The 57,671-nt window shown below is 46.6% G+C and carries 53 protein-coding genes and 6 pseudogenes (2 of these 59 cut by a window edge); 34 read left to right on the top strand and 25 right to left on the bottom strand.

What is annotated here, in order from left to right:
- From lolB to A6A26_RS14155, 4 genes are all read left to right on the top strand, one after another.
- On the top strand, nucleotides 1-75 hold the 3' end of the coding sequence (gene lolB / locus A6A26_RS14170) for a lipoprotein insertase outer membrane protein LolB (protein ID WP_063879320.1). 549 nt of this gene lie to the left of the window's left edge; 75 of the gene's 624 nt are visible here — the last part of the coding sequence; the start codon falls outside the window, past its left edge; its stop codon occupies nucleotides 73-75.
- The gene (ispE, locus tag A6A26_RS14165; RefSeq protein ID WP_063879319.1) at nucleotides 72-929 is read left to right on the top strand and encodes a 4-(cytidine 5'-diphospho)-2-C-methyl-D-erythritol kinase; all 858 of its coding nucleotides are present in this window, start codon (nucleotides 72-74) and stop codon (nucleotides 927-929) included. Before lolB ends, ispE begins: the two co-directional genes overlap by 4 nt.
- A 136-nt stretch (nucleotides 930-1,065) precedes the next feature.
- On the top strand, nucleotides 1,066-2,013 hold the full coding sequence (gene prs / locus A6A26_RS14160; RefSeq protein WP_006118899.1) for a ribose-phosphate diphosphokinase: 948 nt from the start codon (nucleotides 1,066-1,068) through the stop codon (nucleotides 2,011-2,013).
- Nucleotides 2,014-2,232: 219 nt separating this feature from the next.
- Entirely contained in the window at nucleotides 2,233-3,387 is a 1,155-nt protein-coding gene (locus tag A6A26_RS14155) for a GGDEF domain-containing protein (protein ID WP_063879318.1), read from the top strand.
- Here A6A26_RS14155 and ychH read toward each other — a convergent pair.
- On the bottom strand, nucleotides 3,379-3,657 hold the full coding sequence (gene ychH, locus A6A26_RS14150; RefSeq protein ID WP_063879317.1) for a stress-induced protein YchH: 279 nt from the start codon (nucleotides 3,655-3,657) through the stop codon (nucleotides 3,379-3,381). The two genes, A6A26_RS14155 and ychH, sit on opposite strands and share 9 nt — an antisense overlap.
- 260 nt (nucleotides 3,658-3,917) lie before the next feature.
- Here ychH and pth point away from each other — a divergent pair, with 260 nt between their 5' ends.
- The 3 genes from pth (at nucleotide 3,918) to A6A26_RS14135 (ending at nucleotide 7,094) form a co-directional block, all read left to right on the top strand.
- Nucleotides 3,918-4,505, top strand: coding sequence for an aminoacyl-tRNA hydrolase (pth, locus tag A6A26_RS14145; RefSeq protein WP_014606001.1), 588 nt, complete (start codon nucleotides 3,918-3,920; stop codon nucleotides 4,503-4,505).
- A 107-nt stretch (nucleotides 4,506-4,612) separates the two neighbouring features.
- Nucleotides 4,613-5,704: a redox-regulated ATPase YchF gene (gene ychF, locus A6A26_RS14140; RefSeq protein WP_063879316.1), complete on the top strand. Its 1,092-nt coding sequence runs from the start codon at nucleotides 4,613-4,615 to the stop codon at nucleotides 5,702-5,704.
- Nucleotides 5,705-5,918: 214 nt separating this feature from the next.
- Nucleotides 5,919-7,094: a tyrosine-type recombinase/integrase gene (locus tag A6A26_RS14135; RefSeq protein WP_063879315.1), complete on the top strand. Its 1,176-nt coding sequence runs from the start codon at nucleotides 5,919-5,921 to the stop codon at nucleotides 7,092-7,094.
- Nucleotides 7,095-7,431: 337 nt separating this feature from the next.
- On the opposite strand, the gene A6A26_RS14130 is transcribed toward A6A26_RS14135, so the two are convergent.
- The 3 genes from A6A26_RS14130 to A6A26_RS14120 form a co-directional block, all read right to left on the bottom strand.
- The gene (locus A6A26_RS14130; protein WP_063879314.1) at nucleotides 7,432-7,779 is read right to left on the bottom strand and encodes a hypothetical protein; all 348 of its coding nucleotides are present in this window, start codon (nucleotides 7,777-7,779) and stop codon (nucleotides 7,432-7,434) included.
- Nucleotides 7,772-8,236: a conjugal transfer protein TraD gene (gene traD, locus A6A26_RS14125; protein WP_063879313.1), complete on the bottom strand. Its 465-nt coding sequence runs from the start codon at nucleotides 8,234-8,236 to the stop codon at nucleotides 7,772-7,774. The genes A6A26_RS14130 and traD overlap by 8 nt, the downstream gene beginning before the upstream one ends.
- A gap of 180 nt (nucleotides 8,237-8,416) precedes the next feature.
- The gene (locus A6A26_RS14120; protein WP_063879312.1) at nucleotides 8,417-8,971 is read right to left on the bottom strand and encodes a hypothetical protein; all 555 of its coding nucleotides are present in this window, start codon (nucleotides 8,969-8,971) and stop codon (nucleotides 8,417-8,419) included.
- Nucleotides 8,972-9,355: 384 nt separating this feature from the next.
- Here A6A26_RS14120 and mobQ point away from each other — a divergent pair, with 384 nt between their 5' ends.
- The 7 genes from mobQ (at nucleotide 9,356) to A6A26_RS14085 (ending at nucleotide 19,251) form a co-directional block, all read left to right on the top strand.
- Complete coding sequence (gene mobQ, locus A6A26_RS14115; protein WP_074181013.1) at nucleotides 9,356-10,831, top strand: MobQ family relaxase; 1,476 nt, start codon at nucleotides 9,356-9,358, stop codon at nucleotides 10,829-10,831.
- A 112-nt stretch (nucleotides 10,832-10,943) separates the two neighbouring features.
- Entirely contained in the window at nucleotides 10,944-12,491 is a 1,548-nt protein-coding gene (locus A6A26_RS14110) for a type I restriction-modification system subunit M (protein WP_063879310.1), read from the top strand.
- Nucleotides 12,488-13,735 carry a restriction endonuclease subunit S gene (locus A6A26_RS14105; protein ID WP_156506668.1) on the top strand — a complete coding sequence of 416 codons (1,248 nt, stop codon included), beginning with the start codon at nucleotides 12,488-12,490 and terminating at the stop codon, nucleotides 13,733-13,735. Before A6A26_RS14110 ends, A6A26_RS14105 begins: the two co-directional genes overlap by 4 nt.
- A gap of 58 nt (nucleotides 13,736-13,793) precedes the next feature.
- Nucleotides 13,794-17,033, top strand: coding sequence for a type I restriction endonuclease subunit R (locus tag A6A26_RS14100; protein ID WP_063879309.1), 3,240 nt, complete (start codon nucleotides 13,794-13,796; stop codon nucleotides 17,031-17,033).
- Nucleotides 17,034-17,058: 25 nt separating this feature from the next.
- A complete protein-coding gene (locus A6A26_RS26305; protein ID WP_063879308.1) occupies nucleotides 17,059-17,301 on the top strand; it encodes an AAA family ATPase in 243 nt (80 codons plus the stop codon).
- 21 nt (nucleotides 17,302-17,322) lie between these two features.
- Nucleotides 17,323-18,372 (top strand): AAA family ATPase, encoded by a 1,050-nt coding sequence (locus tag A6A26_RS14090; RefSeq protein WP_082875187.1) that lies wholly within the window; start codon nucleotides 17,323-17,325, stop codon nucleotides 18,370-18,372.
- 12 nt (nucleotides 18,373-18,384) lie between these two features.
- Nucleotides 18,385-19,251 (top strand): DUF4435 domain-containing protein, encoded by an 867-nt coding sequence (locus A6A26_RS14085; protein ID WP_063879306.1) that lies wholly within the window; start codon nucleotides 18,385-18,387, stop codon nucleotides 19,249-19,251.
- 567 nt (nucleotides 19,252-19,818) lie between these two features.
- Here the strand turns inward: A6A26_RS14085 and A6A26_RS14080 are convergent.
- The gene (locus tag A6A26_RS14080) at nucleotides 19,819-20,394 is read right to left on the bottom strand and encodes a hypothetical protein (RefSeq protein ID WP_063879305.1); all 576 of its coding nucleotides are present in this window, start codon (nucleotides 20,392-20,394) and stop codon (nucleotides 19,819-19,821) included.
- 97 nt (nucleotides 20,395-20,491) lie between these two features.
- Nucleotides 20,492-20,776, bottom strand: coding sequence for a hypothetical protein (locus A6A26_RS25520; protein WP_155276884.1), 285 nt, complete (start codon nucleotides 20,774-20,776; stop codon nucleotides 20,492-20,494).
- 413 nt (nucleotides 20,777-21,189) lie between these two features.
- Between A6A26_RS25520 and A6A26_RS14070 the strand changes: the two genes are divergently transcribed.
- From A6A26_RS14070 to A6A26_RS14055, 5 genes are all read left to right on the top strand, one after another.
- Complete coding sequence (locus A6A26_RS14070) at nucleotides 21,190-21,627, top strand: DcrB-related protein (protein WP_063879304.1); 438 nt, start codon at nucleotides 21,190-21,192, stop codon at nucleotides 21,625-21,627.
- An 18-nt stretch (nucleotides 21,628-21,645) separates the two neighbouring features.
- Nucleotides 21,646-25,890, top strand: a complete 4,245-nt coding sequence (locus A6A26_RS14065; protein ID WP_082875186.1) for an RHS repeat-associated core domain-containing protein — start codon at nucleotides 21,646-21,648, stop codon at nucleotides 25,888-25,890.
- Nucleotides 25,881-26,291, top strand: coding sequence for an SMI1/KNR4 family protein (locus tag A6A26_RS14060; RefSeq protein WP_063879303.1), 411 nt, complete (start codon nucleotides 25,881-25,883; stop codon nucleotides 26,289-26,291). The genes A6A26_RS14065 and A6A26_RS14060 overlap by 10 nt, the downstream gene beginning before the upstream one ends.
- A 200-nt stretch (nucleotides 26,292-26,491) precedes the next feature.
- Nucleotides 26,492-26,779, top strand: coding sequence for an HNH endonuclease signature motif containing protein (locus tag A6A26_RS24855; protein WP_074181011.1), 288 nt, complete (start codon nucleotides 26,492-26,494; stop codon nucleotides 26,777-26,779).
- Between the two features lie 11 nt (nucleotides 26,780-26,790).
- Nucleotides 26,791-27,180 (top strand): hypothetical protein, encoded by a 390-nt coding sequence (locus tag A6A26_RS14055; protein WP_063879302.1) that lies wholly within the window; start codon nucleotides 26,791-26,793, stop codon nucleotides 27,178-27,180.
- A 91-nt stretch (nucleotides 27,181-27,271) separates the two neighbouring features.
- Here the strand turns inward: A6A26_RS14055 and A6A26_RS14050 are convergent, their stop codons facing one another.
- Complete coding sequence (locus A6A26_RS14050) at nucleotides 27,272-27,823, bottom strand: replication/maintenance protein RepL (protein WP_063879301.1); 552 nt, start codon at nucleotides 27,821-27,823, stop codon at nucleotides 27,272-27,274.
- A 1,329-nt stretch (nucleotides 27,824-29,152) separates the two neighbouring features.
- On the opposite strand from A6A26_RS14050, the gene A6A26_RS14045 reads away from it, so the two are divergent.
- Both A6A26_RS14045 and A6A26_RS14040 read left to right on the top strand, forming a co-directional pair.
- On the top strand, nucleotides 29,153-29,749 hold the full coding sequence (locus tag A6A26_RS14045) for a hypothetical protein (RefSeq protein ID WP_063879300.1): 597 nt from the start codon (nucleotides 29,153-29,155) through the stop codon (nucleotides 29,747-29,749).
- Nucleotides 29,736-30,125, top strand: coding sequence for a hypothetical protein (locus tag A6A26_RS14040; protein WP_063879299.1), 390 nt, complete (start codon nucleotides 29,736-29,738; stop codon nucleotides 30,123-30,125). Before A6A26_RS14045 ends, A6A26_RS14040 begins: the two co-directional genes overlap by 14 nt.
- A gap of 191 nt (nucleotides 30,126-30,316) precedes the next feature.
- Here the strand turns inward: A6A26_RS14040 and A6A26_RS14035 are convergent, their stop codons facing one another.
- From A6A26_RS14035 to A6A26_RS14015, 5 genes are all read right to left on the bottom strand, one after another.
- Complete coding sequence (locus A6A26_RS14035; protein WP_253851891.1) at nucleotides 30,317-30,910, bottom strand: lysogenic conversion protein; 594 nt, start codon at nucleotides 30,908-30,910, stop codon at nucleotides 30,317-30,319.
- Between the two features lie 408 nt (nucleotides 30,911-31,318).
- Nucleotides 31,319-31,654: a hypothetical protein gene (locus tag A6A26_RS14030; protein WP_063879298.1), complete on the bottom strand. Its 336-nt coding sequence runs from the start codon at nucleotides 31,652-31,654 to the stop codon at nucleotides 31,319-31,321.
- A 22-nt stretch (nucleotides 31,655-31,676) separates the two neighbouring features.
- Nucleotides 31,677-31,907 (bottom strand): hypothetical protein, encoded by a 231-nt coding sequence (locus A6A26_RS14025; RefSeq protein WP_063879297.1) that lies wholly within the window; start codon nucleotides 31,905-31,907, stop codon nucleotides 31,677-31,679.
- 32 nt (nucleotides 31,908-31,939) lie between these two features.
- Nucleotides 31,940-32,146, bottom strand: a complete 207-nt coding sequence (locus tag A6A26_RS14020) for a helix-turn-helix transcriptional regulator (RefSeq protein WP_063881161.1) — start codon at nucleotides 32,144-32,146, stop codon at nucleotides 31,940-31,942.
- Nucleotides 32,147-32,296: 150 nt separating this feature from the next.
- Nucleotides 32,297-33,193 carry a DUF6387 family protein gene (locus tag A6A26_RS14015; RefSeq protein ID WP_156506667.1) on the bottom strand — a complete coding sequence of 299 codons (897 nt, stop codon included), beginning with the start codon at nucleotides 33,191-33,193 and terminating at the stop codon, nucleotides 32,297-32,299.
- Between the two features lie 534 nt (nucleotides 33,194-33,727).
- On the opposite strand from A6A26_RS14015, the pseudogene A6A26_RS14010 reads away from it, so the two are divergent.
- Both A6A26_RS14010 and A6A26_RS14000 read left to right on the top strand, forming a co-directional pair.
- Nucleotides 33,728-34,765 (top strand): annotated as a pseudogene (locus tag A6A26_RS14010) (tyrosine-type recombinase/integrase); the annotation flags it as partial.
- Between the two features lie 63 nt (nucleotides 34,766-34,828).
- Nucleotides 34,829-35,961 (top strand): annotated as a pseudogene (locus A6A26_RS14000) (IS3 family transposase).
- Nucleotides 35,962-36,091: 130 nt separating this feature from the next.
- Here A6A26_RS14000 and A6A26_RS13990 read toward each other — a convergent pair.
- Both A6A26_RS13990 and A6A26_RS13985 read right to left on the bottom strand, forming a co-directional pair.
- Nucleotides 36,092-37,702 (bottom strand): FGGY-family carbohydrate kinase, encoded by a 1,611-nt coding sequence (locus A6A26_RS13990; protein WP_063879292.1) that lies wholly within the window; start codon nucleotides 37,700-37,702, stop codon nucleotides 36,092-36,094.
- 48 nt (nucleotides 37,703-37,750) lie between these two features.
- On the bottom strand, nucleotides 37,751-38,500 hold the full coding sequence (locus A6A26_RS13985; RefSeq protein WP_063879291.1) for an SDR family oxidoreductase: 750 nt from the start codon (nucleotides 38,498-38,500) through the stop codon (nucleotides 37,751-37,753).
- A gap of 158 nt (nucleotides 38,501-38,658) precedes the next feature.
- On the opposite strand from A6A26_RS13985, the gene A6A26_RS13980 reads away from it, so the two are divergent.
- Both A6A26_RS13980 and A6A26_RS26300 read left to right on the top strand, forming a co-directional pair.
- Nucleotides 38,659-39,675: a LacI family DNA-binding transcriptional regulator gene (locus A6A26_RS13980; RefSeq protein WP_063879290.1), complete on the top strand. Its 1,017-nt coding sequence runs from the start codon at nucleotides 38,659-38,661 to the stop codon at nucleotides 39,673-39,675.
- A gap of 90 nt (nucleotides 39,676-39,765) precedes the next feature.
- Nucleotides 39,766-39,987 (top strand): ATP-binding protein, encoded by a 222-nt coding sequence (locus tag A6A26_RS26300; RefSeq protein ID WP_158086989.1) that lies wholly within the window; start codon nucleotides 39,766-39,768, stop codon nucleotides 39,985-39,987.
- A gap of 1,422 nt (nucleotides 39,988-41,409) precedes the next feature.
- Here A6A26_RS26300 and A6A26_RS26025 read toward each other — a convergent pair.
- The 6 genes and pseudogenes from A6A26_RS26025 to A6A26_RS13945 all read right to left on the bottom strand — a co-directional run.
- Nucleotides 41,410-41,598: a hypothetical protein gene (locus A6A26_RS26025; protein ID WP_074181010.1), complete on the bottom strand. Its 189-nt coding sequence runs from the start codon at nucleotides 41,596-41,598 to the stop codon at nucleotides 41,410-41,412.
- 8 nt (nucleotides 41,599-41,606) lie between these two features.
- A complete protein-coding gene (locus A6A26_RS13965; protein WP_063879289.1) occupies nucleotides 41,607-41,993 on the bottom strand; it encodes a DUF1380 family protein in 387 nt (128 codons plus the stop codon).
- Between the two features lie 43 nt (nucleotides 41,994-42,036).
- A complete protein-coding gene (locus A6A26_RS26020) occupies nucleotides 42,037-42,336 on the bottom strand; it encodes an antirestriction protein (RefSeq protein WP_256393084.1) in 300 nt (99 codons plus the stop codon).
- A gap of 705 nt (nucleotides 42,337-43,041) precedes the next feature.
- Nucleotides 43,042-43,293: pseudogene (locus tag A6A26_RS24835) on the bottom strand (alcohol dehydrogenase catalytic domain-containing protein); the annotation flags it as partial.
- A 59-nt stretch (nucleotides 43,294-43,352) separates the two neighbouring features.
- Nucleotides 43,353-44,092: pseudogene (locus tag A6A26_RS13950) on the bottom strand (SDR family oxidoreductase).
- A 320-nt stretch (nucleotides 44,093-44,412) separates the two neighbouring features.
- Nucleotides 44,413-44,628, bottom strand: a pseudogene (locus tag A6A26_RS13945) (transposase); the annotation flags it as partial.
- A 165-nt stretch (nucleotides 44,629-44,793) separates the two neighbouring features.
- On the opposite strand from A6A26_RS13945, the gene A6A26_RS24830 reads away from it, so the two are divergent.
- The 4 genes and pseudogenes from A6A26_RS24830 to A6A26_RS26010 form a co-directional block, all read left to right on the top strand.
- Entirely contained in the window at nucleotides 44,794-45,018 is a 225-nt protein-coding gene (locus A6A26_RS24830; protein ID WP_371559308.1) for a hypothetical protein, read from the top strand.
- Between the two features lie 470 nt (nucleotides 45,019-45,488).
- Nucleotides 45,489-45,944 (top strand): hypothetical protein, encoded by a 456-nt coding sequence (locus tag A6A26_RS13940; RefSeq protein ID WP_063879286.1) that lies wholly within the window; start codon nucleotides 45,489-45,491, stop codon nucleotides 45,942-45,944.
- 278 nt (nucleotides 45,945-46,222) lie between these two features.
- Nucleotides 46,223-46,438 (top strand): hypothetical protein, encoded by a 216-nt coding sequence (locus tag A6A26_RS26015; RefSeq protein WP_244181405.1) that lies wholly within the window; start codon nucleotides 46,223-46,225, stop codon nucleotides 46,436-46,438.
- Between the two features lie 607 nt (nucleotides 46,439-47,045).
- Nucleotides 47,046-47,344: pseudogene (locus A6A26_RS26010) on the top strand (transposase); the annotation flags it as partial.
- 29 nt (nucleotides 47,345-47,373) lie between these two features.
- Here A6A26_RS26010 and A6A26_RS13935 read toward each other — a convergent pair.
- Nucleotides 47,374-48,441 carry a LacI family DNA-binding transcriptional regulator gene (locus tag A6A26_RS13935; protein ID WP_063879285.1) on the bottom strand — a complete coding sequence of 356 codons (1,068 nt, stop codon included), beginning with the start codon at nucleotides 48,439-48,441 and terminating at the stop codon, nucleotides 47,374-47,376.
- A gap of 197 nt (nucleotides 48,442-48,638) precedes the next feature.
- Here A6A26_RS13935 and A6A26_RS13930 point away from each other — a divergent pair, with 197 nt between their 5' ends.
- From A6A26_RS13930 to A6A26_RS13910, 5 genes are all read left to right on the top strand, one after another.
- Nucleotides 48,639-49,808, top strand: a complete 1,170-nt coding sequence (locus A6A26_RS13930) for a Gfo/Idh/MocA family protein (protein ID WP_063879284.1) — start codon at nucleotides 48,639-48,641, stop codon at nucleotides 49,806-49,808.
- Nucleotides 49,809-49,818: 10 nt separating this feature from the next.
- Complete coding sequence (locus A6A26_RS13925; RefSeq protein ID WP_063879283.1) at nucleotides 49,819-50,883, top strand: Gfo/Idh/MocA family protein; 1,065 nt, start codon at nucleotides 49,819-49,821, stop codon at nucleotides 50,881-50,883.
- Nucleotides 50,884-50,986: 103 nt separating this feature from the next.
- The gene (locus A6A26_RS13920) at nucleotides 50,987-52,531 is read left to right on the top strand and encodes an MFS transporter (RefSeq protein ID WP_063879282.1); all 1,545 of its coding nucleotides are present in this window, start codon (nucleotides 50,987-50,989) and stop codon (nucleotides 52,529-52,531) included.
- Between the two features lie 411 nt (nucleotides 52,532-52,942).
- A complete protein-coding gene (locus A6A26_RS13915; protein ID WP_063879281.1) occupies nucleotides 52,943-53,494 on the top strand; it encodes a GNAT family N-acetyltransferase in 552 nt (183 codons plus the stop codon).
- Nucleotides 53,495-53,612: 118 nt separating this feature from the next.
- The gene (locus tag A6A26_RS13910; RefSeq protein ID WP_063879280.1) at nucleotides 53,613-55,037 is read left to right on the top strand and encodes an alpha,alpha-trehalose-phosphate synthase (UDP-forming); all 1,425 of its coding nucleotides are present in this window, start codon (nucleotides 53,613-53,615) and stop codon (nucleotides 55,035-55,037) included.
- A 114-nt stretch (nucleotides 55,038-55,151) separates the two neighbouring features.
- On the opposite strand, the gene rhaM is transcribed toward A6A26_RS13910, so the two are convergent.
- The 4 genes in view from rhaM to rhaB are tightly spaced (at most 10 nt apart) and all read right to left on the bottom strand, a layout consistent with a single transcriptional unit that may run on beyond the window.
- On the bottom strand, nucleotides 55,152-55,466 hold the full coding sequence (rhaM, locus tag A6A26_RS13905; RefSeq protein ID WP_063879279.1) for an L-rhamnose mutarotase: 315 nt from the start codon (nucleotides 55,464-55,466) through the stop codon (nucleotides 55,152-55,154).
- Nucleotides 55,456-56,298: a rhamnulose-1-phosphate aldolase gene (gene rhaD, locus A6A26_RS13900; protein ID WP_063879278.1), complete on the bottom strand. Its 843-nt coding sequence runs from the start codon at nucleotides 56,296-56,298 to the stop codon at nucleotides 55,456-55,458. The genes rhaM and rhaD overlap by 11 nt, the downstream gene beginning before the upstream one ends.
- A gap of 10 nt (nucleotides 56,299-56,308) precedes the next feature.
- Nucleotides 56,309-57,565 carry an L-rhamnose isomerase gene (locus tag A6A26_RS13895; protein WP_063879277.1) on the bottom strand — a complete coding sequence of 419 codons (1,257 nt, stop codon included), beginning with the start codon at nucleotides 57,563-57,565 and terminating at the stop codon, nucleotides 56,309-56,311.
- Nucleotides 57,549-57,671, bottom strand: the 3' end of a protein-coding gene (rhaB, locus tag A6A26_RS13890) for a rhamnulokinase (RefSeq protein ID WP_063881160.1). 1,359 nt of this gene lie beyond the right edge of the window; the window shows 123 of its 1,482 coding nt (coding positions 1,360-1,482); the start codon falls outside the window, past its right edge; its stop codon occupies nucleotides 57,549-57,551. The genes A6A26_RS13895 and rhaB overlap by 17 nt, the downstream gene beginning before the upstream one ends.

Below are 57,671 nucleotides of genomic sequence, written 5' to 3'. Positions count from 1 at the left end.
CTGCCCGCCAGCCTGGAATTAAAAGAAGGCGATCAACGTATTAAATTACGCATGGATAACTGGACGCTGAAATGATCACCACCTGGCCTGCTCCGGCAAAACTGAATCTTTTTTTGTACATCACCGGGCGTCGGCCAGATGGTTACCATAATCTGCAAACCCTGTTTCAGTTTCTGGATTATGGCGACAGCCTGGACATCACGCCCGACCAGAGCGACGACATCAGGCTGCTGACGCCGGTGCCGGGCGTGCCGGATGCACAGAATTTGATTGTGCGTGCGGCCGAAATGCTCAAGGCGGCGGCGCGCGAAAACGGCAGCCTGCCTGCCCGGGCCGGTGCGCGTATTGCCATTGAAAAGCGTCTCCCCATGGGCGGCGGGCTCGGCGGCGGCTCATCCAACGCCGCTACCGTACTGGTGGCGCTGAACCACCTGTGGCAAACGGGTTTTTCACCCGAGGCGCTGGCGCAAATGGGCGTGAAACTGGGTGCCGACGTGCCGGTTTTTGTGAAAGGCTATGCCGCCTTTGCCGAAGGCGTCGGTGAGGTGCTTTCTCCAGCATTGCCTGCGGAAAAATGGTATCTTGTTGCACATCCAGGCGTTAGCGTGGCAACACCGCTGGTCTTTAATGACCCGGCGCTCACCCGTGACACGCCCGTGCGCACTTTATCGGCACTTTTACAGGCTCCGTTCATCAATGATTGCGAATCAGTAGTAAGAAAACGTTTTCGTGAGGTTGATGAGCTTGTTTCATGGCTGCTAGAATACGCGCCGTCGCGCCTGACGGGTACAGGTGCTTGTGTGTTTGCTGAATTCGACACCGAGCATGCTGCTCGCCAGGTGCTGGAGCTTGCCCCACCATGGGTGCGCGGTTTTGTAGCCCGAGGCCTTAACGTCTCGCCGTTACAGCGCACTCTGCAAGGCGATTAGCGATAGCGTGACTGTGTCACCCCGTTCCAGACACAGCACGTTTCGCACTCACATACCCGTGTGAACGTTCACGACAGTATTCGCCGGTTACTGTCATGACGTTCATTCTCTGGACGCAAAGCCTGAGGTTCTTCTCGTGCCTGATATGAAGCTTTTTGCTGGTAACGCCACCCCGGAACTAGCACAACGTATTGCCAACCGCCTTTACACCAGCCTGGGAGACGCCGCCGTTGGTCGTTTCAGTGATGGCGAAGTAAGCGTACAGATTAATGAAAATGTACGCGGTGGTGATATTTTCATCATCCAGTCCACCTGTGCTCCCACCAATGATAATTTGATGGAACTGGTCGTGATGGTCGACGCGCTGCGTCGTGCTTCAGCTGGTCGTATTACCGCTGTTATCCCCTACTTTGGCTATGCCCGTCAGGACCGCCGCGTGCGTTCTGCCCGTGTACCTATCACGGCCAAAGTGGTGGCTGACTTCCTTTCCAGCGTTGGCGTTGACCGTGTTCTGACGGTTGACCTGCACGCGGAGCAAATCCAGGGCTTCTTCGACGTCCCGGTTGATAACGTATTCGGCAGCCCGATTCTGCTGGAAGATATGTTACAGATCGGTCTGGAAAACCCGATTGTTGTGTCTCCGGACATTGGCGGCGTGGTGCGCGCCCGCGCCATTGCCAAACTGCTCAACGACACCGATATGGCGATTATTGATAAGCGTCGCCCACGGGCGAACGTTTCCCAGGTGATGCATATCATTGGTGACGTTGCTGGCCGTGACTGTGTGCTGGTCGACGACATGATCGACACCGGCGGCACACTGTGCAAAGCCGCGGAAGCGTTAAAAGAGCGCGGTGCCAAGCGCGTCTTCGCTTACGCTACGCATCCTATCTTCTCCGGCAATGCGGTGGAAAACCTGCGTAAATCTGTGATCGATCAGGTTATCGTGTGTGACACCATTCCGTTATCTGAAGAGATGAAGTCGCTGCCAAACGTACGTACCCTGACTCTGTCAGGTATGCTGGCCGAAGCCATTCGCCGCATCAGTAACGAAGAGTCCATTTCGGCAATGTTCGAACATTAATCTTCGCAGGCCGGGCATCATGCCCGGCCTTTTCTTTTTCCCTCGCCGTTCCCCTCCGACAAAGCTGCTTGATTGACAGAAATTTTCGTTATGAGTCACCTCTGTTATTGTCACGCTCACTACGAAAAACTCTTTCGCTAAAATTATGTTATCTGGCCTTTTGCCTTTTTACGTTGAGTGGTAATTTGCCCGCACTTTTTATTGCGATCTCCGTCCACTATGAACCTCGACGTCTTTACGTTATTTATTTGCGAACTCTACGTACTGGGGTTTATGAGTCTGATTATGGTCTTTGCCTGGGTCGGTTCACACTATGACCGTATTCTGGGCTATGTCTGTGCCGCCATCGTGCTGACGCTGATCGCCTTTTTCCTTAGCAGCCTGCGCAGTCAGGGATACCATTTCTTGCCGGTGGCCGTGAGCAATGTGCTGGTCATGCTGGCTTACGGCGGATTACTCAGCGCCTTTCGGACATTTTGCGGTAAATCACCGGGGATGGCTGGCCTGGCTGGAGCAGCCTTATGGTCACTGCTCTGCCTGATCCCGGCCTTCTATGACAGCTTATCCCTGCGTGTTCTGGTGCTCTGCCTGCTCTGTATCGCTTACACCGCTACATTCATTTACTTACTCTGGCTGGCACGCCGCGATATGGATGCCACCTTCTGGCCTGCACAATTATTGCTCTGGACCCATCTGATTTTTCATGTCGCCCGCTTATTTCTGGATAACGCCCGTCCGATTGGATTACAGGGGGCGATCAGCGGTTCTGATTTTTCGGTCTATGTGATTGTCGAATCGATGCTCTTTGTGATTGGCTTCACCGTAACCATTCTGGCGATGGTGAATGAACGCACGCGTAATGCATTAAAAAATGCCTCACTTCACGATCCGCTGACCAATATCTGGAATCGCCGTGCGCTGTTTTCCGGCGCGGATAATATGACCCGGCAGTGCCTGAAACAAAATAAGGCACTAACGGTCGTCTTATTCGATCTTGATCATTTCAAAGGGATTAATGATCGCTACGGGCATCAGCAAGGGGATCAGGTATTAATTGATTTTTGTCACAGGGTTTCAGGGATGTTGCCACAGGAGGGTCACTTTGCCCGACTGGGCGGTGAGGAGTTTGCCGCGCTGCTGCCCTTACCTTTTGAGCCGGCCAGAGACTGGTGCGAAGCGGTGCGCCATACCGTTCAGCTTTCGCGTCCGGGTCAGATCGACTATTCGGTCAGTATTGGTTTTGCCACCGCCGATGAGCGTTATATTGATTTTGGCGAGCTGATGGCTCTGGCGGATAAAGCACTTTACCGCGCCAAAGCCAAAGGCAGAAACCGAACAGAACCTTATCGGGTTATGTCAGAAAATCTAATGTGACGAATGATGGGTTCGGCGGCAGCGTTTATCGCCGTAATGACGGACCCAGTAATAGCGATCTTCGACTTTTTCACGACCGCTGATACAGGCACCCACCAGCCACAGTAGCGCGCCAAAGAAAATGCCGAACATTGCACTTTGAGCCAGTATCTGCGGCAGATTAAGCGACGGCAGTTGGTTAACAATCGAAAAACCGACGCCGAGAATCATGGTCATTAAACCTATGACCATCAGGGCATTACCTGCCATGCGTGAGTGATGACGTTTCATCTTTCACCTCCTGTGTGTGCGGTCGGATGAGCGCACACAATGTTAAACTGCTGATAGTGTAGGCAATGCCGTCAGGCTAATTTGTGAACTTAATCACATAAAGACCAGATGATTTGTGACCAACACGTTATTCCAGCTTATTGATTTAGATGAAAAATAATTAATCACTGACACTAATAAATTCTCTGGCACAGTCTTTGTGATCCGCGTCCCGGCACAGTAAACTATCGCCCTTTGGTTATAACAGCAGGATATTCCTTGTGAGCAGCATAAAACTGATTGTGGGCCTGGCGAATCCCGGCGCTGAATATGCCGCCACGCGCCACAACGCGGGTGCCTGGTATCTGGATTTGCTGGCTGAGCGTCACAATCAGTCGTTAAAAGAAGAAGCCAAATTTTATGGCTACACTGCACGACTGGCTTTAGCCGGTGAAGACGTGCGCTTGCTGGTCCCGACCACCTTTATGAACCTGAGTGGCAAAGCCGTGGCGGCCATGGCGACCTTCTATCGCATTGCGCCCGAGGAAATTTTAGTGGCCCATGATGAACTCGATCTGCCACCGGGCATTGCAAAATTCAAACAAGGCGGCGGTCATGGCGGTCACAACGGCCTGAAAGACATCATCAGCAAGCTCGGCAACAACAATAACTTTCATCGCCTGCGCATTGGCATCGGCCATCCTGGCGATCGAAATAAAGTGACCGGTTTTGTGTTGGGCAAGCCCCCGGCCAGCGAGCAAAAACTGATTGATGATGCCATTGATGAGGCCGCGCGCTGCACCGAACTGTGGCTAAAAGAAGATCGCATCAAGGCGATGAACCGCCTGCATGCCTTTAAGCCTGTCTAATCGCCCAGATTGTCGCGAATCTGTGTATAATGCGCGAAAATTATCTTACGTTTCCGGTGGAGCCTGCCTAATGGCTCTGCCCATCCAGCTATAAAGGGTACTAAACCATGGGATTCAAATGCGGTATCGTGGGCCTGCCAAATGTCGGTAAATCCACTCTTTTCAACGCGCTGACGAAAGCGGGTATTGAAGCGGCTAACTTCCCCTTCTGCACAATTGAACCCAACACTGGCGTCGTCCCTATGCCAGACCTGCGTCTGGATCAGCTGTCTGAGATCGTTAAGCCGCAGCGTGTCGTACCGACCACCATGGAATTCGTTGATATTGCCGGTCTGGTGAAAGGCGCATCCAAAGGTGAAGGCCTGGGCAACCAGTTCCTGACCAACATCCGTGAGACCGAAGCGATTGGTCACGTGGTGCGCTGCTTTGAGAACGACAATATTATTCACGTAAATAATAAGGTCGATCCGGCGGATGATATTGAGACCATCAATACCGAGCTGGCGCTGGCAGATCTGGATACCTGTGAACGTGCTTTACAGCGCGTACAGAAAAAAGCCAAAGGCGGCGACAAAGACGCCAAGGCTGAACAGGCCGCACTGGAAAAATGCCTGCCGCATTTAGAAAACGCTGGCATGCTGCGTGCGCTGGATTTGACAGAAGAAGATAAAGCCGCCCTGCGCTACCTGAGCTTCCTGACGCTGAAGCCGACCATGTATATCGCCAACGTCAACGAAGACGGTTTTGAGAACAACCCGTACCTGGATAAAGTGCGCGAAATCGCCGAGAAAGAAGGCTCGGTGGTCGTGCCGGTTTGTGCCGCCGTTGAGTCCGACATCGCCGAGCTGGAAGATGAAGATCGCGATGAGTTTATGGCCGAGCTGGGCATTGAAGAGCCAGGTCTGAACCGCGTGATTCGCGCCGGTTATTCCCTGCTGAACCTGCAAACCTATTTCACCGCTGGCGTGAAAGAAGTTCGCGCATGGACCATCCCTGTCGGTGCCACCGCGCCGCAGGCGGCCGGTAAAATCCACACCGACTTCGAGAAAGGCTTTATCCGCGCGCAGACTATCGCGTTTGAAGACTTTATTGCCTATAAGGGCGAGCAAGGTGCGAAAGAAGCTGGAAAAATGCGCTCAGAAGGGAAAGAGTACATTGTTAAAGATGGCGACGTGATGAACTTTTTGTTTAACGTCTAAATAAGTTTTGTTGTCTCATGAGGTGTCATAACACCCCATGAAAACCACCTAACCCCTTAAAATCCACGCCATTGCGTGGATTTTTCATTCCAGATTGTCCCATGTTATTCCATGAAAGCGCATTCTAAAATGAGTACATAGATGAGTACAATTCGTTTCCATTATCATTTTAGGTGAGTACAATGATAAGCTAGTAAATAGACATGGATCCGCTATGCTCACTGATACGCAATGCCGCACTGCCAGGCCGAAAGAAAAACTCTATCGACTCAACGACTTCAACGGTCTCTACCTGGAAGTGAAACCCAGCGGCAAAAAAGCATGGCGTTATCGATTTAAACTCAACGGTAAATCAAGCATGTTTGCGTTGGGTGAGTATCCAGCAGTAAAGCTCGCCGAAGCACGAGTGAAATGCGAGCAAGCGAGAAAGCAAGTTGCAGATGGAATCAACCCGGCACAGGCTCGTCAGTTAGATAAGATCCGCAAGGTCAATGATGCTTTAAACACATTTGAGCTAATCGCCAAAGAATGGTTACAGATGAAAGACTGGGCTGAAATAACTAAAACTCGCCGACTGGATATGCTTGAACGTGTGGTATTTCCCTCAATCGGTAAGCTTCCTGTCAGAGAAATCAACTCACACCACATTCTTAAAATTCTTCAGGAAACTGCTAAACGCGGCGCACCAACTGTTGCCGCAGAAGCCCGACGTACCATATCATCGGTTTTCGAGTTAGCAGTGGCAACGCTTAGAGCTGATAGTGATCCTGTCTGGTCTGTGCGCAAGGCGCTTCCTGCGAATAAGACCCAGCACAAACAAGCATTGAATACGAGTCAAATCGGTAAGCTATTAAGCTGTTTTGATAACAGTCGCGGCTCATATCAGGTTAACTATTGCATGTGGCTAATGTGGTGGACATTGGCGCGACCAGCCGAAGTCACCGAGGCAGAATGGGAAGAATTCGATCTTAACAACGCACTATGGATCATTCCGGCAACGCGCATGAAAGCTCGCAGGGAACATGTTATTCCCCTTCCCTCCCAAGCCGTCAACATGCTCAAAACACTACAAGGATTAACCGGGCGCCGACAGCATATTTTTCCGGGCAGGGATAACCCGCTAGGCCCAATGACATCGCACTCTCTGCGTCAGCTACTCAAAAGCCTCAGTTGGAGTGGAACTTACAGCCCTCATGCCACCAGAACTACGGGTAGTACACGTTTAAACGAGATGGGCTATCGAGCTGATGCTATCGAAGCTCAGTTAGCGCACGCTGATACAAACAATGTTCGCCGCACGTACAATCATGCAACTTACATCGATGAACGAAAAGCGATGATGCAGGAATGGGCAGATAAGCTGGACGATTGGGTAGCAGAATACGATTAGTACTTATTACATTCAGTAAATCATACAGATAAAAATCGCTATTCATGCTCCGCTATGTGCTAAAAGAAAATGAAAGGCTTTGTCGAGGGCCAATTATTTCCATTTATTTACCCTTAGCATATGTTAAAACCGATTATTAGATCATCCAATTAAAAGGAACTTTTGAAAAAAGGTACTAAACAGTGAAGTAAAAAATAATTTACATTACTCCCGCAATAGGAATTATATACTCCTCTTCAATGCAAAATACAATATAAGTTACTGCCGCACCCGGTGGGTTTGTCCAACCCTTCACAGCCCAAAACAAGTTTTAGTCTGCTCAGCGTTATATCAAAGGCTAAAACTTAACAGTATGTACCTGATTTCTGGTAGTTAAAGCTCCCTTATCTTTTTTACATTGTTCAAGTGCTCTTGATAGTTTTTCAAAAAATCTCTGATTAGAATAAACCTGAGCGATATCTTTACCCGCCATCGTAATTCTGCTTCCAATGTTTCTCCTGTAATTTTTAATAAAATTTTCAATATCAAACTTAAACTCATCATTGAAGATATTCTCAAATTCATTTGTGGCGATTTCCGGATAACAATCAGAGAGAATTGAGAACAGAAAAAAAGCCATATGATCTGTTGCAGCCGCGATAACCTCATCGCTACTTTCTATAACTTCCAGTATAAGTTCATTCATTTTTATTTTTCTCCTCTGCCAATTTCTTTTCAAGCATTGCAGAAAAAGTGTTATTAAGCTGCATTGCCTTTCCCTTTACAGTATTTTTTATCATTGTATCAGGCTGAATAACATTTTCCGATTCATGATATACCTTAATATCATCTTTTTCATGAGCATTTTTTTTGATGTAATTTTTATTTCTTTGCTCTTTTCTCAGACTTTCATTTTCTCTGGCTCTGACCCCGTTACTTAACCATGTTTTTCGTTGTACTTCTGTCGAGCTGGCAAAACTTAGTAGAAAACCAATTAACACATTATGATTAATATCAAGCCCCAGATACTTTGCCACCTCTCCACCTAATACAATTTTTCTGTGTGTTATTTCTTTTCGAGTCAGTGCTTTTTCTTTTGTACTTAATCTGTTCAGTTCCTGTTGGGCTGACGCAATTAACTGACGTAAATCTTTTCTTTTCATTGAAATTCTCCTGTAATATTGAATCCCATCACCAAGTGCTAAAAGTTGCATCAAGAACCGGCAATATAACGTTTGCTTCAATCAACCATCCAATGGATATGAAGCCTTTAATTTTCATATAAACTTCCTTATTAAGAAATTCAGCTATCAATAAAAGCAAAGGGATATATCTTTTTTTTATTATCTTTTAGTGGCTGCAACAAGGTCGTCCAGGCGGATTTTTATGACTTCATATTGTTGTCCGGAATTAATCACACCATTAAAACAGTCGAACAACATTGATTTTTCATGTTTTTGCATACTGAACCACCCGCTTTTCCTGTCTGCTCGCCTACTACCTGATGCAAAGGAAAATAAAATCACCTCTCGCTTAACCGATAGGCCAAATAACTGCCTGATGACTTCTCTGGCGGTAGCATATGTACTGTCGATACTAAAATAATTCAGAAAAAGCCCCGTTACGATAATAATCAGCTCCTGCATGATGCTTCTTTTGAGAGAAGAGACAGCATTACCATATCGCCCAGACAGGGTTCTGAAACGGGTTTGCTCGCAGGCTTCCTGCAATTGAGGCTCATACTCGCTACGGATAGCAGTAAAAGCGTCTTTAACGGTGTCTTCTTTTAATCTGATGCGCATACTTTCGTTGTGGTCGCTGTAATCAATCAGAAACCATTTTGTTTGCAGATCGCCATCTCCATTCTCATTGTTAATGACATTTATTATTTTATTCATTTTTACCTCTATTGTTGTCTTAATATTAACAAAACAATTATCACATCTTTTTTATTTGGCAAATTTTACAAAAATTAAATGCCGGGTTATATTATTAATATAAGCAACAAGGAAACATCCCTTCTTCGATTTATATCCCTTTACCCCAAGCTTACGCGCCTCTTCTTTCGGCGCTTAGATCCAGAGAAAAACTTGACCATTTTTTTTTGATTCGGCGTAAGCTGAATAAAAAATAAATACAATGCCCACTTATACATTGCTTCGCAACGTGTGGGCCTGGCGGGGCCACAAAGTCAACACCAGCGTTTTTCTTGCGAAAAACTAAAAGTAGCAAAGGTCAACACCTTTAAAAAAATTAAAACCAAAAGGAGTATTTATTACAGCATGGCAATATTTCATTTATCATTTAGTATGCTAAAAAGATCCGCAGGAAAATCGTCCTGTTATCTTGCCGCATATAACGCAAGAGGAAGAATAGAAGATGTGAGAACAGGAGACGTGTACGATTATTCATATCGTTCCGACCTGTTCCACCATTGTATTCTTGCGCCAGAACACACACCTTTTAATATTATTGAAAACTCTGCTGTGTTGTGGAATGAAATTGAGAAAGTTGAAAAAAGGAAAGACGCGCAGCTCTCACGTTATTTTGATATAGCTATTCCTGTTGAACTGGATAACGATGCCAAAATCGCGTTAGTGAAAAACTACTGCAAACGTAATTTTGTCAGCAAAGGCATGATTGCCGATATCTCTTTCCATGACCTTGACGGTCATAATCCCCATGCTCACGTCATGCTTACTTTGCGTGAGATAACACCACAAGGTTTCGGCAACAAGAACAGAAGCTGGAACGAGCATGATTTGATGGATGAATGGCGTGCGTCATGGTCCAGAATGTCTAACCGTGCACTTGAACGTACTGGTTCTGCGAATCGCATGGATCACCGTTCCCTTGCAGCACAGCGTGAAGAAGCGATTGCTCTGGCTAAGGCGGCAAAGGAAACGGGAAGACAGGATATAGCTAATGAACAACTGGCAAGAGCCGTTGAGCTTAACCGCCCTGCGCTGACTCGAATAGACCGTAAATCATGGCACACCAAAAGAGCCAAAGCGCTACGTGCCGCAGAACAGATACAAGCCGCACAGACAAAACAGGCTGCTGACGATTTCAGACAGTTGTTTAACAGTGATGTGAGCCATCTCATGACTGTAAACCTTAATTCTTTCCGTATCGAAACCGTTAAAACAAAACCCGCTCCACTGCATCCGATACAACGTTCACCAGAAGCGGCTCGTCAGCCTGTGCTTGTTTTTCCCGAAAGGAAACGCCGCTTTAAACCTGTTGAAGCGAAGCAAAAGGATATGTCCCTTTACTATGGTGTTGCGCCAAAAACAGCAAAACCAACTCTGTTGAGACGTAAGCATAAGATCAAATTGCAAAAGCTGTATGATTTTATCAAAACCTTTATAAGTGTGTTGGTGAAACACTCTATTCATAAAGCCATACCAGAACCCACTATCACTACCGTAGCCGCGCCAGCCGTTATCGATCCGCAGCAAGACGCAAAAAACCTAACGGATATTTCGCTTGATGAGATCATGATTGACCCAGTTACTAAATTGAAGATCACCCGCAGACAGTGGGAAGCTATGGGGACTACCAGTAAATCAGCAGACGTTTCCGTACCTCCGGGCGCTAACTACAACCACGAGCCTGAGAAAAAACAAAAGCCAAACAAAACAAGCGAAGCAATTTCCTTTCCACCTTTACCAAAGGAAAAGAAAGTTTCCACAAAATCAAAAGGTTTCACGCTGCCAAAACTTCGCTTTGGTTCTAGCAAGCGCAAAGATGAATAATTTTTAATCAAAATAATCAATTCAGAGTGATTAATAATCCTTTGATAAGCTCGTAACAACAGGAACTTTAAGGCAAAATAGATCAATCGTCCGTATATGGAAAATGACCGTAATGGCTAGAAAACCCAAACAAATCAAAACAGACCCGTTAGAGGTCATCCTGTGGAAAGCGGCTGACAAGCTGCGTAAGAACATTGATGCCGCCGAGTACAAGCATGTCGTACTGGGCCTGATTTTCCTCAAATACATTTCAGATTCTTTTGAATCGCATTATGAATTGCTAAAAGATGGGCAAGGCGAATACGCGGGAGCCGACCCGGAAGACAAAGACGAATACACTGCCTATAACGTGTTCTTTGTTCCTGAACTTGCACGATGGAGTTACCTGATATCGAAGGCTAAACTTCCCGAAATCGGTAAGTTGGTAGACGATGCGATGGAACTTATCGAAGCGGGTAACCCAGAGCTAAAAGGTGTGTTGCCGAAAGTCTATGCCCGCCAAAATCTTGATGCCACAGTGCTGGGCGAACTGATTGATCTGATTGGCAACATTGCACTAGGCGATGCCAAAGCGCGTTCTGCTGACGTTTTAGGCCACGTATTCGAATACTTCCTTGGTGAGTTTGCACTGGCAGAAGGTAAACAAGGCGGTCAGTTCTATACGCCAAAATCCATTGTAAGCCTGCTGGTTAACATGCTTGAACCCTATAAAGGCCGTGTCTTTGACCCCTGCTGTGGTTCCGGTGGCATGTTCGTTCAGTCGGAAAAATTTGTTGAAGCACACCAGGGAAAAATCGACGATATTTCAATTTATGGTCAGGAATCCAACCAGACCACCTGGCGTCTGGCAAAGATGAACCTGGCGATTCGAGGTATCAACTCAGAACACGTTCTCTGGAACAATGAAGGTTCATTCCTTAATGACGCTCATAAAGATTTAAAATCTGATTTTATCATTGCTAACCCACCGTTTAACGTTTCCGACTGGTCCGGTGAGCAGCTTCGTGGTGATGCCCGTTGGCAATATGGTATCCCTCCTGCCGGCAATGCTAACTTTGCCTGGATGCAACACTTCCTGTATCACCTGTCGCCAAAAGGTCAGGCTGGCGTAGTGCTGGCAAAAGGGGCTTTGACTTCGAAAAGTTCTGGAGAAGGTGATATCCGTGCGGCGCTGGTTAAAGATGCAAATGTCATTGATTGTATCGTTAACTTACCTGCAAAACTGTTCCTGAACACCCAGATCCCTGCCGCATTATGGTTTATGCGTCGTGATCGTGAAAACAGCAGCCAGTATCGTGATCGCAGTAAAGAAATTCTATTTATTGATGCCCGTAACTTAGGCCATTTGATCAACCGCCGTAGCAAAGTGCTTTCTGACGACGATATCAAGACCATTGCAGATACTTACCATAACTGGCGTAACAAAGGTGGCGACTATAAAGACGTGGCTGGTTTCTGTGCATCTGTCGATATCAATGAAATTGCTAAACTCGATTATGTGCTGACACCTGGCCGTTATGTTGGGCTTGCTGATGAAGAAGACGATTTCGACTTTAAAGAACGCTTTACGGCTCTTAAAGCTGAGTTTGAAGCACAACTTGGTGAAGAAGCTCTTTTGAATAAAGCGATTGCTGAAAATTTGGCGAAGGTGATGTTATGAGTATGTGGGAAGAAACTTATCTGGGAGATCATATTGATTTAGTTACAGGTTTCCCATTTAAAAGTAGTCATTATTCTCAATCAGGTTCGGGTACTAAGCTTTTGCGTGGTGACAATATACAGCAAGGGTACTTTAAATGGGACAAAGTTAAATTTTGGGAAAATATTGAGACTTTACACGAGAACTATTTCCTTAAGGAAAATGATATTATTCTTGCAATGGATCGTCCTTGGATTGAGGCCGGCCTTAAGTATGCTATGATAACCAAACATGATTTACCATGCTTACTGGTACAGCGAGTCGCTTGCCTCAGAGCAAAAAAAACTCTAAATCAAAGCTTCTTGAAATATGTTATAGCATCAAAAAGCTTTACCGAATATGTACGTTCAATTGAAACTGGTACAGCAGTTCCTCATATCAGCGGGAAGCAGATTAAGGCATATCCATTCATTATTCCACCTTTAACTATACAAAAAGCCATAGCTTCTTTGCTATCCACTCTTGATAAAAAAATAGACCTTCTTCATCGACAAAATAAAACGATGGAATCTATGGCTGAAACCATGTTTAGGAAATGGTTTATTGAAGAGGCACAGGCTGATTGGAAACTAACGACTCTCGATTGTCATATTACAGTAGCTAAGGGATTAAGTTACAAGGGAACCGGTCTTACCACGTCAGATAATGGCATTCCACTTTTTAATTTGAACTCAGTACTTGAGGGAGGTGGTTATAAGGGTACTGGTTTGAAATATTACAATGGTGATTTTAAAGAAAGACATATTATAAAGTCTGGGGAAATCATTGTAGCTAATACTGAACAAGGTCATGATTATCGACTCATCGGTTATCCTGCTATAATTCCGACAACTAAAAGTGAACTATCAATCTATACGCATCATTTATTCAAAATTAATATTAATGACGATAGTTACTTAACTAATGCCTTTATGTACTATCTACTTTGCTCCAAAGATATGCATGAGCAAGTTGTTGCTGCAACAAACGGTTCAACTGTAAATCAGCTGTCGGCTGACGGATTACAACGACCAGAATTTAAACTCCCCCCGGAGTATAAGGTGAAAGAGTTCACTGCACATATTGATTCCTTCTGGAAAAAAATAAGTATTAACAATTCACAAATTAAAAACATTGAATCTCTGCGAGACACTCTCCTCCCCAGACTTATGAGTGGTGAAGTACGAGTTCAATGTACAGAAGAAGCTATCGCATCAGTGGCATAAAATAATTAAGCTGGTACACAACCGGCTCTCTGGTTTAGCGGCAATAAGGATAGTACGCATGGCAAAGATGACCGAATCCGATATTGAAGTAATGGCGATTGAATACCTGCAAGGGCTGGGCTATGAGTATGTTTACGGCCCGGACATTGAACCCAGTGGCATCAATCCGTTACGTAGCTATCAGCAGGTTATCCTTGAAGATAAGGTGCATACTGCCCTGCAACGCCTGAATCCGCACCTTAGCGAACAGAAGTGTGAGGAAGCCATGAAACAGGTGATGCAGATCAGCACACCTGACCTGATGGCAAACAATCTGGCTTTTCATCGCCTGTTGACCGAAGGAATTAATATCGAAGTCAGTAAGGATGGTAATACACAAGGAGAGCTGGCCTGCCTGATCGACTTTAACGATCCCACGAATAATGAATTTCTGGTTATTAATCAGCTCACTATCAAAGAAGGCAACCATACCCGACGACCGGATCTTATTTTGTTCATCAACGGTACCCCCTTAGTCGTTATCGAACTTAAAAATGCCGCTGACGAAAATGCTACGGTAACAGGTGCCTATAACCAGATTAAAACCTATCAGAACCAAATCCCCGGCTTGTTTACCTACAATACCTTTAATGTGATATCTGACGGACTGGAAGCCAAAGCGGGAACAGTTTCTGCTGATTTCAGTCGTTATATGACGTGGAAAACCGCTAACGGTAAAACGCAAGCCACCAGTACCCAGCCACAACTCGAAGTCTTATTACAGGGGTTGCTTAATCCTGTAACGCTACTGGATATGATCCGCCACTTTATCGTGTTTGAAGCCAGTAAACATGAAGACAGCAAAGGGATTATCAGTATCCGTACTGTTAAAAAAATGGCGGCTTATCACCAGTACTACGCGGTCAATGCAGCAGTACTTTCAACTATTCGTGCATCAGCGGTGAATACGGACTCCCCCTCTGCCGAAGTCGCAGTGCGCCAACAGGGACGTAACAGTAAAGAGCTTGTTAATGCGCAAAAAACCGGGGACCGCAAAGCGGGCGTAGTCTGGCATACCCAGGGTTCAGGGAAATCGCTGTCGATGGTGTTTTATACCGGGAAGATTGTGCTGGCGCTAGATAACCCAACCGTTGTGGTGATTACTGACCGTAATGACCTGGATGATCAGCTATTCGGTACGTTCTCTTCCGCGACCCAGCTACTGCGACAGACACCGAAACAGGCTGATAACCGGGATGAACTCAAAGAATATTTACGGGTCGCCTCGGGTGGTGTGGTGTTTACCACTATTCAAAAATTCCAGCCTGATGATGGCATCAATATCTATGAGTTGCTGTCAGGCAGAACCAATATTGTCGTTATCGCTGATGAAGCCCACCGATCTCAATACGGTTTCAGCGCCAAAGAAGTTGACGTGAAAGACAGAGAAGGCAATGTAACAGGCAAACGCACCGTTTATGGCTTTGCCAAATATATGCGTGATGCCTTACCCAATGCTACCTATCTGGGCTTTACCGGAACCCCCATCGAAAAAACGGACGTTAACACACCTGCTGTTTTTGGTAACTATGTCGATATCTACGATATCTCACAGGCCGTAGAAGATGGTGCCACCGTGCGTATCTTCTATGAAAGCCGCTTAGCGAAAATTGCCATCAGTGAAGAAGGCAGACAGCTTATCGAAGAGTTTGACGATGAGTTTAACGAGGACGAGCTGACGCTTACCCAGAAAGAACGTTCTAAATGGGCCAGAATCGAAGGTCTGATTGGCAGTTCAAAACGTATTAAAGCCATTGCGGCGGATATGGTTCAGCACTTTGAACAGCGCTTAAAGTCCAATGCCGATCATGGCAAGGGCTTGATTGTTACCATGTCCCGACGTATTGCCGCTGAACTTTACAAAGAAATCGTCACGCTTAAACCCGAATGGCACAGTGATGATTTAAATGACGGCGTAATAAAAGTCATCATGACGTCTTCTGCTGCTGACGGGCCAGAAATCGCTAAACACCACACCACCAAAAAAGAGCGACAGGTTCTGGCTAACCGAATGAAAGACGATGACGACAAGCTGAAACTGGTGATAGTGCGTGATATGTGGCTGACCGGCTTTGACGCGCCAAGTATGCATACCCTGTATATCGACAAGCCAATGAAGGGTCATAACCTGATGCAAGCCATTGCCCGCGTTAACCGGGTGTACAAGGACAAAATCGGCGGTCTGGTTGTTGACTATCTGGGCATTGCTTCTGATTTAAAAGAAGCCCTCTCGTTCTACTCTGACGCAGGTGGACGCGGTGATCCAGCCGAAGTTCAGGAAGAAGCCGTGACGCTCATGCAGGAAAAACTGGAAATCCTGGAAGGCATGATGCATGGTTACGATTACAAAGCCTACTTTACTGCAACGACTTCACAGCGCCTGACGATTATCCTTGAATCAGAAAACCATATTTTAGGGCTGGATAACGGCAAAGGGAAAATGCGTTTCCTTGGCGCTGTTGCTGCCATGTCCCAGGCATTTGCGCTGGCTACGCCACATGATAAAGCAATGGAAGCGGCACCCGAAGTCGCATTCTTCCAGGCAGTGAAAGCTCGCCTGAATAAATTTACTGAAAACCCAGACGGCTCAGAAGAAGAGCACAATGACAGTCTCGAAGTGCGGGTAAAACAGACTATCGATCAGGCTCTGGTCACGGATAACGTCGTGGATATCTTTGACGCAGCGGGAATACAGAAGCCGGATATCTCTGTACTATCTGATGAGTTTCTCCAGGAAATGAAGGATTATCAGCACAGAAATATTGCTCTGGAAACGCTTAAAAAGTTGCTTGCTGATGAGATCAAGATTCGCTCGAACCAGAGTATCACCCAGGGGAAAAAACTGATTGATATGCTAACCTCTGCAATCAATGGCTACCAGAACAAAGTACTGACCGCTGCGGAAGTTATCGATGAACTCATCAAGCTTGCCAAAACTATCCAGGAATCCGACAGCCTTGCCAGCCAGTTAAATCTCAGTACCTACGAATACGCCTTCTATTCTGCTGTTGCAGATAACGACAGCGCTCGTGAACTGATGCAAAAGGAAAAACTACGAGAATTGGCAGTCGTCCTGACGGAGGCTATCCGCAACAATGTGAGTCTGGACTGGACAGTGAAAGAAGCGGCAAGAGCGAAAATTCGCGTGGTGGTAAAACGTCTGCTCAAAAAATATGGCTATCCGCCTGATATGTCATTGCTGGCTACGGAAACTGTTTTGAGGCAGGCTGAAATTCTAGCAAGTGAACTCTCGAAATAAATAATTTATATAATGGAGTAGTTGCATGATAATCAAAAGTTTTGTAGCCAAACAAGTTCATGACTTTTATGATTTTAATTTTAATTTTAATTTTAATTTTAATGAAAAAATAACGTTTCTAGTCGGTTTGAATGGTAGCGGTAAGACAACAGCAATAAGGTTGATACAAGCTATTATATTTTTTGATTTCGAATACATATCAAAACTAACATTCGAATCTGCAAAAGTAATCGTTATCTCTAATGCTGGGAACACATATGATATTTAAGCATCAAAAAGTGATAATAAAATAGTATTTAGCATAAATGGTAACTCTGAAACAGTAATTTTCAATGAAAGAGCCTTTCAAAATAGAAACAGAACGCTCCTAAACTCAAGAATTACAGAAGATGATCTCACAAACTACTTTGAACGAGAAAGATTCAATCTAATTAATACAAATTCAATATTTTCAAAATTCAATGGGATTGAAAAGCCTATTTTTTTAGGTTTAGAACGTACGTTAGGTAAATACTATAATGATTACACCAGTAATTATAGAGTAAAAAAGAACATATCTAAAAGTGAAGATCTTGCTCTTGATATGTGTTTAAGGCTTTTTGACTCTCACTTCGAAAGGTACAAAAGGTCAAAAGAACTTTCGAACAAAAAAATGCTAGATATAGCATTCGATTCATTCCTATCATATAACTCTATTGATTTTGATAGCTATTTCTCATCAGAAAATGTAAGTTCTATGTTTAAGATTTTAAATCGTATAGAAGAGCTGTATCAAATTGTAGATAAAATAGACCCAACTGGTTCGTATAAAAATAAGTTACAAAAATTATTACTAGCATTAAGAAATGATAAAAATGTGTATGAAAAAGAGCGTAAACTTACTCTTGATTTATGCTTTAATTTAATACAAACAAATGGTCTTAATGAATTATTAAAAGAATTTGATAAAAACAAAAAAATTGCAGAGGCCAGATACAAACCTATAAAAGATTTCTCTGACTCTATTAATAGTTTTTTGATTAGCTCCGGTAAGTATCTAAATATTGATGATCTAGGAAATATAAATGTTTATCGTGGCAAAAAAGAAATAAAACTAGAAACTTTATCATCTGGTGAGAAGCAATTATTAATGCTACTTTCACACAGTAATTTTGGCGTTAAAAATGGAGGTTCATTTATTATCGATGAACCGGAATTATCTTTACACTTAAGCTGGCAAGAATCTTTAATTAAAAATATAGTGAAAGGAAATGATAATGTTCAGTACATATTTGCAACTCACTCACCTGAAATAGTTGGTGATTTGTATGATAATTGCATTTATTTAAAGAGTGAGTGACAGGAAATTGCCATGTTAGAGAGAAGCAAGTCAGCCAAAAGAGCAATGCCGGTTTTTTATCAAGAATTAAACGATATTAATATTTATATCGAGGACACAGCACCAGGTTATGATAGAATATATCAAAACATACTTACAAATCTTTTAGATAATTTCCGTATAAAAAAAATATTTCCGATTGGCTCTCGTAAAGAGGTCTTGGATACGGCAAGGAAAAATATCACTAGTCTTGATGCTTTTTTTATAGTAGATGGTGATCTTTATATTTTAGGTGGTGAAATTGACGATATACCTGATAATGTTATCGTTCTTGAAAGATATTGCATTGAAAATTACTTGACTGATAAAAATTCTTTGAATGAAATAATAAGCGAAGAAATAAATTGCTTCACAGAAAATAGTGAAAATGACTTTATAGAGTTTGATTCTTTCATGGGAAGTTTAAGAGAAAATTTAGAGGGTTTATTTATACTTTTTACCATTTGCCACACAATGGAAACAGGTATAAAAAACGTTTCTTATGGATATAACAGTATAATAAAAAATGGGAATGGTGATATTGATCCAACGAAGATTGCAGATCTTAAAAATACAATATATTCTCAACTTTCAGAAAAGTTATCCTTGCCATATCTTGACTATAAAATAAATGAGTTAAAATCAAAGATAGATAGAGATATGTGTTTCGCCTTAAAATATGTATCTGCAAAAGACTTTACTTTACCACTTTTATTTATAAAAATAAGAAATGCGATTCCAAATAAAGTAAATAATTTATCTTTAAAAATGAGAGTATCAAGAAAGATTGATACATCTAACCTTTTGATAATTAAAAGAAAGATTCTAAGCAGGATCAACCTCGCCACTAAAACCTGCTAACATCTTTTATAGGCCAGCCATATTAACACCCTGGCCTTTATTTAAAATGTATATACTTGATTGTATTAAAAAACATCAATTAATTTTCCTGAAAAAGTTAAACGTCCGAAGTGTTTAATAATATCACTTAATAACTTTCTTTTGTCAGACTGAAAATTTCACCCCCTACACTTTTAACAAATGCCTCCTGCATAAATCCTCTGGCAACAAGCTGATTATAATTTTTAACGTTAATATAGAAACAATAGATATCATTTCATCAACGCCGCCTTTATCTACCAGTTCACAATTACGATAAAGTGTATCCTGCGAAACGCTCATGATTTTAGCAGGTTGAGCAAACTTACTTTGTGTTTGATGACGGGATTAGTAGTTTAAAGCATGAGAGTTATCTCGTGTTTTGTATAAGGCTTCGTCATCCATATCAAAGCCTGTAACTCTCAACCTTTCAAGTCCATATGTCTGATCAAGTTGTGACTAATAGACTCTAAAGATCTTTCCCCTGAATATATTTGAAGAATTTATTTTTAATTTTATTAGATGGCATTTTAGCAAGGTCATACAAGTTTAATAAATAATACCGTCCTTCATCTTTATCACCTTCCATGCCATGTTGCCATTATTATGCGTGTTAAACGTCCTGTCGCCAATATCATAAACAACGCCTGTAATCGTGATCTTTTGTCCTTTCTTAATTTTCAGGATATCGTCATCCTGCCCTGGATAATAAGACAACAGCACAGCCCCACCGCAGTAGTTTGTATCAGGCGTCTGGAAGATAATGGCGTAAGTTTTATGGTCTCTCTGCGCACCTAGGTATTTCATCGTGTCGTAAGCTTCCTGAGCTTCCAGAACAGTGGCATTGCTGATGCTGACTTTCTTACCAATCCAGTTCTTCTTTCCAGACATAGCATTTGCTTCATAATCGCGACAGATAGCACCCAGACCGCTGACGGTGTTAACAGGAAGGTTATCTGCTGTTGTTGTATTACCTTTACTACCGGAAGGACTTAAAGCATTGCCCAGAGAAGATAAGGATGAGTTGATCGATTGCCCTACTTTCCCTGTTGCATCGTTTAACTGTTGACAACCTGCGAGCGTAAAAGCGGCAGATGCTAACAAAGCGGTGATCGTTTTATTCATTTCAAGTAGCCTGAAAAGGATTATAAAAAACTCACTGAACTGATATTTTCATTCAGAACAGTGAGTGGTGGTGTTTTTCCTGATATTGGCAAAGCCATTAACGTGCGTTCGGACGAACCCAACTGACTTTATCTTTGGTTTTAAATTTCAGAATCAGTAATGGGCCAAGCATTAACGCAAGCAAAGTTATCACCATTACTGGCGTGGATTTGGTGAGATAGGCCATAACAAATCCCGTAGGAATGCCAATAATCGTTCCAACAACTACCAGCCCTTTCATGGTCTGCTGACTGACGTAGCCTTTTACCCTCTCAGCACCACATCCCCTGCACACTGACACATGCTCCTGAACTTCTGTACCGCAAAACGGACATTCTGACATGCTCTTTTCCTCGCCAGATTAACTCTAAGTAATTGATATAATTGATCTGAACAAAGGGCCTGTCATATCGTTTTTATCGATCAAATCCACAACACATGATAGATATAAACTATCAAAACAAATATATCGATCGATTAAGGCAATTAATTACCGATCGATAAGAGCTTATCGATTGTTAATACCTATTAAATATGCACATATCGATCGGCAATACAGATCAATAAGTTAATGAAATGTGTGATTAATTGACTGATTTTGCACTACGAAAGCGGGCATCGGCTGAATCAGCCTGTTGCTGAACCGATACTTATCTCAGAACATTTACCTTCGGTAAGTAAATGAAACCTCTGTATAGCAAGCTGCCTGGCCCTGTGGCACACTTAAACCGTCCTGATGCATATGGAAGCTGCTCAATGTCTGATAATCTCCCTCTCTGCGTTTTTACCGAAGGCCACATCACCCTTCCTGACCACTATCAGGATCGCACCGTTAATGTCTTTACCCTGCCCGGTGAGAACACGCCAGCCTTTAACATCTCCCGCGATTCGATGAATGATGACGTGACGCTGTCAGGTTATATTGACCGGCAGTTAACGCTGATGCAGAAGCATCTGAAAGGCTGGAAGCAAACTAAACGGGTGCCAGCTGTGCTCGGCAATAACCTCTTGCAGGGTGAATGTGTGCATGCATGCTATCTGCGTGACGGTAAACGGGTCTTCCAGCAACAGGCGGTATTTAACACGTCTGCAAACCATATTCTGGTGTTCACTGTGTCCTGCACCGCGATACTGACGGACGGAGACAGTCAACAGTTCCATGCGCTGCTTGCCAGCTTTTCTTTTAACACCTGACAATTAAGGAACGTTGTTATGTTCGAAGCGGCGCGCGTGGGTGATGATATTGGCCATTCTCATGCGCTGGCAGGGATGATTGCCGGAACGATTGTCGGTGGACTGATTGCCGCAGCGGGAGGTATCGCCGCCGGGGCATTGATGATTGCCGGTATCGGTGCGTCATGTCTGGGTATTGGTGTGCTTCTGGTCGGGGCCAGTCTGGCGGTTGGGTATTTTACGGGCGAACTGGCAACGAAGGCCAGGGACAGCATTGCGGATGCCGGGGCCGCCAGCATGGAGAAGGAAGGCGTTATCGCCACCGGCTCTCATAATGTGTTCATTAATGGCAGACCTGCCGCCCTTGCCACCGACAGCATGGTGGAATGCGCCAAAGATGCTGGTTCACAGCAGATGGCCGAAGGCTCCTCACGCGTGTACATCAATGGCCTGCCTGCTGCCCGTCTCGGCGATCAGACCACCTGTGGTGGAAAGGTCATGACCGGTTCCTCAGATGTGATTATTGGTGGTGAGCCGGAACAGACACTGCCAATACAGTCAGAAGTCCCGGAATGGCTCTATAAAGCCTCTGACCTGACGCTGTTATTTGCCGGACTGCTCGGTGGAGCGGGCGGAGCGGCAGGTAAAGTCGGTGCGCTGGGAAGGCTGTTCAGTAAAATTCCGGGTATCAACAAACTGGCCCGCGTCGCCTGCCGCGCTGGCGTGCTGATGACCAGCGCCGCCGCCGTGGGCATTATCGCCCGCCCGGTTGATATCGTCAGTGGGCAGAAATTCCTCTCCGGTGATGACGAGCTGGACTTTGTATTACCCTCCCGTCTGCCGGTTGTCTGGCAGCGTTACTGGCGCAGTGGCAATCCCGGCGACAGCGTACTGGGCCGTGGCTGGTCACTTTTCTGGGAAACGCGACTGGAAAAATATCAGGACGGGCTGGTGTGGCGTGCACCGTCCGGCGATTATGTGTCCTTTCCTCTCGTGCCAAAAGGGCAGCGAACCTTCTGTGAACCGGAGAAGCGCTGGCTTGAACACCATCAGGATGACAGCTGGTCAGTGTATGACATCAGCGGCGAACGCTGGTGTTACGCATCTCTGCAGGGTGATTCCCCTTCCCTGCCGCTGCGACTCACCGAACCTTGTGGTAACGATATTCTTTTTGACTGGAACGACGACCATACGCTGCATGCACTCACCGACAGCGCCGGACAGCGCGTGGTCTGCCGTTATCAGACCGTCAGCGGACAGGTTCGCCTGGCCGGAGCCTGGCTGGATGATGAGATTTGTCTGGTCAGCTACGATTACGATGCTAAGGCCCGGCTGATTAGCGTCACCGGACGCGGCGGTCAGGTACGCCGCCGCTTTGGCTGGTATGATGACGGAGACGGCACGGATTTACTGCGCAGCCATGAGGACAGCAACGGTCTGCTGAACGAGTATCTCTGGCAGAGTCTTGACGGACTGCCCCGCGTGCTGGCTTACCGCAACAGCGCGGGCGAGCAGTTTGATTTTGAATACGATTTTGTGAATGGCACCCGTCGCGCCATCCGCGAAGATGGCGCACAGGCACACTGGCTGCTTGACGACGATGACAATGTTGCACGTTTCACAGATTATGACGGTCGCCAGATCGGCTTCGTCTGTCGTGATGGGGAGTTGTGCGATGTTATCCTGCCTGACGGAGCCATGCGGCGCAGTCAGTGGGACCGTTACGGTCGCCTGACGTCAGAGACCGACCCGGCAGGCCGCACCACAGCGTATTACTGGTTCCGTAATACTGACCGAATCGCCCGCACGGTTTTCCCGGATTCAACAGCCACTCAGTCTGTGTATGACCTGAACGGTCGCCTGCTGTCGGAAACCGATGCACTGAATCACACCACCACGTATCACTACCCTGATGAAGAAGAAACGCTGCCTGACCGCATCACCGATGCCAGTGGTGGTGACGTGCTGCTGGTATGGAACCACCAGGGACTGCTGACTCAACGCACCGACTGCTCCGGCAGCGTGACCCGCTTTACGTATGACCGGTTCGGTCAGCTTATCACCAGTGAGGACGCAGAAGGCAACCTCACACGCCGCGAATGGAACGATGCAGGCCAGCTTACCGCCGTTATTCGTGCCGATGGCAGTCAGGAAACGCTGCGATGGAACGAGCACGGGCAACTTGCGGCCTGGCGAGACCCGCTGGAAAGTGAGGTTCGCTGGCAGTATTCCGCGCTTGGACTGCCAGAAAGCGTTGCCGACCGCACTGGACGAACCCGCCGCTGGCACTATGACCCGAGAGGCAATCTGCTGCGTCTGGAAAACGGCAACGGTGGCGAGTACCGTTTTACTTATGACCCGACAGGCCACCCACTGAGCGAAGTCCGCCCGGACGATACATCCCGGCATATGCAATGGAATGAACGTGGACTACTCACCACGCTGATGGAAAACGGCAGACCAGACGTTGATGGCGGCATCCCACGACGCGCTCAGCAGTTCAGCTATGACAGCAGCGGCCTGCTGACCACACGCACTACCCGCGATGCTCAGTACCATTACCAGCGTAAAAACAGCGGGCAGCTTACCGGCCTGACCCGCAAGCCAACCGCCGATGGCATGGCGCTGGGAATTGAAGAAGATGAAATTCAGTTTACCTTCGACGCGGCAGGAAACCTGCTCGCTGAACAGGGAGTCAACGGTGAACTGCATTCTGCGTATGACGTTCTGGGTAATCTCACTGTGCTGACCCTTCCCGGCGGTCAGCAGATAAGCTGGCTGCATTACGGTTCCGGCCACGTCAGCGCCATCCGGTTTGGTCAGCAAATCATCTCTGAATTTACACGCGACCGCCTTCACAGGGAGGTGGCCCGCACTCAGGGAACCCGTGAGCAGACCCGCCAGTATGACAGTCTGGGCAGACGTACCCGGCAGAGCAGCTTCACACCCGACCTGCCGGAACAGACAATCTTCGAACGCGCCTTCAACTACACCGGGCGGCGAGAACTGTCAGACGTCAGTGACACCCTGCGTGGCAACACAATTTACGGCTATGATGAGGAAGGCCGTTTTCTCAGGCACTACGAAGCCCGCCCGGACCACAGCAACAGGACGTTCCGCTACGACGCTGCGGATAACCTGCTGCCGGATAATGACCTCTCTGCTCTGCCGCTGAAGGATAACCGCCTCACGCACTGGCAGAACCTGTTTATGAAATACGACTGGTGGGGTAACCTTGTCAGCCGTCGCAGCGGCCTGCATGAACAGCATTATGAATATGACGCGGAAAACCGGCTGATACGGGCCGAGGGCAATGGACCAGAAGGCAATTTTACCGCGCACTACCATTATGACGCCCTGGGCCGCCGCACACGCAAAACGGTCACCACGCCACACGGCACCACAAAGACCCGCTTTCTGTTGCAGGGCTTGCGACTGTTGCAGGAGCAGCAACATAACGGTCAGTGTCAGACATATGTTTACGACCCGAACGAAACTTACAGCCCGCTGGCGCGTATTGACCATTTGCGTGACGAAACCAGCGGAGAGGTTCTCTGGTTCAGCACCGATCTGAACGGTGCACCGCTGGATATCACTGATGAACAGGGACAACTCCGGTGGAGCGGTCATTACGGGAGTTTTGGTGAGGTTGCACGACAGACGGAAGGCTTCCACAGATTCACGCAACAAACTGCCCTTGTTCATCAGCCACTGCGCTATGCCGGGCAGTACGCGGACAGTGAAACGGGTCTGCACTATAATCTTTTCAGGTATTACGATCCTAAGATTGGACGCTTTACGGTACAGGACCCCATAGGATTACTGGGAGGCTGGAATCTTTATCAGTATGCACCGAATCCGCTGGGATGGATTGATCCACTTGGATTAGCTGTTGATCCTATTGCCAGAATTCAAGACAGAGGATATAGCGGTGTTACAAGAACTCAGGGAGGGGGCTTAGATTACTCTCTTAGTGATGCTCTGTATAATAAGAGATTGGATGTCAATCCGGTTGTAACTATAAGTTATTCTGGGGATTACGATCTTGACTTTCAGTCAGCAAATGAAATCGCCGGTCTTAATCAAAAATCCACTCCAAGAGGCTATGTATGGCACCATTTAGATGATTATGACCCAAAAACCAACACAGGTACGATGCAACTTGTAGAACAGAATGCGCATTCAGGAATTCCCCATAGCGGCGGTGTAAGTCAATATAAAGCTGCTACTGGAAAAAGCTATACACACCCAGCGAGATTCGGAGGAAAAAAATCATGTCCTTAGTTTTGGAAGAATCGGAAAAAAATATTAGTTTAGATGATATAAGAAATTTTGAAACTTCTAATAAGATAGCTTTACCAAAGGATTTTATTGATTTTTATTTGAGAAATAATGGTGGCTATTTGCCCGAAGAAAATGAGCCTAACCCATTTCTGCTTGGTGGCTTTTTTTCATTTTCCCATGGGAAACTCCCAATTGAAAAACGCTACAAAGAATTATTAGAAGATTGGCCTAATCTTTTAGGTATGATTCCATTCGCATATGATGATGGTGGAAATCTGTTTCTAATATCTACTGTTTCAGAAAGTTATGGTGAAGTGAAGATCTGGCTCATTGACGAAAATGAGTTAGATATAGTCTCAGCGTCGTTTTCATCATTCATTAATAAACTGAAAAAAAATTGATTTATCACATCCTAAACTGGTGCATCAGGGAACTGCACCAGTCCATGTTCGCCAAAAAGACAAATCGCCAGTTATCTTTTCCGGTATTACGATCCCCAGATTGCACGCTTTACGGTACAGGACCAGATTGAATTACTGGGGTCGATTTCTCAGTAAGCGATGCACTTTATCCTCATGGTGAAAATATTGTAAAAATACCAATGACAGGCAGTCGTTATGGCGACTTTAAGGCAGCAAACGAATTGGCAAATTACAAAAACTCAGTTGGGAATATCACAGGTAAATCACATCCAGATGGCTATATTTGGCACCATTTAAATGATTATGATCCCATAACGAATACTTCTACCATGCAACTTGTAGAGACAAGCGCTCATGAAGCCACTTTCCCTCACTCCGGTTCAGTGAGCCAATACGAACAGTATCATGGTGTTAAATATGAATCACTTGAAGCCAAGAAAACTGCAAAATCATTGAATTGTAAATAGTGAGGTACATTATGCAATCAGAAGACTTAAAATTTTATGAAGATGATGAAGGTATTGCTGTCGATTTGAAGTTGAAAGCATTCGGTCCGGATGAAGTACAATGTGTTAATCTTGAATCTGAATTATCAGATAAAAAGATGAAAGATGATATACTTTGTTTAATTAATCACCAAAATGAGTTTTTACAAAAAATTCAAAAAGCAGTGCATGAGTATTGTATCAACATTTACAATCAAGAACCGTCTGATCTTAAACTTATTAAAATGTACACTTTCCCAGATAAAGAAAATGAATATGGTTTTATGTTCTCAACAAAAATTGATAGTGAACATGGAATTGGTGTAAAAATGATAAATGGAAATATAGAAAAAATTGGCAGTAGTGAAACGGCATTTTTGTAAAACATCTCTATATTCAATAAAATAAATAAACTACCGTAGTAAATTGAACTGTACCTTAATATAGGCAATATATTAAGGTACAGTTTTTACATTAGCAACGGCTTTTGTTTAGGTTGATTTTTTTCGATTCGCATTTAATATAAGATTTAACAAATGACAGGCGATCACCATTGAATATAAAATCAGGATTAATGAAGTAATAATTCTGGATCATAGTTTCAGCAATAAAATTTTTTTCCACCAACTCTTTCATACCTTTAAAATAAGTCGTTCTGGATATTTTAACAATCGTTTTATCTACAATATCATACGACATTAAAATTGTGTCAGTGTCCTTCTGCTCCTGCATTGCTCTGTACAGTATTTCGAAAACCTTTGTCCCTGCCGAAGATAATTCAGTAATCGCTCTGACGCCATTAACATAGAGTTTTAAAAATTGTGTTTTATCCACTTCCTGATATTGAAAAAAACCAGCCCCACCTAAACATTCTCCTGTGTTTTCATTGACAACCATAAGTCTGTCTTTCCCTGTGGATATTCTTTTTACTCCTCCTTTTGTATTATTGCTCGCAGAGATTATAAATGGGTTTTTCACATGGCGTTGTAATCCTCTTCTTGATTTATTCGTTATCTCTTGTGTCATTTTATTTTCCTTTTATTATTTTTATTGTATTTTAATTAACACATTTATTTTATTAGTCAATACTTAAAGTACATTTATTTTTAATAAAATAATATATTAAGTTTCATCACCTGACATTTGAAGTATCAAAAGTTTGAATAAAAATGAACTTTGCTTTTCATGATGAGAATGATTATTGATTAAAGTCCCCAAACCGCGGACTTTAACTTCCGAGATCGCGGACTTTATTTTGAGCTATATCTGGCCTGAGAGCAGTTTTCTTCTTCATTATTAATATAGAGTGAAGCGAGAGATGTTCTTTATTGATTTTATAAAGTGAAAAAAAATATTGTTTTCTTTCATTTTAAGTAACCCAACACGGCTGTTATGCCGTGTCATTGGGGTTAATATTCATTACTTCTCTTTTATTTTATAATCAGAACACAAAATCCTGGACTCTGCTTATTTGCCTTTTAGGGGCAACCAGCAGACCAGGGAATGATGGTTTGTTATTTAATTAGTTTTTCAATGCAGCACATTAGTTTGCTCATATACTGCTTCAAAATCAAACCCCTTTGATAAAGGAAGCTGTCTTGTTTTTGCTTCCTGCTGTCAGCAAAACCGCTATGCGCTCACGCGCACTGACGACTTAAATAGCATGAGTTTTCTGTTGAAACCATTTTCTTCATCGCGTGAAGACTTTTCTTCATTTCTGACTGTATAAATGATGTAAATCACTTTATCAGGTGAAGAAAAACGTCCTCACAATTTAAATAAAAAGGGCGAGAGCCAGGTTTTAGCGATTGAGCGCGTTAGCTCAATCAAGACCAGCCATTTATCCAAGGTTTTAATTTTTGCGTAGGGCGAGCAAGCGAGCATGTAGCTCAGTAAAACTATTATTTTACTCATATAGCCCATACCGGCATTGCTGGTTGCCCCTAGAAGGCAAAGAAGCAAATGCTCTGTTGTTGTCTTCTGTTACTGAATAAAAGAAGATCTTCAACTACCATGAACCCCACAGGCACGACCTCATGTTGTGCAGGGGTTTAATAAAACAATTAAGGAAAACGTTTTCCTGATAAATAAAACTGGCGGGACGTCCAGTTTAAGTAAACTTATTCCAGTCGGAACCTCATTGTGGCGATATTAAGATCGCACAGGATTCCTGTTGTCCTCTTAGATCTTATATTTCCTATACTTCTTAAGATAAAAATATTCATATAAAACAATGCATTAAAAAGTCATTTTCTTCATGTTTGTTGATTTTTCTTCGGGTTTGTAGATCTTTCTTCGGGTTTGTTATTTTTCTCTTCGGGTTTGTTGTATTTCTCTTCATTCCTGAGCATTAAAATGAAGAAAATACTTCAAAATATATTTGACATTTCAAAAAACATAGTTATATATGTGTATTATAATAATAAAAAAGGAACTATGATGAATAAAAACACCTATGATAAGAACCCATTTATATTGCAAAATGGCATTGAGATCCAGACGAAAGATAAAAGAAGAACAGTAGCTCGTGGAGAAAAATTTGAATCACCAGAGGGAGAACGATACGAAAGTGTCATTCACTCTATACAGGAAGTTGATAAAGAGAAGTTCGTTAAGCTTTTCATTTCCAAAATCCGTGTTCTCTTTGATCTTTCCCTGACAGGTAATAAGCTATTTTACATATTTCTCTTTTCCATTTCTGACGCGATTGGTAAAGACCAGGTTTATATGAATTTTGAAACAGCAAAAGATATAGCAAGTCAGTGTGATTTCAACTTATCCGATCCTGTATTTTATCGAGGAATAAAAGAGCTTATAGATAAGCAGATCATAGCACCAAGCAAATCCAAGTACATTTACTATATCAATCCTGCGGTGGTATTTAATGGCGACAGAGCCAGATTTATCGAAGAAATAAAAATAAAAAATGGAGATAAAAATGCTAAAAAATGAAATAAACGAAATAAACGAAATAAACGAAATACTAAACATTCATACCGACGAAGACGGTATAGCCAACGTCATAACAAAATCACTTATTCGTTATTACTCCGCTAATGGCTACCACTATGACCAGTTCCATGATAATTATCTGAACTACCTAAGAATGATTTTCTCCGGTCGTCGGTTTCATTTTTTGGACAAAGAAAAACTGCTGACATGTAAAGACCAGATCCTTAGCACTGTCATGGTAGTAGTTCGAGAAGACCTCACAGGCAAAACCGGAACGGAGGAGCTTTACCTGTCCAGTATGTGGCAACTAGCAGTGTTGGAAGCGGTTCTGGTTGAGCTTTTTGATAACAGGCAGCTTCTTACCATAATCAGCTAATAACAAACTACAAAGCGGTTATACTATACTCCTGCCGATTGTTGAGGCTGACTGACCGCTGTGAGCGATGAACGGACATTAGCCTTACAGGCTACCTGAAACGCTCTCCTGAAATGTTCTAAAAGCAATAGCTCGGTTAAGCGGGATGAATATAGCGCGTAATCAGCCCGTAAGTAAATATTGATAGTTCGTCAATTCTGGAGTTCTTTCATTTCAGGCTCTTTCGGATGCTCGGCTAATAAGTAGCTATAGCGTTTGAGTAAAATATTTGAAAGATTGAGTTCATTAAGGAAGTGGCGCTCTAATGAGTAACCTTCAATTTCAAGATCAAGGCTCTTACTATCTTTCATATTCTTTAGCGTAGCCTTTATACCTTCCATTAGAATACTTTGCTCATGATAATAGTCCATTAGAAGTGTGATATCCTCCTTATCAAGCTTGCTTAGCTCACTGAAGTAAGCTTTGAAAACTTTATCGGTCTGATTCGATGCGATTGTTAAGCGAGGTCCTCCTAATGATTTGAGATTAATAGCGAAAGGTTCGCCAGTTATATGTTCCGCATTTTTGTCAAAACCGATATTGCGCGTTTTATCAAGAAAGCTGAGTGTGCGATGGTTATTAGATATTTCATAGGCAAGCATTGTGCGAATGTTGTTTTTCTCAGACTCTACCTTCATTCCATCTTGGTAACGTGAGTAAATTATGTTCCCAATGAAAAGTATCATGGCAAGAATAACTGAACTTGCTTCCCAATTAATGTTTCTTAAAAAATTCCTAATCAACACGCCGCTCCTTAATTATCAAAAAAAGTTTGCGATAATAGTACACTCACTCAAAATATCGTTAACTATAGCTAACTAACGATGCTACATGGTTAGTCTGGATTAACTCGCTAAGGTTCATAGAATATCATATATGTAAAATATATTAATTAGAGTTAACTGTCTTGATGATTGATAAAACCAAATATTACAAATGTCCGCTGTTGGCACACAACAGACCTTCCTCAGAGACTACCCCGCTTAACCGTAATAAAGCAACAAATCCGATCCCTTTTCATCTGACAAATCATTTTCTTGATTTTCACCTGTCGTGCAGCCGCCTCCCTGATCTCTTCATAGTGCTTAGCACGCCGTTCATCCACACTTTTTGGTATTGAAACCGTGAGAAAGCCCGTTTCGGGCTGTTCCACACTATTGCCTAGCCCACGGCATATCCCACACGATCTTTACTTTAACCTCTACTGCGTTAACATGCGATTCCTTGATCGCATATTTATTTAAATAATCCTGCAAAGCTATCTTGTCAGACGCTTTTTTCTGTTTGTTTGTCCTTTCCCAGATCCCTGTATCCGTAATCCATTTATCCAAACCCCGTCTTACTGCACGTATTAGTTCATCTTCGTAAAACTCATCTAAAATATTAACATTAATTTTAAAGCACAGACTTCTTATATAAAACGTTTTCATTTTTATTTTTCCTATTGTTTTTTTCAGGTAAACGCCAGCCATATGGCGTTTACTCACCATTTTTAAAATCTGATTTCTATCATTATCTTTCTGAAATGATTTTATTTTTTCTATACGACAGATAGCTTTTCAATGATTCCTGACCAAAGCGATCAAGATCACGATAAATTATGATTATATTGTAAAACTTGCTCTTCTTATCGTCGAAATCGGCAATCCAGTGCGGAGTGTATAAGTACTCTGCTAGTATATCCAAATAACCCCAGTCCAGTTTATCCATTTCTCTTGTTGCTTTTTTAATTAATGTACTCATAGATACCTCTTTTATTTTTATGTTAATTTAAATTATGCTGCTTTATTGCGTGAAGAATTAATCAGGTTTTCAATCCAGTCATTTATTTCACTCTCGATGAAAGCAATGGTTTTCTCGCTTATTCTTACTGGCGCAGGAAATTTATTTTTATTTACCAGTCGATAAATACTGGATCTGCTTATACCTGTTCTTTTTATTACTTCTGACAGTCGAATGAATTTTTCATATTTTTGATTCATGCTTTTCTCCTTTGTTTTCTTGATGTGGAGAATAATATTGTGAATAGCTATGCCAAAAAATGGACCAAAAAAAAGGAGATCGTCTGAGACGAACTCCTGCATAATCCCCCCCGTTAACCCGACGGATAACTGTCCGGGGAACTATTTTATTTAATCATCCCTTGATTTATTTTTCGATTTCTGATCGCTTTTCAGCTTATCCATTACAGCAGAAACCTTCATATCCATCAAATATCGGTTTTTATAGATAAATGCCGTGAACAAGTTGTTGAACTCACGGGTTCTGGCTTTTAGAGCCATCGGCTTATCCGTTTCCTTTATTTGTGAGTCACCACGAACCGTATCGATACCAACCCTGTATATGAGAGCAGACAGTTCAGCATCACTGAGCTTTATCGCGTTTCGTTCTGACCAATACAGTAAATCCAGGAGGGGGATGATGCGGAAATCAATGAGTTTTTTGATCATCACCTCACCAAAGTAGAACGTCTGTTTTTGGGTATGTGGTTTTACACCTGTTGCCTTTCGCCACTTTGGCAGAAGATAACGGACAGATTCTATGATTTCATCATCTGTCGAACCACTTAGATCGAGGTGTAACACCATCCGACCTTTCAACCGTTCGTTTTTGTGTCCCCAAAACCACGAGACAGGATAGCTGGCGTAGGGGGAAGTAGTCTTCGGGCGTTTGGACTCAGAGAAAGGTACGATTCCACTTCGAAGTATCATATCCTCAGCCTGGTAAAGCCAGCCAACAGGAAAATGCTTGATATGCTGATCGCTTTCTAAATTGTGTTCTGAGGCAGAGGCTTCCCTGGCCTTTAACGAAACAGTAAGAAGAGGATTACCCGAAAAAATTTGCTGTTCTTCTTCCTCATTGACCGTTTCGAGTTCATCTTCGGATGCCGTCTTAAAACCTACAAACATTTGATGTCTGTATCTGAATTCCTGGTGGAGTTTTTCGATGGTTATATCATTCAAAGCGTCATAGTTATCAGGATTGAACCATTTCCTTAGCGCTAGCATTTTTGCTTCTTTTTTCATCATCTTGCCCAGTATTTATGCCGTTACACCACTATATGCAACAACTGAATTTCAGCCAACGGCCAAAAAGTAGCGGTTTCATTAGGGTAATTATCCTTGGCGTTATATCGTGCTAAATAAGTACGTGAGATGAGGGAAGATTTTTGAAGAGAATTTTATTAAATCATTGTTTATATTACCCATACAAGCAGTCTAACCTACGATCACCGCATTGGGAACCTAGCGAACTCAAAAGTGAGTACAACGATGAGTACAAAAACAAAGTTCTTTATTTAAAACCATAAAAATCAATAAAATGATGAAAAAATAACAGTTTAACGTCTAAATCGCCCTTATTACCTTATGAGGTTTTATTGAATCTCATAAACATCGCGAATGCTCTTAAATCCACGCCGTTGCGTGGATTTTTCATTTTATAAGATCTCAATTCATCTCGTAACAGCGCATTCAAAAATGCGTACATGGATGAGTACAACATTCTTCCATCTCATTTTACGTGGGCCCAATAACGGCATAAGAAATAAACAATGCCCCGCTATGCTCACTGATACGCACTGCCGCACTGCCAGGCCGCTATCGGCTCAATGAAATTAATGGCCTTCACTTTGAAGTGAAACCCAACGGCAAGAAGGCATGGCGCTATCGGTGTAAACTCAACGATAAATCCAGCATGTTTGCGTTGGGTGAATACCCGACAGTTAAACTTGCAGAAGCCCGCGAGAAATGCGAGCAAGCGCGTAAGCAAGTTGCAGATGGAGTTAGCCCGACACAGGCTCGTCAGTTAGATAAGATCCGCAATGTCAATGACGCTTCTAACACCTTTGAGCTGATCGCCAAAGAGTGGTTGCAGATGAAAGACTGGGCCGAAATCACCAAAACGCGGCGACTGGATATGCTTGAACGTGTGGTTTTCCCGCAATCGGTAAGCTCGCTGTCAGAGAGATAACCCCACATCACATTCTTAAAATTCTTCAGGAAACGGCTAAACGAGGAGCACCGACTGTTGCCGCTGAAGCCCGTCGCACCATTTCATCAGTTTTTGAGTTGGCAGTCGCGACGCTTAGAGCTGATAGCGATCCCGTATGGCCTGTGCGCAAGGCCCTTCCGGCTAATAAGACACAGCACAAACAGGCACTAAATCCTCAGCAAATCGGGAAGCTATTAAGCTGTTTTGATAACAGCCGTGGCTCGTATCAGGTTAACTATTGCATGTGGCTGATGTGGTGGACGCTGGCGCGACCAGCCGAAGCCACCGAGGTTGAATGGGCAGAATTCGATCTTGGTAATGCACTGTGGACCATTCCGGCTGCGCGCATGAAAGCTCGCAGAGAACATGTTATTCCCCTTCTCTCACAAGCGGTCAACATGCTCAGAACACTACAGGGATTAACCGGGCATCAACAGCATATCTTCCCGGGGCGAGATAACCCGCGTGGCCCGATGACACCGCACTCACTGCGCCAGCTACTGAAAAACCTCGGCTGGAGCGGAACGTATAGCCCACATGCAACACGAACCACAGGCAGTACCCGTTTGAACGAAATGGGTTATCGACCTGATGCTATTGAGGCACAATAAATCGCCACAGGTTTAACAGACACCTCAGAGTCATTTAAGATGGCTTAAAGAGAGGTGCCCATGAGTGGTAAGCGTTATCCCGAAGAGTTTAAAATTGAAGCAGTCAAACAGGTTGTCGATCGTGGTCATTCTGTTTCCAGCGTTGCAACACGTCTCGATATCACCACTCACAGCCTTTACGCCTGGATAAAGAAGTATGTTCCGGACTCATCCACTAATAAAGAACCGTCAGATGCTCAGGCCGGGATCCGCCGTCTCCAGAAAGAACTGAAGCAGGTTACCGACGAACGGGACATATTAAAAAAACCACGACGTACTTCGCAAAGCTGTCCGACTGAGGTACGTCTTTATCCGTGACAACACCGGTAGCTGGCCTGTTCGCCTGCTCTGTCGGTTGCTGGATGTTCATCCAAGTGGCTTTTACGCCTGGCTTCAGCAACTGCATTCACAACGCTATCAGGTAGACCTGAGACTGACAGGACAGATCAAACAGTTCTGGCTGGAATCGGGATGCGTCTGTGTTTATCGCAAGATCCACCTGGATGTGCGGGACAGCGGGCAACATTGCGGAGTCAACAAAGTCTGGCGACTTATGAAACCTGCCGGGATAAAAGCTCAGGTCGGATACCGAAGCCCGCAGGCACGTAAAAGCGAGGCCAGTATCGTGTCGCCCAACAGGCTCCAGCAACAGTTCAATCCGGGTACTCCGGATGAGCGTTGCGTAACGGACATAACCTATATCAGGACTCACGAAGGCTGGCTGTATCTTGCCGTGGTTGTTGATCTGTTCTCACGCAAAATTATCGGCTGGTCAATGCAACCCCGGATGACAAAGGACATTGTCCTGAACGCATTGCTGATGGCTGTATGCCAGCGTAATCCCCAAAAACAGGTGCTGGTTCGCTCGGGTCAGGGCAGTCAGTACACAATCGTTCCTGAAATCACACGGCCTGGAAAGCAGCATGAGCCATCGCGGTAATTGCCATGATAATGCGGTTGCAGAAAGCTTTTTCCAGTTGCTGAAGCGTGAACGGATAAAGAAAAAGATCTACGGAACGCGGGAAGAAGCCCGCAGCGATATTTTTGAATACTACGAAATGTTTTATAACAGTAAGCGTCGGCATGGTTCTGGCGATCAGATGTCGCCGGCAGAATATGAAAACCAGTATTACCAACGACTCGAAAGTGTCTAGATTATCCGTGGCGATTCAATTTTGTAACCCCATCCACTGTTTATTACTTTAGGACATAATAACCTCTGTTTGTAGGGTGCAGGGGTTCCGTTTATTCCGGCCCCTGATGTTATAAGGATGTCATTACTGATTATGACGTCTGAAGCATTCTGGCCGTTTGCTGTAAGCGCTGGTACTTTTCATAGCGACGCTGATGGGTTGCGCGGTACGTTTCGCTTACCAAATAAGACTGATCTTTATGAGTAAATTGTTTCATCGCACTTACGACGGATGGTGCAATATTTGCTGCCACGGCCCCCAGAATTGCAGAACCAAGCAGAACGGGTTCGCTGCACGTGGTTGAGATGACCGGTAATTCGCATGCATCTGCCAGAATCTGACGCACCAGTGGATGACGTCCAGCCCCGCCGCTAATGACGATGCTGTCCGTTTTTATGCCCTGTGCTTCTTGTGTATCGACGATCTGGCGCAGGCCATAGCCGATACCACAAAGGCCGGCGACATAAAGCGCAACCAGACTATCCAGATCGCGTTCCATCCCCAGTCCGGCAATGATGGCGCGGGCATGTGGGTCGGCGAACGGCGCGCGATTTCCCAGAAATTCAGGCACAACATAAATGCCTTCAGCCAGCTCAACGGCAGCAGAAGTCGTCACAGATTTCTCCTGCGCCAGATTGGCGAGAAATACCGGTAATGATATGCCTGCTTTCGCGGCCATTTCCGTTGCTTTAGCCCCTATAGGGTGCATCGCCACTAGTTGATCTATTGCTGCCCCCGCAGAGCTTTGACCACCTTCATTCAGCCAGTAACCGGGAACCATTGCAGAGTAGTAAGGCCCCCACACGCCTGGTACGGCAACCGCCTCCCGGGTGCTGGTCATGGTGCAGGAAGAGGTACCGAAGACATAGGCCAGATTGCTTAATGCCCCGCCAGCAACGCCGACCGTCCCGATCCCTCCCGCATGCGCATCAATCATGCCAATGGCAACCGGAGTACCGACCAACAGTCCCATTTCACGGGCCGCGTCTTCAGTCAGACCATCACCACAAGGCATACCTGGCGCGGACATTTTTTGGCCGATACGCCTGAAATCTTCATCAGCCAAATCGCCCAGTCCAATCGTACGGAAGTAGTCAGGGTCCCATCGGTTTTCATGGGCAAGCCATGTCCATTTGCAGGTGACGGTACAAATGGAGCGCGTCAGATCGCCTGTAGCGCGCCAGGTCAGATAGTCTGCCAGGTCGAAAAATTGCCAGGCGTTATCGTAAACCTCGCGGCGATTTTCTTTCAGCCAGAGAATTTTGGGTGTTTCCATCTCCGGTGAAATTTTCCCCCCCACATATTTCAGTACAGAATGTTGGGTGGCATTGATTCTTTCTGCCTGCCGGGTCGCCCGGTGATCCATCCATACGATGACATTTTGATCGGCATTACCGTCAGCACTGGTGGCGAGTGGGCGGCCATTTTCACCGACCACAACCAGAGAGCAGGTCGCATCAAAACCCAGTCCTGCCACGTTTTCAGCGCGTATTCCGGTCGTTTCAAGGGATTGTCTGACGCAATGGCAAATCGCCTGCCAGATTTCTGTGCTGGACTGCTCCACGCGGTTGCCTGAACGGCGAAAGACATTAATTTTCTGAACAGCATGCGTCAGTAGCCTGCCCTCCAAATCGAAGATGCCTGCACGAACGCTACCTGAACCGACATCGATGCCAATAACCGCTTTATTCTCGTTATTCATACTTTCTTCACCTGAAAAAATTGTTGCTGTTTGCCGGCTATGCCTGGCTCAGAGGTCGACACTGTTTGGCAGAATGACTAAATCGCGTACGGTGACTCCTTTAGAGCGTGTCACCATAAACAATACGGATTCTGCAACTTCAGTTGGTTGCATCAGGCTGCCATTAGCTAGTGCTTCGTCCATTTTGGCTTTCGGCCAGTCATCAAGCAGAGCCGTTACCACAGGACCCGGCAGCACCGCCCCGACACGAACGCCGTACTGTGCAACCTGACGACGCGTGGTGTGCACAAACGCCTGCACGGCAAATTTAGATGCGGCATAAATAGGTTCCCAGATAACAGGAACAACGCCGGCAATAGAACTGGTAAAGATGATGTCACCAGATTTTTGTTTGATCATTTCAGGCAGGACTGCGCGGACGCAACGGAAAGCAGCATTAATGTTCAGACAGAGCACCCGATCCCAGACATCAGGATCGCCTTCCGCTACGGGTCCGCCAACATAGGCCCCTGCATTGGCATGGAAAATATCCAGACGCCCAGTCAGGTTAATAATGTCGGAAAGCATATTGTCAATCTGCTCCGGTTTCATTAAATCAACCTGCAGGGCAAATGCGTTGTCGCCCAGTTCAGTAACCAGCTTGCTCAGCTTTTCGCCGTCGCGATCGATGAGAACAACTTTTGCACCTGCGGCCAGCAATGTTTTTGCACAGGCCAGACCGATGCCGGAAGCTGCACCGGTAATGGCAGCCACCTTACCTTCAAGGGAAGTAGTAATGGATGAATTTGATGAGGTCATTTTATAATCCTTTTATATGTCAAAAATCAGGTTTCTGTACGCCCATTAAGGGTGCAAAAACCGGGGGCGTACTGTTTTTTACTCGCTCAACCGATGAAGCTGTGGTATCACTTTAAAAAAAAGTGGGCAAGAGTCTTCAAAAAAATGGGGTTGGATTTGTGACACGAACAGAAAAAATCAAGAAAACGACTATCTATGATCTGGCGAAACTTACCGGCGTATCGGCTAGTGCCGTGAGCGCAATTTTGAACGGGAGCTGGGAAAAACGGCGGATCAGTAAATCACTGGCGGACAGGGTAAAAAAAATTGCCGAAGAGCAGGGCTATGCGCTGAATCGGCAGGCAAGCCTGCTTCGTAGCCAAAAATCCAACGTTATTGGTATGCTGGTTCCCAGGTACGATAACCGCTACTTTGGTTCGATAGCCGAGCGCTTTGAAGAAATGGCACGAGAGCGCAATATGCTGCCGATTATTACCTGTACTCGCAGGGATCCAGAACTGGAGCTGGAAGCAGCCCGGGTTATGCTTTCGTGGCAGGTGGACTGGATTGTGGCTACCGGGGCGACCTTTCCGGACAAAATCACAGGGCTTTGTCAGCAGGCAGGAGTGCCTGTAATTAATCTCGACTTACCCGGGACACTGGCTCCGTCGATTATCTCTGATAATTATACTGGCGCAAAAAAATTAACTGAAACCATTCTGGCTCAGAGTACTGCCCGTTACGGTACAACATCACCCCTGTACTTTATTGGGGGGCGTAAAACAGATCATAATACTGCTGAGCGTCTCAGGGGGTTTATTGATGCTCATGCAGCCCATGGACTCTGCGTGCCGGAAGAAAACCTGCTGGTAAGAGGCTATTCTCTCGGCAACATTGCCCTGACCCTGGAAGATGCTTTTGATAATAGTGAAATTCACCTGCCGGGTATCTTTATTAATTCAACTATCTCTCTCGAAGGCGTGGTAGGTTGGCTGGCGCAGCGTGGACTGATTAACAAAAAACAACCGCCATTGGGCTGTTTTGACTGGGATCCGTTTGTATCACTGCTTGGGCATAATATTTCTATGATTCGTCAGGATGTACCGGCAATGCTGGATGCTGTTTTTAAAATCATTGATACCGGAGAAGTATCTTCAGGAACGATTGAAATCCCCCCACTATTGGTGAAAGGGTGATTTTAACGAAGGAAATAGGAATAAGTTATTGGTAAGAGTTACCAATGGCGAAAGTTAAATAATTTCCGATAAGTAAATCTCATATCTATCGTGCACAACCTCATTGATAATGCGAATAAAAAAATAAACAAAGGCGTTATTAACTTAAATATAAAATTATTAAACAACACTCTATTCATACGTGTTAGCGATACAAGTCAGGGTTTTGATATAAAGAAATTAGATTTACTTTTCTGGCCTTTTAATCAGGGAGTAAAGGAAGATACACTGCAGGGATTGGAACTGGGCCTGACCATCATAAAGCTATATTAAATCGTTACATGGCAATATCAGGATAAGATCAGTTATTGAAAAAGGATCAACATGTTTAGTCATCCTTCCTGTAAAAGGTTTACCTGATTACTGAAAATTACACCGTCTGATATAGGCGGTGAAGATAATTTTAATTCACTCTTCTTGCAGGAAATGTTTAGTTGACGCCTTGTCTTTTGCATCATTAACCTCTGACAGATTTCTGTCCAGAATTGTCTCCAGCGCCTCTTCGTTTTTTTCTCCGCGCATATTCAGGTAGATTTCTTAGACCATTGCCATTAAAATACTTATTCCTTCCCTTGTTCCTGAAACTTTACGTATGAGGTCACGGTTAAACCCCTCAGTGTCAAACTTACTGCTCTCACCCTGATGGTTCTTTACCATCAGACCGAATCCGAGAAGCTCATTGACCATTGACGAGAAATTTATCTCACAGTGTGTCGCCTCGTTCTGAACTTCCATTTCGACCAGTTCCTGTACTCCAATGTTTTAAATAAATAAAAATGCAAGATAAAATCTTGCGCGAGGTGTGATGAAAGAGAAACTCTAAAAGTGGCTTGTTGAATATGTGTCTTAAGTGGAATTTAAATAACCTCATACAGGTACTGGCAACATGCTCAAAGCGCATAGTGCGCGTCTGTAACAACTTATCTTGCACGGGATGCCTGAGAAGGTATTTTTATGCACAGACACAGCACGTCGTATTTTACGCAAACACATGAAAATTGATAAATATGAAATGGTTACCCGCCTCCGTGTTTTTTGCGACATTCACCGTACATGCTGAGCCAGAAATACGCTTCACGAAAGCCGGGCATGATTGCGGTATTTATCCACGTTTGCTGATGACTCGCTCAATTCAATAATCACGCATGCGTAATAACGCAACAAACAGCAAAACCGCACGAAACAGCACAGATGTATGCAATATGAAAATTAACAGTTCTAACTTCAATTTGTCAAAAATATTCAATATTACGCGGGAACGTTTACTGGCCGATCAGTGTAAACACAGGCGCCCCGGAAACGGCGTTGCCCCTTACATCCCGCCGTGTGTACTGGCGGGGTGCGTGGAGCGCCGCAAACGGCGCGACTGCGCGGCGCAGCCAGGACGGCTGCTGCAAGCGAAAGGTGTTGCGTCAAGATGGAAACCCGCTGCCCCGGAACGGGCCCGGGCAGAGACGGCGAGACGGCTCTGTGCGGAGCATGACAGCCGACAGCACGCCCGCATAACCGGCTATTCCGGTCACGCACCACGACAAAAAAACTGGAATGAATGGCGGTAAAAGCACCACGGAAGAATACCGTTATCAGAGGCGGTGCGGTGATCGCGCCGTCAGGCGCGCGCCCTGCCGTTCCGCCGCCGAAGGCGCAGGTTTTGGCAGGCTGACAGGCGGGCCGCAACCGCCTGAACGTTACTGATTAACCTTTGCCGCTCTGCAAAATAAAGTGGCCGCTAATATATACGGCACACTGACAGGTCATGTAATGGCAGATTTCATCTATGATCTCTTCCGTCCTGAGTTCTCTCTGACCACAGAAACGGCTGCGCTCGTTTATCAGGGCTTTGTACTGGCAAAGGATGCCGCGGTTCTGCGGTGACAGTTTCATTTTTCTTCTTATCTGTTCAGTGCCATTCTCGCCTGAGCAACAGCCTGCAAAATCGTACTGGGGTCGTCTTCTCCTCCGGTCTGGACTAAACGCCCTGCTGCTTCGGCCAGCGTCTGAAGGCTTCGTGCATCAAAGCTGACTTCGCGTACCTGATGCATCATCGCCCGAATATTACTGAGATGCTCCCATACGGTCTGTCCGTTGATACCGTGCTCAATGTAGTTTTCATCCAGTGAGATGCGTCTGAGCACCTCGACAGACTCTTGTTCGGTAATGCCCATTTCTTCGCTGCAGACTTCCACATCTTCGATTGTCCACACCAGAACAGTCAGGGTGCACCCAGGGATATAGTTTTCCAGCAGCCAGGCGCAGACTTCATTTACGTTGCCATGCATGTTTTTTTCTCCTGTAAGGGACGGTCTCACCGCCCCTGATCAATCAGTCCAGTGCGCGGAACAGCGCGCCGTCCTCGGTGTGCGTATCTGCATACGCCATCAGTTGCTCGTAACGTTCACAAAAGTGGGCGCAGAGTTCTTCCTGATCATGGTGGCTGTGCATCCAGCTACGGTGATTAAGCACCAGTGCAGTCAGAATGATGCCCGCCACCTCCGCTGAAACGATCATATCCGTCCAGTTTTCAGGGTTACGGAAACGGTACTCATCGCCAGGCGACTGCATGAATCCTCCGCCATTGGGTAACTGCACAAACTCCCAGAAACCGCCGTTGTAACCTTCCAGAAAGCGTTCTGCCTAGTGATAAACGTTGAGTTCTGAGCGCAAAAAGTCGCTGGAAAACAGCATGGGTAAAAAGCGCATTCGTGCGTCCCCGTCGACGAAACGGGCTTGATTCATTTCCTGCATACAAACGCCTCGCTTAAGGGGATGACAGATACGGCCTGTGCCGTGCCTGAATGACAGCCCGACGAAAAGCGGAGTGATCAGGAGCGACGACGAGGCCGCAGCGCAATCGAGCGGAGCCGTGATTATGCACGCGATGACGCGAAGACTGAGCGGAAGCGCGACGGGAGTAAGCCCCGTGGAGGGAGTGCGAACGGGGGAGGAGGCGAGCGAAGCGATCTCTTGATCACGCAGTGGTCGGGCTAAAGTGAAGGCACGGCAACGGCCGCAGACCGCACGGACCGGGTTTTCTGCCTTCTCCCGCGAGAGGCGGAATAAAGCGGCGCACAGCAACATCCTTGTTCTCTGTTGTCCACAGCCCGGGTGCATATCCGGCACCTAACCCTGTGGATAAACGCCCACCGGCGGCAGCATAAGCGACATTAAAAGGAGTGATCAGAAAACAACCACTTCGACATCTTAATTCAGGTGACTGCGCATCAGCGCGGCCCGCCGGTGAAGGTCGATGAGCTGTAAATCAATGTCCTCAATCAGCACCGCCGCCATTTTCTGCGCCGGCGAGGCACTGCGATAGGCCTGATGTGTTAACGCCAGTTCCGATGAGGGAATACTCACATAGTCGGCATAGGCACTGCTGCCATTCATTATCCCCTCCGGAAAGCGCACCATTGAATAGACCTCATCGCCTGGGCTGAACAGAGAGACGTTATTGCCGGCCGCTGCAACGACTCCGGATACATCAGTTCCCAGGATGAGCGGGAATGTTGGGTTTGGTCGCCTTTCAAGTGGATTAAGGCTGGCGGCGTGCACTTGAACAAGTACTTCGTCACTTCCAACAAGCTAAAAGCGAACGTTACTGGACCAATTTCAGTTGCTTTTATGAACCCTGATAACAATCAGTAATGTACCAGGCCGCCGTCTACCGCATATTGGCTGCCGGTAACATAAGATGCGTCATCGGACAGGAGAAAAAGGGCAACTGCAGCGGCCTCTGCTGCTGTTCCTGAGCGGCCCAAAGGAACCTGTTTTACCACAAAATCTTCAAACTGCTGACGCGACTCTTCTGGCAAAAAGTGCCTGAAGTTGGTTTCAATCGGACCTGGCACCAACGTGTTGGCGCGTATACCGCGTTCAGCCAGAGCAGAAGCCCAGCTTTTGACCATAGCGATAACAGCGCCTTTCGTCGATGCATACAGGCTTGTCATCGCCGCACCTTCATATACAGATGAGGATGCGTCACCAGAACGGATGCGCCTGAATTAAGTGATTTGGAGAGCGCTGCCAGCTGTAGCATTGGGCCGCGCACATTAGCGTTCATCATGCGATTAAATGAATCTGCTGTTACAGATCCCGGAGAGCTTAGTTCCGCGAAACCAGCATTAAGCCATAATCCATCAAGTTTACTCCAGCCATCAATAGCTTCCTGCAGCACATTTATGTCAGTTTCGCTTGCAGCATCGCTTTTCAGAACAAGCGATGCCACAGGAAGGATACTGCGTGCGCGTTCCAGCCTTTCTTCATTAAGCCCCGTAATAGCTACATGCCCACCTTCAGAGACAATTCGCTGAGCGCCTGCCAGCCCCATGCCGCTTGTCCCACCCGTGATCAATATACGTTTACCCTGAAACCTTCCCATGCTTACTCCCTTTATTTGGCTGTGGAATCAGCATTTACCTTGCGTAAAAAAACTATTCGTCATCTTTTTTATTATGCAACGATGGCATTGCTGTTTAAATGTCCTCTCGTGGCATAAAGCAGACTGATGTCATCCTAATCTTCGATATGAGCGAGGAGCGGACAAGAGACTTTCATGAATAGTTACGATAACTGCTCATGTATTTCAGAAAATGCTCGGCTGCTTCGAAAGAGAAAATATTGATATCAGAGGCATCACCACAGGTGCTCCGATAATGGCGGATGAGAAAGACCCGCCGCTTACCGTTGCCGGCGACAACCCCGCTCCAGCTTTTTCTGGAGACGGCGGATCCCGGCCTGAGCATCTGACGGTTCTTTATTAGTGGATGAGTCCGGAACGTACTTCTTTATCCAGGCGTAAAGTCTGTAGGTGATGATATCGAGACGTGTTGCAACGCTGGAAACAGAATAACCACGATCGACGACCTGTTTGACTGCTTCAATTTTAAACTCTTCGGGATAACGCTTACCGATCATGGGCACCTCTCTTTAAGTCATCTTAAATGACTCTGAGGTGTCTGCGATTCATATCTCCCTTTCCTCTCAAGTCGTAAAATGCTAAGAACACAACAGGGATTAACCGGGCATGGCAGCACCAAGGTCCAATGACATCGCACTCCCTGCGTCAGCTACTTAAAAGCATTGGCTGGAGTGGTATTTAGCCCACATGCTACCAGAACCAGAGGCAGTACTCGTTTAAACGTGATGGGGTATCGATCAGATGCTATCGAGGCCCAACTTGCACATGCTGACACCAACAATGTCCGCCGCACTTACAACCATGCGGCCTATATTGATGAACGTAAAGTGATGATGCAGGAATGGGCTGATATGTTGGATAAAAGTTTACACAACGTCCCCCTTTGATTAAGGATCGCGTTGCACCGCCCCCATTGAACTCACAGCTCAAACCGAATCTTAAGATTGAACCGGACTGGCCTGCGCCGGTAAGAATATTTAGGCCGCAAATACCATTTAACGGATAAACATAGATCGTCAGACAGAGACATGATGGCTGCTGAGATTCCCCTGCTCAGATCGGTGAATCATCATTAGGTTTTCCCTTACGAACTGAATACTCACTGACCCAGACCATAAAGCACTGGCTTGACAGACTGAACCACAGATATGAACGAGAGTCCGTACAGTTGCGGAACGGCAGTTATATGCCTGGTGAAGCCGTAAGGAAAACGCAAGGCTCTAATATGAATATTAAATTCCCTGAAGCGTATTAAGCGGACCTTAATTTTTCCAGCCCCTAAGTGCCCTGTTCTTATGGAAGTTTGCGCCGGAACCCCATATGATTGATTAAGAATGTTCAAGTAAAGGAAACTCTGATGCAACTTATAAAAACTGAATACTCCCTCAGTTCCGGGTATCCGATTGTCAGGCGCACGCTGGAGGACAAAAAGAATTTGGTGAAACAGCCTGGTTTCGGTCCTGAGTCCTGCTGTGCAGTAGTCCAGTACAGGCTACGGGGTAATATTCGTTATGCGTTCGGAAACAGTCGGATGCAGATAAGCATGCCACCAGGAATCTATACCCATAATTGGGTCAGGCTGCATGGCGAAATGGCGGCTCTCGTTGCCGCGATAAACCGCATCGAGCGCTATTCCACCGATGATGTAATACCAATCACGGCTGCCTATATTGAATTGCGGCCCTGTGAGGCCAACTGCATGCAGGCACTGCGTAATATTCTGCCTGAGGATGCTTGCGTTTATTACTCTTTTGACCACCCCACTCAGGTTGACGAATGGAAATTACGTGCTAATGAGCTTTGTAGCGTTTGAAACTTTTCACCACAACATTTTCCCAGGCAAATTAGAAGTGATATCCCCCAAAATTTAGGTGATGTGGTGAATGAATGGAAACGCAGAAACTCCCTTTAAAAGTTACCCAGCTGGTTGCTATCAGCTTAAATTGCACTGTGTTCATGTCCGTTACGAGCCAAGAGCGAACGTGGAGATCGACAGTCTCAGTTGATTTAAGGGAAGCACTTTAGTGGTTGTTGTCAAAGCTACGTTTTAAAGGTTTAAATATTGCATTACAAATATTATGGATTCTACACATGAAAAAACGATTGTTACTGCTTATATTACTCATTACTTCCCAATCGTGGGCTAGTCAGCCCTCCCCAAATGAGCAAGCTAAACAAATGGCTGAAGCAGTATGCCTATACCAATACAATGTCATTAATTCTCACTTTACTTTGGGTTTTTCTGAGGAAAAAGCAATTCAAGCATCGTCTAAAATACTAACTAATTATTTAAAGAGCCATAAATAAAATGCTGGGGATTTTTTTCTCTCATCGATTCGTAGAAGCACAATTGCACAGTTACGGGAGTTAGAAGGAAATAAAGATGCAGTACAGCGACTACACTCTCCCCCACCAGATTTTAAAGATAATTTTTTATCCTCTTGTAATGGAATGAAAAAAAAGCAGTTGGAAGCTATGCATGTTTTTGGTTAAATTCAACATACATACATACATACATACATACATACATACATACATACATACATACATACATACATACATACATACATACATACATACATACATACATACATACATACATACTGATGTGATTACTTTGGGGCCATCGCAATTATTATCTTTTATCCTCGCTCATAGCTGCCAGAGTCCTACTAAAGCAGCAGGCTCTTGCTAAAAGTGAAAAATGCTAAACGCATGATATGTTACTCTTTTGGGTGCTGGGCATAAAAATAATTAATAGTAACTTTTAGGCGAATCTGAGTGGATATCGGTGTCTTAGACTTGCCGCTTGTAGGTTTGTTTTGTGCTTGTGCCTTGACCTTCCCCCTGTAAACCGATCCATTCTATTTCAGAGTGCTTCCGACATACTGTTATGTACTCGGAATTGATTGCCATACGTAAAGCCCGACTCACCGAACACCAGATCATTGCCGTTCTGAAGTCCGTCGAAACCGGACGTACCGTTAAGGATGTCTGCCGCGAAGCGGAAATAACTGAGGATTCGTATTACAACTGAAAAGCGAAGTTTGGCTATATGAAAGCCTCTGATATCGAAAAGATGAAAGCTCTTGAGGAAAAAAACGCCGCTTCAAAGAGATGTTTGCCGACCTGAGTCTGGAAGATTGAGCGTTAAAAAACTCATCGAAAAAAACGTTAAAAACAATGATACAGCGTGAGCACGTCGGTTACCTGACCGCACAATTAATGGTGTTTATCCCCTTTCAACCCTCTTCATCACGAATCTCATCCCGCGCCGCATGACGGGTGGCTCTGGCGACCGTCCCTCCATCCATAAGGATTCCCTGCAACAGCAGATTATAAACCGGTGCCTGGGGACGATTCAGGCGGTTCTGCAGTAGCTGAATCGCCTCGTAGCCCAGTTCACGACAGGGCACGGCAAAGCCAGTGATGGATGTGTCTGGCGGCCCGGCTAACCGGCTCGCCAGATCGGTAGTCATCAACGACATATCCTCGGGAATACGCAACGATCGGGCACGCAACACATTTTGTACCCCGGTGATAATGCCTTTACCTACCGGCAAGATAACATCTGGCCACGCTTCACGTGGATGACTATCCAGCCAGCGATTAAGCGCGTCCTCGGTCTCACCAGAGGAATAGGCTTCGATCACAATCAGGTCTTTCTGCGGACTAAACGGAATATGAAAATGGCGGTAAGCATCTTTAATGCCTTCCAGGCGCAGAAACAGCGTCTCACGACTCAGACAGGTCACAGTCAGCACGCGACGATGGCCCTGTTCAAACAGATGCTGCATAGCCCCAAAACCAATCGCATGGTGATCGGGTGAAACCGCATCCAGTTTCATGTCTTTGTCTCGGGAATTAATTAACACGCAGGGCTTATTGAGTGTCGCGGCCAGATTAAAAATCGCCTGGTCGTCAGTCCCGATGATGATGATAGCGTCGTTACTTTTTGCACCCGCCTTTTCAAGAAACAGCTTCACATCGGCACGCTGTTCCTCAAGCGGATAGTAGCTGATATGAACGTCGTGCGTTGCACAGGCTTCTGCGATGCCGCGCGTTACTTCGAGATAAAAATGATCGCCACGCGGCGTAAAGGTGCGCGCTGGGGCAAACACAATAAGGCTGTTGATCAACAGGCGGCTGCTTACCATTTCATGCAATACGCCAAGACGACGCGCACAACTGACGATAGCCTCACGTGCCTTATCACTGGTGTAAGACTTACCGCTCAGCACACGCGAGACCGTACTGACGGAATAGCCCGTTTCTGCTGAAATTTCGTCCATTCGGAGCTTGCCAGCCATAATGTGATCCCCATCTCAATCATTTTTTGCAATTTTTTGCAGTCATAGTGGATTGATAATACGGTGATTTTACATTCCGCTCATAAACATCCGCCTCGCTCTGCGAACATTCTCACAAAAACAGTTTGTCCCCTCTCCAGCGCTTTTTTATGGTCTTCCGCAGGCACCACAACCCAGCGAACCAATGGAGAATAAGCATGCTAAAGATTGCAATAGTGGGCATGGGCAACATTGCCAATTTACATATTCAGGCATTTTTGCAATTTCCTGAACGCGGCAAAATTGTCGCCGTTGTTGATGTTTATCCTGACAAAGCCCGCGATAAATTACAGCGTTATGGCCTGCAGGATGTGCGCGTTTACAGCGATCATCATGAGATGCTGGCAGAAGGCGCAGATATTGATGTCGTTGATGTCTGCACCCCGCCCTATGTGCACGCAGAAAACACCATTGCGGCGCTGCAGGCAGGAAAACATGTGTTATGCGAAAAGCCAATGGCGGCATCACTCGAAGAGTGCGATGCCATGATTGCGGCGCAAAAGGCCAGCGGAAAGGTCCTTTCCGTGGTGGCACAGAACCGTTTTACCGATGCCTTCTGGCGCTTAAAAGCCGCTGTTGATTCGGGGCTGGCAGGGAAAATCTGTCACGCACAGGTCGATTCATTATGGTGGCGGGGCCACTCTTATTACGACCTCTGGTGGCGTGGCACCTGGGAGAAAGAAGGCGGCGGCTGCACGCTTAATCATGCGGTGCACCATATCGATGCCATGCAGTGGATGCTCGGTGCCCCCAGTGAAGTGGTTGCCATGATGGGCAACGTTGCCCACGACAATACCGAAGTCGAGGATCTCAGCGCCGCTATTTTCCGCTTTCCAAATGGAACACTTGCGCAGCTAACGGCCTCGGTTGTGCATCACGGAGAAGATCAAAAAATCATTCTTCAGGGTGAAAAAGCGCGCCTCTCTGCGCCGTGGAAAACCGTAGCTAACCAGGCCGCTGAGAATGGCTTTCCGGAAAAAGATAACAATATTGCTCTGGAAAGCGAGCTGGAGCGCTTATATGCCGATGTGCCACCTCTGAACTGGACGCTGCATGCCGGGCAGGTGAATGACTTTTTCTGCGCCATTGAGCAACAGTGTGCGCCATTAATCGATGGCGAGCAGGGTAAACGGTCGCTGGAATTAATTACCGCCATCTATAAATCGGCCATCACCAAAAGTACGGTCTCGCTACCTATTCCTGAAGATGACGCCTTCTATTGTACCGGCGGACTGATTGCCAGTGCGCCCCATTTCTACGAAAAGCAGGCTTCAGTGGATAACTTCGCTGATGTCGACGACATCCCGTTGGGTAAAAATTTTGCGTGAGGAAACAACCATGAATAAAAAGGATGGCATGAATTACGCGCCGAAAGGCAAGCCGCAGCACGTAGTCAATCCAGGCGAGTTTATCTTTGCCGCCACCGGGCTCGATCATGGACATATTTATGCCATGTGCAATGGCCTTACCGAGGCCGGTGCAACCCTGAAGTGGGTTTATGACGCGGATGCGGCCAAGGTCGATAAATTCGTCCAGCAGTTTCCGCACGTACAGATTGCCGATTCACTCGATACGATCCTGGCCGATCGGCAGGTGCAACTGGTGGCAGCGGCGGCGATCCCGTCACAGCGCTGCGCGCTGGGGCTGAAAGTGATGGAGGCGGATAAAGACTACTTTACCGACAAGGCCCCGCTTACCACCCTGGAACAGTTGGAAGATGCCAGAGCGACATGTGCTAAAACCGGCCGTAAATATGCGGTTTATTACAGTGAGCGTCTGCACGTGGAAAGTGCGGTATTCGCCGGGCAACTGGTTGAACAAGGCGCAATTGGCCAGGTCGTACAGACACTGGGTACGGGTCCACATCGGGAAGGCACGGGTCGACCAGACTGGTTCTATCAGCGTCGTTATTTTGGCGGCATCCTGTGTGATATCGGCAGCCATCAGATAGAGCAGTTCCTCTATTACACCGGCAACCGCGATGCCACGGTGGTCGCCAGTCAGGTCCGCAATTTCAGTCATCCTCGCCACCCGCAGTTTGAAGATTTTGGTGAGGCAATGCTGGCGGGCGAAAACGGCGCAACGGGTTATTTTCGCTGTGACTGGTTTACACCTGATGGCTTATCAACGTGGGGTGACGGACGCATGACGTTACTTGGCACCGAAGGATACATCGAAATCCGCAAATACACCGATCTGACGCGCGATGAGCAGGACGTAGTGTACCTGGTCAATAATGACGGCGAATTTCGTTACAGCGTTTCTGGCACCGTGGGGTTTCCGTTTTTCGGCCAGTTAATTAATGACTGTCTGCATCGTACTGAACAGGCTATGACGCAAGAGCATGCGTTTAAAGCCGCCGAACTATGCATTAAAGCACAGATGTTAGCTAACGCGGGATAACCTACCGCTGACCGACTTTATTTCCACTTCTGTCTATAACAGAGACGGCAGCATCGCGCACCTCTGCCGTTATAAAACACCTACCAGAACAGGAATTTTATCGATGGTTAAACCCACTCAGCGTCGCGTAGGTTATGGCGTAGCAATCGGCTACGGCTTAACGGATTTATTTGGCGGAGGCGCTTTTGCCGTTATCGGTGCCTGGCTGTTATTTTTTTACACCACTTATTGCGGATTATCGGTATTTGAAGCGGGGTCTATATTTGCCATTGCCCGCGTCATCGATTCTGTTTTAAGCCCGATAATGGGTTACATCACCGATAATTTCGGCAATACATGGGCGGGGCGTAAATTTGGCCGCCGCCGCTTCTTTTTATTAATGTCGTCACCGTTGATGCTGCTGTATGGCGCACTGTGGGTGACGGACATGAGCTACTGGTATTATCTCGGTACGTACCTCACTATTGAATTACTCTCTGCAATGGTGCTGGTCCCGTGGGAAACCCTGTCATCAGAGATGACCAACCGCTTCAGCGAGCGTACGCGTCTGTCCGGCGTGCGCCTGATGTTCTCTTCGCTCGGGAGTTTTCTGGCTGTCTCCGTGCCGGGGCTGATCATGACCTACACTGGCAAAGATAACGCCATCACTTATACGCTGACGGGGATCATTTTTTCGGTCATTTATTGTGTTGCCGTCTTCATTACCTGGCTAACCACCTGGGAAGCGAAAGATATACAGACCGGGCAGCCTGATGAGATCCACCCGGTCAGGAAAGGTCATTTCCTGGCGCATTTTAAATATTTGTTTGTGGACCTTATTTCATCATTCAAAATCAGAGCCTTTCGCCAGCATCTGATGATTTATATCTGCTCATTTACCGCGATGGATGTCTTCCTGGCCGTTTTTACCTACTTCGTGATTTACGGTCTGAAACAGGACGCCTCACTGGCCTCTCTGTTACTGAGCAACATGATGTTTATGTCTATCCCGGGTACGTTTGTATTTATGATGCTGTTAGGCCGGTTAAATATGACGCCCTCAACCGCACTGAGAATTTCCTATCTCAGTATTCTGGTGATCTTATTCTTTCTGTTTGCCGTTTATCTCTGGCACTGGCAGGTACCGGCCCTTCTGTTCAGCGCAATATTTCTTTTTATGGGCATCGCCCGTGCCGGGTTGTTCTACATTCCCTGGAACATCTACAGTTTTATTCCTGATATTGATGAGATGGTCACCTGCAAGCGTCGGGAGGGAATCTTTGCTGGCGTAATGGTGTTAACCCGTAAAAGCTCCGTCGCCATTGCCATCTTTATGATTGGGGTCGTCCTGCAGGAAAGCGGTTTTACGAAAGGAAATGGCGCCCAACCCGAGAGTGCGATTAATGCCATTGTGGTATTGGTGGTGTTTGTGTCTGGCACACTACTGACCATCAGTTTCTGGCTGACCTATAAGTTCAAGCTGACCCAGAGCAGTCACAGGTTGCTGATCAAAGAAGTCGCACGTCGTAAGCTTGGCGGCGCACCCAAAGACTGCGATGCAGAAACGCGCAAAGTGATCAAATCGCTGACCGGGTATGAATATGACGAAGTCTGGGGCGTCACACCGGCGAAAAAAACTAACGATACCGCCGTGAATTCACCCCTGTAGGCGGAGGGTGACGGATGCGTAACCCGCCTGCCAGTGGGTTACGCATCCGTTAGCCGTTAAAGCGGCGATCGGAATAGTGCGACGCCAGTAAAGACAAAGTTGAAATTCAGTAAGCCATCCAGGGGTTAACAATCTGGCTTACGAGCGAACAATTCTTCTCTGTCTTCTGGCCGTAGCCTTAAGCTGTGCCCGGCATTAAGAAAACAACGCCTGTTCTGCGGGGGCGAATCTCTCGATAACCCATATTTGTCCAGCCTTACGTCGGATAACGGGCTCGGCGCGCCCACCTCGTCGCTTTTCCTTTGCACCCTTTTTACACCGCATCAGATTTTTTTTACGCCACTTTTACACGCCGGGCGCTTAAATCTACAGCACCGGGCGCAGATGCGTCCATGTACAAGGAAGCCGTTGATGAAATGCGTGAATGCGTCCTCTTTGCTGCCGGTTTGTGGTGATGCCGTGGTGGCGGATCTTGCCGAGCAGCAGCGCCTTCGCCTGATGTCTCCCCGTAAATGGTTCAGAGAGACGATGGAGGTTAATACCGATCCGGCCATGCTCAACCCGCGGCTGATTGCCCAGTGGCTGGGTGCGGTGATCCCTGATGCGCGTTTTCTGACGCTGGCACTGAACAGCAGTCTCTGTTTTGGGCTTTATCGCCATGACCGCCAGATTGGCTTTGCGCGCGTGGTCACCGACATGGCCGAAACCTGGATAATACAGGACCTGTTTATCTCGCCGGAATATCGCTATGTCGGACTGGGCTCCTGGCTGCTGCACTGCTGTCTGACGCATCCTGGTACCGGTGGCTGCCAGCGCATTATTGCCCTGAGTGACAGCGCGCCGGCTTTTCTGGAACGTAACGGGTTTATTTGTCATGACGCGCTGCCGGGCATTTATCTCAGGACGGTTTCACCTGATGGCCTGGGTGATTCGGTGCGTGCTGACCGCACCCAACACCATTAAACGAACAGGACGCCTTGCTATGTGCGGCCTGCTGCAGTTTCTCATCCGACCTCCACACGACGACTGTTGGACATCGGGCACGGCGACTGACGCCCTGCCCGCCCATAAGGAAAACACCATGTCAGGTTTTATCCTGGTATCACACAATCATTCACAACGTTCCACCCTGTCCGCCATTTATGAAGGTCTTCTTTCCCGCAACGGCGGACTCTGGATCAGTTGGGATGGCGAGACGGCGGTTCTGCCTCCTGATGCGCCGAGGCCGCTGAGCGCTGAGCAGAAAGACGCTTATGCAACCCTGACCTTTCCTCTGTCCAGGGACGAGGTGAATGAAGGTTATCACCAGTATGTTCATAAAGGGATGTGGCCGGTTTTCCACCAGCGTCCGGACCTGGCCCGCTTCTCTGCTGACGGCTATCGGGAATATAAAAAAATTAACGAAGCCTACGCACAGGTCATCTGTGATAACGCCATGCCCGACGACGCCATCTGGATACAGGATTACCACCTGTTAGGCTGCGCCCACTATCTGCGAGAGGCCGGACTGACCAACCCGGTGGGCTTTTTCCTGCATCAACCTTTTCCCTCGGGCAAGATGTTTGAGGCGATTCCCGACTGGCGCTGGCTCACAGAATCGCTGCTGTGCTGTGACCTGATTGGCTTTCAGACCGTTCAGGACATGAACAACTTTATCGTCTGGCTGGAGAGCGAATGTCGTACCGAGCGCCTGAGCGTTGACAGCATTCGCGTGCAGGGACGGATTGTGAAGCTCGGCGTCTTTCCTGTCGGGATTGATCTTGATGATGTGCGCTGTCTGCGTGACAGCAACAGCTGTGCCTTTATGGAAATGCAGTGCCGTGAAAGCTTAGCGGAAAACACCGTACTGAGCGGCGGCCATCTTGATGAAAGCGCCGGACTGCCTTACCGCATCAGCGCGATAGAAGTGCTGCTGCGCAAACATGCGGTCTATCAAAAAAATATTACCCTGCTACAGCTGGCACCGCACGCTGCGGGCTACGCGGACCGGGCACCGGGCATCGCGCACACGTTAGAAACCCTTTGCGGCGAATTTAACGGCGTACACGGCATGATGAACTGGTATCCCGTTAACTGTCTGACTCATGCCTACAGCCGTGAGGAACAGGCGGGCATTTATCGCGCCTCACGCGTAGCGCTGGTCACGCCGCTGATGTCGGGAATGAGTTTAATGGCAAAAATGTATGTGGCGTTGCAGGACCCGGATAACCCAGGCGTGCTGATTCTGTCGCAGTTTGCTGGCGCGGCAGAGCAAATGGACGGTGCGCTTATCGTCAATCCTTATGATCCGGATGCCATGGCCGATGCCATTCACAGCGCCCTGCAGATGCCATTGCGTGAACGGCGACATCTGCATGCGCGCCTGATGAAGGGCTTGCATCTGCATGACAGCCATCACTGGGCACAGGCATTTTTGTCGATGCTGAACGGCATGCCAGTGATCCCTGGCCCGGTCATGTCAGCCGTGCCCAACTTGCGCCTGGGCAGCAGCCGGGTTCGCTACTGAGGTTGTCGCCCTCCGCAGCGCCATTACGCAGGTCGGCGGTGACGCCAGAGCACCACCGCCGCAACCCTGCACAGGACAGGCCCTTTTCATCCGGCCCTGTCGCCCGATAACGGCCTAAGGCAGATAGAACATGGGCTGTAATGGTTCGCTGACCGGGCTGTTATCCGCATTCGTCACCATCACATCCTGCATGGATGCCCACCAGCGCTGGCACACCGCCGTCTGCGCCACCGCCTGCCAGCGCGCCTCTGATTCGATCTCCACGCTGGCAAAAAGCAGGTGGCGCGTCGTATCCAGCCAGATGGCATAGTGATGCGCACCGTGCGCTTTAAGCGTCTGTTCCAGCTCAGGCCAGATGGGCGAATGACGGCGCAGATACTCATCGTGGCAGTCCGGATGCACCTGCATCACAAACGCCTTACGCAACATCACTGCGCACCGCCTGAAGCGCCGCCGGCCAGGGCTTGACATTAAAGCGTTCACCCAGCGCGATTAACTGCGCCGTCGTGATGCTCTGACGTATGCCGCCCATCGACAGGGCTTTCACGACCACCTCAGACGACTTCTCCGCGGTATCGATCAGGCCGAAGGTGTCATCCAGCGTCGGCCCTGCGCCAAAGATCCCGTGGAACGGCCACATGACCAGGCTGTGAGTGGCCATTTCGTCAGCGGTCGCCTGACCGATGTCATCCGTGCCGGGCACCATCCAGGGCAGAACCCCGACGCCATCCGGAAACACCACCAGACATTCGGTACTGCCTTCCCACAGCAGGCGAGTGAAGCGCGCGGCGTCGAGGTTGACGACATAGCTCAGCGCCATAAAGTTTGTGGCATGGCAGTGCATAATCACCCTGTCGGCCCCTTGCGTAACGCGTTTGCGTACAGCGTGCGACTGGAAATGGGACGCCAGTTCTGATGTCGGCATTCCACCGTTACTCAGCCCCCAATGGATGCGATACGACAAGCCTTTGTCATCCACCTGCAACAGGACCAGGCTGTCCGCGGCATCAAGCTGAACGTTGCGAAAGAACTTGCCCGAGCCCGTGACCAGAAACCAGTCGTTGGCCAGGTCCGGGACAGGCTGACTTAACTCAACACAGCGCGGCTGCGCGTAAAAATCGGCGGCAAAAGGGGCTACCTCTTCCGGTAACAGGCGCAGGCTGACATTGCCGCCATTACGCTCATCCCAGCCTTTCAGCCACATATCACTGGTGACTTTCACCATCCCCTGCACAAACTCAGCGTTCAAAATAGTTTGCATAGCCTTTTCCTTAGCGTTGACGCAATGTGTGGTGTTCATAGTGACGAACCTCGCTCAGCCAGCTGGCATCAGCTGGCACATCATGGCGCAGGCACCAGGCTTCCCAGACCGCCTGCCACGGCAGAGATTTTTGCTCTTCGAGCAGTGCCAGACGCGCGGTGTAATCCCCTTCACGTTCCAGCGCTCTGAGCTGATCGCTCGGTTCCAGCAGGGCACGCAGCAAGGCTTTTTTGGTATTGCGTGTGCCAATCACCCAGGCGGCAATGCGGTTGATTGAGGCGTCAAAAAAGTCGAGACCGATATGCACTTTATCGAACAGCTTCTGGCGTGCGATTTCATGGGCAATGGCCTGGGTTTCATCATCCAACAGGACCACATGATCGCTGTCCCAGCGCACCGGACGGCTGACGTGCAGCAGTAGCCGCGGGACAAACAGCATCGCTGTCGAGATTTTGTCGGAGATCACTTCGGTGGGATGAAAATGGCCCGCATCCAGTGTCAGCGCAATCTGGCGACTGGCGGCGAAGCCCAGGCAGAATTCGTTGGAGCCAACCGTATAACTCTCTGCGCCGATGCCAAACAGCTTGCTTTCAACCGCATCGATATGGTGTTGCGGGTTGTATTTTTCGCTGATAATCGCATCCAGTGAGCTGGCCAGACGCTGGCGCGGTGCCGCACGATCGACCGTGAGATCTTTCATCCCATCCGGTACCCAAATATTCATAACGGAAGGCGTGCCAAGCTGCTCACCAAAGTAAGCCGAAATGCGGCGGCTGGCTTTGCAGTGATCGATCCAGAACTGACGGATGCCCGCATCGGCGTGCGCCAGCGTGAAACCCTCCGCACTGTGCGCATGGGAAAAACAGGTCGGGTTAAAATCCAGCCCGAGGTTGTTTTGCTTTGCCCATTCGACCCAGTGACGGAAATGCTGCGGTTCAATTGCATCGCGCTCAACCGGCTGATCACTTTCCAGGTAGATAGCATGCAGATTGACTCTTTTCGGGCCGGGAATTAACGACATGGCTTTATCCAGATCGGCACGCAGCTCAACCGCATTGCGCGCCCGGCCGGGATAATTGCCAGTTGCCTGGATACCGCCCGTCAGCTGGCCGTTGGGATTTTCAAATCCACGCACGTCGTCGCCTTGCCAGCAGTGCATGGAGACCGGGATCTCATCCAGTTGCGTCATTACCTGGTCGACATCGACGCCAATGGCAGCGTAACGGTGTTTAGCCAGCTCAAAAGCCTGTTCAATCAGCTTTGTCATAAGCACATTCCTTAGCGGGTTGGCACAGCGCGGCGAAGCGAGCCTGATGGGCTGCAAAGGCGCTGTGATTCTGCGGAGTAAAAGTTTCTAACGGGAAATTGCGGCT

The sequence above is a fragment of the Pantoea sp. OXWO6B1 genome, from assembly GCF_001641135.1.
Lineage (GTDB): Bacteria > Pseudomonadota > Gammaproteobacteria > Enterobacterales > Enterobacteriaceae > Pantoea > Pantoea allii.
This window is presented reverse-complemented; position numbering and strand designations above follow the sequence as displayed.

What these genes read in the sequence shown, in the direction of transcription:
- A6A26_RS13985 (WP_063879291.1), bottom strand. Translation starts at nt 38,500, where the DNA reads ATGACCTCATCAAATTCATCCATTACTACTTCCCTTGAAGGTAAGGTG.
- mobQ (WP_074181013.1), top strand. Translation starts at nt 9,356, where the DNA reads ATGGCAATATTTCATTTATCATTTAGTATGCTAAAAAGATCCGCAGGA.
- A6A26_RS13965 (WP_063879289.1), bottom strand. Translation starts at nt 41,993, where the DNA reads ATGCATGGCAACGTAAATGAAGTCTGCGCCTGGCTGCTGGAAAACTAT.
- ychF (WP_063879316.1), top strand. Translation starts at nt 4,613, where the DNA reads ATGGGATTCAAATGCGGTATCGTGGGCCTGCCAAATGTCGGTAAATCC.
- A6A26_RS14130 (WP_063879314.1), bottom strand. Translation starts at nt 7,779, where the DNA reads ATGAATGAACTTATACTGGAAGTTATAGAAAGTAGCGATGAGGTTATC.
- rhaD (WP_063879278.1), bottom strand. Translation starts at nt 56,298, where the DNA reads ATGCAAACTATTTTGAACGCTGAGTTTGTGCAGGGGATGGTGAAAGTC.
- A6A26_RS14030 (WP_063879298.1), bottom strand. Translation starts at nt 31,654, where the DNA reads ATGGTGAGTAAACGCCATATGGCTGGCGTTTACCTGAAAAAAACAATA.
- A6A26_RS13925 (WP_063879283.1), top strand. Translation starts at nt 49,819, where the DNA reads ATGAATAAAAAGGATGGCATGAATTACGCGCCGAAAGGCAAGCCGCAG.
- A6A26_RS14040 (WP_063879299.1), top strand. Translation starts at nt 29,736, where the DNA reads ATGCTAAAAAATGAAATAAACGAAATAAACGAAATAAACGAAATACTA.
- A6A26_RS13935 (WP_063879285.1), bottom strand. Translation starts at nt 48,441, where the DNA reads ATGGCTGGCAAGCTCCGAATGGACGAAATTTCAGCAGAAACGGGCTAT.
- A6A26_RS13910 (WP_063879280.1), top strand. Translation starts at nt 53,613, where the DNA reads ATGTCAGGTTTTATCCTGGTATCACACAATCATTCACAACGTTCCACC.
- A6A26_RS14020 (WP_063881161.1), bottom strand. Translation starts at nt 32,146, where the DNA reads ATGAATCAAAAATATGAAAAATTCATTCGACTGTCAGAAGTAATAAAA.
- A6A26_RS25520 (WP_155276884.1), bottom strand. Translation starts at nt 20,776, where the DNA reads ATGTCAGAATGTCCGTTTTGCGGTACAGAAGTTCAGGAGCATGTGTCA.
- ispE (WP_063879319.1), top strand. Translation starts at nt 72, where the DNA reads ATGATCACCACCTGGCCTGCTCCGGCAAAACTGAATCTTTTTTTGTAC.
- A6A26_RS14080 (WP_063879305.1), bottom strand. Translation starts at nt 20,394, where the DNA reads ATGAATAAAACGATCACCGCTTTGTTAGCATCTGCCGCTTTTACGCTC.
- A6A26_RS26025 (WP_074181010.1), bottom strand. Translation starts at nt 41,598, where the DNA reads ATGAAACTGTCACCGCAGAACCGCGGCATCCTTTGCCAGTACAAAGCC.
- A6A26_RS14120 (WP_063879312.1), bottom strand. Translation starts at nt 8,971, where the DNA reads ATGAATAAAATAATAAATGTCATTAACAATGAGAATGGAGATGGCGAT.
- A6A26_RS26015 (WP_244181405.1), top strand. Translation starts at nt 46,223, where the DNA reads ATGAAAAAACGATTGTTACTGCTTATATTACTCATTACTTCCCAATCG.
- A6A26_RS14110 (WP_063879310.1), top strand. Translation starts at nt 10,944, where the DNA reads ATGGCTAGAAAACCCAAACAAATCAAAACAGACCCGTTAGAGGTCATC.
- A6A26_RS14045 (WP_063879300.1), top strand. Translation starts at nt 29,153, where the DNA reads ATGAAGAAAATACTTCAAAATATATTTGACATTTCAAAAAACATAGTT.
- A6A26_RS14085 (WP_063879306.1), top strand. Translation starts at nt 18,385, where the DNA reads ATGTTAGAGAGAAGCAAGTCAGCCAAAAGAGCAATGCCGGTTTTTTAT.
- A6A26_RS14105 (WP_156506668.1), top strand. Translation starts at nt 12,488, where the DNA reads ATGAGTATGTGGGAAGAAACTTATCTGGGAGATCATATTGATTTAGTT.
- A6A26_RS14025 (WP_063879297.1), bottom strand. Translation starts at nt 31,907, where the DNA reads ATGAGTACATTAATTAAAAAAGCAACAAGAGAAATGGATAAACTGGAC.
- A6A26_RS14050 (WP_063879301.1), bottom strand. Translation starts at nt 27,823, where the DNA reads ATGACACAAGAGATAACGAATAAATCAAGAAGAGGATTACAACGCCAT.
- ychH (WP_063879317.1), bottom strand. Translation starts at nt 3,657, where the DNA reads ATGAAACGTCATCACTCACGCATGGCAGGTAATGCCCTGATGGTCATA.
- A6A26_RS14070 (WP_063879304.1), top strand. Translation starts at nt 21,190, where the DNA reads ATGTCTGATAATCTCCCTCTCTGCGTTTTTACCGAAGGCCACATCACC.
- A6A26_RS14060 (WP_063879303.1), top strand. Translation starts at nt 25,881, where the DNA reads ATGTCCTTAGTTTTGGAAGAATCGGAAAAAAATATTAGTTTAGATGAT.
- A6A26_RS13940 (WP_063879286.1), top strand. Translation starts at nt 45,489, where the DNA reads ATGCAACTTATAAAAACTGAATACTCCCTCAGTTCCGGGTATCCGATT.
- A6A26_RS14155 (WP_063879318.1), top strand. Translation starts at nt 2,233, where the DNA reads ATGAACCTCGACGTCTTTACGTTATTTATTTGCGAACTCTACGTACTG.
- A6A26_RS14100 (WP_063879309.1), top strand. Translation starts at nt 13,794, where the DNA reads ATGGCAAAGATGACCGAATCCGATATTGAAGTAATGGCGATTGAATAC.
- A6A26_RS13930 (WP_063879284.1), top strand. Translation starts at nt 48,639, where the DNA reads ATGCTAAAGATTGCAATAGTGGGCATGGGCAACATTGCCAATTTACAT.
- A6A26_RS26305 (WP_063879308.1), top strand. Translation starts at nt 17,059, where the DNA reads ATGATAATCAAAAGTTTTGTAGCCAAACAAGTTCATGACTTTTATGAT.
- traD (WP_063879313.1), bottom strand. Translation starts at nt 8,236, where the DNA reads ATGAAAAGAAAAGATTTACGTCAGTTAATTGCGTCAGCCCAACAGGAA.
- A6A26_RS14015 (WP_156506667.1), bottom strand. Translation starts at nt 33,193, where the DNA reads ATGATGAAAAAAGAAGCAAAAATGCTAGCGCTAAGGAAATGGTTCAAT.
- rhaM (WP_063879279.1), bottom strand. Translation starts at nt 55,466, where the DNA reads ATGTTGCGTAAGGCGTTTGTGATGCAGGTGCATCCGGACTGCCACGAT.
- A6A26_RS13920 (WP_063879282.1), top strand. Translation starts at nt 50,987, where the DNA reads ATGGTTAAACCCACTCAGCGTCGCGTAGGTTATGGCGTAGCAATCGGC.
- A6A26_RS13990 (WP_063879292.1), bottom strand. Translation starts at nt 37,702, where the DNA reads ATGAATAACGAGAATAAAGCGGTTATTGGCATCGATGTCGGTTCAGGT.
- A6A26_RS24855 (WP_074181011.1), top strand. Translation starts at nt 26,492, where the DNA reads ATGACAGGCAGTCGTTATGGCGACTTTAAGGCAGCAAACGAATTGGCA.
- A6A26_RS14135 (WP_063879315.1), top strand. Translation starts at nt 5,919, where the DNA reads ATGCTCACTGATACGCAATGCCGCACTGCCAGGCCGAAAGAAAAACTC.
- A6A26_RS13915 (WP_063879281.1), top strand. Translation starts at nt 52,943, where the DNA reads ATGAAATGCGTGAATGCGTCCTCTTTGCTGCCGGTTTGTGGTGATGCC.
- A6A26_RS14055 (WP_063879302.1), top strand. Translation starts at nt 26,791, where the DNA reads ATGCAATCAGAAGACTTAAAATTTTATGAAGATGATGAAGGTATTGCT.
- A6A26_RS14065 (WP_082875186.1), top strand. Translation starts at nt 21,646, where the DNA reads ATGTTCGAAGCGGCGCGCGTGGGTGATGATATTGGCCATTCTCATGCG.
- A6A26_RS13895 (WP_063879277.1), bottom strand. Translation starts at nt 57,565, where the DNA reads ATGACAAAGCTGATTGAACAGGCTTTTGAGCTGGCTAAACACCGTTAC.